General features: G+C 40.2%; 52 protein-coding genes and 2 riboswitches (1 of these 54 running past the window's edge). Of the genes, 48 read left to right on the forward strand and 4 right to left on the reverse strand.

The window, feature by feature from the left end; all coding sequences use genetic code 11:
• Nucleotides 1-5 precede the first annotated feature (5 nt).
• The 5 genes from AC4J95_RS13665 (at nt 6) to tdcB (ending at nt 5,089) form a co-directional block, all read left to right on the forward strand.
• Complete coding sequence (locus AC4J95_RS13665) at nt 6-836, forward strand: glucosaminidase domain-containing protein (protein WP_494550396.1); 831 nt, start codon at nt 6-8, stop codon at nt 834-836.
• Between the two features lie 339 nt (nt 837-1,175).
• A complete protein-coding gene (gene cysK / locus AC4J95_RS13670; protein WP_494550356.1) occupies nt 1,176-2,096 on the forward strand; it encodes a cysteine synthase A in 921 nt (306 codons plus the stop codon).
• A gap of 102 nt (nt 2,097-2,198) precedes the next feature.
• Nucleotides 2,199-2,636, forward strand: a complete 438-nt coding sequence (locus AC4J95_RS13675) for a Fur family transcriptional regulator (RefSeq protein WP_494550357.1) — start codon at nt 2,199-2,201, stop codon at nt 2,634-2,636.
• A 336-nt stretch (nt 2,637-2,972) separates the two neighbouring features.
• Nucleotides 2,973-4,082, forward strand: a complete 1,110-nt coding sequence (ald, locus tag AC4J95_RS13680) for an alanine dehydrogenase (protein ID WP_494550358.1) — start codon at nt 2,973-2,975, stop codon at nt 4,080-4,082.
• Complete coding sequence (tdcB, locus tag AC4J95_RS13685; protein WP_494550359.1) at nt 4,082-5,089, forward strand: bifunctional threonine ammonia-lyase/L-serine ammonia-lyase TdcB; 1,008 nt, start codon at nt 4,082-4,084, stop codon at nt 5,087-5,089. Before ald ends, tdcB begins: the two co-directional genes overlap by 1 nt.
• A gap of 113 nt (nt 5,090-5,202) precedes the next feature.
• Here the strand turns inward: tdcB and AC4J95_RS13690 are convergent, their stop codons facing one another.
• On the reverse strand, nt 5,203-6,120 hold the full coding sequence (locus AC4J95_RS13690; RefSeq protein WP_494550360.1) for a magnesium transporter CorA family protein: 918 nt from the start codon (nt 6,118-6,120) through the stop codon (nt 5,203-5,205).
• A 248-nt stretch (nt 6,121-6,368) separates the two neighbouring features.
• Nucleotides 6,369-6,466, forward strand: a riboswitch (purine riboswitch).
• Between the two features lie 76 nt (nt 6,467-6,542).
• Between AC4J95_RS13690 and AC4J95_RS13695 the strand changes: the two genes are divergently transcribed.
• The 5 genes from AC4J95_RS13695 (at nt 6,543) to purB (ending at nt 11,532) form a co-directional block, all read left to right on the forward strand.
• Nucleotides 6,543-7,124, forward strand: coding sequence for a xanthine phosphoribosyltransferase (locus AC4J95_RS13695; RefSeq protein ID WP_494550361.1), 582 nt, complete (start codon nt 6,543-6,545; stop codon nt 7,122-7,124).
• A 1-nt stretch (nt 7,125) separates the two neighbouring features.
• Nucleotides 7,126-8,409 (forward strand): nucleobase:cation symporter-2 family protein, encoded by a 1,284-nt coding sequence (locus AC4J95_RS13700; RefSeq protein ID WP_494550362.1) that lies wholly within the window; start codon nt 7,126-7,128, stop codon nt 8,407-8,409.
• 148 nt (nt 8,410-8,557) lie between these two features.
• Nucleotides 8,558-9,046, forward strand: a complete 489-nt coding sequence (gene purE / locus AC4J95_RS13705; protein WP_316402935.1) for a 5-(carboxyamino)imidazole ribonucleotide mutase — start codon at nt 8,558-8,560, stop codon at nt 9,044-9,046.
• Nucleotides 9,039-10,160 carry a 5-(carboxyamino)imidazole ribonucleotide synthase gene (gene purK / locus AC4J95_RS13710; RefSeq protein ID WP_316402936.1) on the forward strand — a complete coding sequence of 374 codons (1,122 nt, stop codon included), beginning with the start codon at nt 9,039-9,041 and terminating at the stop codon, nt 10,158-10,160. Before purE ends, purK begins: the two co-directional genes overlap by 8 nt.
• Before the next feature lie 76 nt (nt 10,161-10,236).
• On the forward strand, nt 10,237-11,532 hold the full coding sequence (gene purB, locus AC4J95_RS13715; RefSeq protein WP_494550363.1) for an adenylosuccinate lyase: 1,296 nt from the start codon (nt 10,237-10,239) through the stop codon (nt 11,530-11,532).
• Nucleotides 11,533-11,571: 39 nt separating this feature from the next.
• Here the strand turns inward: purB and AC4J95_RS13720 are convergent, their stop codons facing one another.
• Nucleotides 11,572-11,943 carry a hypothetical protein gene (locus AC4J95_RS13720; RefSeq protein ID WP_494550364.1) on the reverse strand — a complete coding sequence of 124 codons (372 nt, stop codon included), beginning with the start codon at nt 11,941-11,943 and terminating at the stop codon, nt 11,572-11,574.
• A gap of 256 nt (nt 11,944-12,199) precedes the next feature.
• Between AC4J95_RS13720 and purC the strand changes: the two genes are divergently transcribed.
• The 18 genes from purC (at nt 12,200) to lpdA (ending at nt 35,772) form a co-directional block, all read left to right on the forward strand.
• Complete coding sequence (gene purC / locus AC4J95_RS13725; RefSeq protein ID WP_494550365.1) at nt 12,200-12,916, forward strand: phosphoribosylaminoimidazolesuccinocarboxamide synthase; 717 nt, start codon at nt 12,200-12,202, stop codon at nt 12,914-12,916.
• A 2-nt stretch (nt 12,917-12,918) separates the two neighbouring features.
• Nucleotides 12,919-13,173, forward strand: coding sequence for a phosphoribosylformylglycinamidine synthase subunit PurS (gene purS / locus AC4J95_RS13730; RefSeq protein ID WP_316402940.1), 255 nt, complete (start codon nt 12,919-12,921; stop codon nt 13,171-13,173).
• A gap of 1 nt (nt 13,174) precedes the next feature.
• The gene (gene purQ / locus AC4J95_RS13735) at nt 13,175-13,855 is read left to right on the forward strand and encodes a phosphoribosylformylglycinamidine synthase subunit PurQ (RefSeq protein WP_494550366.1); all 681 of its coding nucleotides are present in this window, start codon (nt 13,175-13,177) and stop codon (nt 13,853-13,855) included.
• Complete coding sequence (purL, locus tag AC4J95_RS13740; RefSeq protein WP_494550367.1) at nt 13,855-16,074, forward strand: phosphoribosylformylglycinamidine synthase subunit PurL; 2,220 nt, start codon at nt 13,855-13,857, stop codon at nt 16,072-16,074. Before purQ ends, purL begins: the two co-directional genes overlap by 1 nt.
• Entirely contained in the window at nt 16,059-17,498 is a 1,440-nt protein-coding gene (purF, locus tag AC4J95_RS13745) for an amidophosphoribosyltransferase (RefSeq protein WP_494550368.1), read from the forward strand. The genes purL and purF overlap by 16 nt, the downstream gene beginning before the upstream one ends.
• 472 nt (nt 17,499-17,970) lie before the next feature.
• Nucleotides 17,971-19,014: a phosphoribosylformylglycinamidine cyclo-ligase gene (gene purM / locus AC4J95_RS13750; protein ID WP_494550369.1), complete on the forward strand. Its 1,044-nt coding sequence runs from the start codon at nt 17,971-17,973 to the stop codon at nt 19,012-19,014.
• Nucleotides 19,011-19,592 (forward strand): phosphoribosylglycinamide formyltransferase, encoded by a 582-nt coding sequence (gene purN, locus AC4J95_RS13755; RefSeq protein WP_494550370.1) that lies wholly within the window; start codon nt 19,011-19,013, stop codon nt 19,590-19,592. The genes purM and purN overlap by 4 nt, the downstream gene beginning before the upstream one ends.
• Before the next feature lie 165 nt (nt 19,593-19,757).
• The gene (purH, locus tag AC4J95_RS13760; RefSeq protein WP_494550371.1) at nt 19,758-21,290 is read left to right on the forward strand and encodes a bifunctional phosphoribosylaminoimidazolecarboxamide formyltransferase/IMP cyclohydrolase; all 1,533 of its coding nucleotides are present in this window, start codon (nt 19,758-19,760) and stop codon (nt 21,288-21,290) included.
• Nucleotides 21,291-21,305: 15 nt separating this feature from the next.
• The gene (purD, locus tag AC4J95_RS13765) at nt 21,306-22,556 is read left to right on the forward strand and encodes a phosphoribosylamine--glycine ligase (protein WP_494550372.1); all 1,251 of its coding nucleotides are present in this window, start codon (nt 21,306-21,308) and stop codon (nt 22,554-22,556) included.
• 325 nt (nt 22,557-22,881) lie between these two features.
• The gene (locus AC4J95_RS13770; protein WP_316402948.1) at nt 22,882-23,310 is read left to right on the forward strand and encodes a DUF3788 family protein; all 429 of its coding nucleotides are present in this window, start codon (nt 22,882-22,884) and stop codon (nt 23,308-23,310) included.
• Between the two features lie 239 nt (nt 23,311-23,549).
• Nucleotides 23,550-24,527, forward strand: coding sequence for a GMP reductase (gene guaC / locus AC4J95_RS13775; RefSeq protein ID WP_316402949.1), 978 nt, complete (start codon nt 23,550-23,552; stop codon nt 24,525-24,527).
• A 124-nt stretch (nt 24,528-24,651) separates the two neighbouring features.
• On the forward strand, nt 24,652-26,073 hold the full coding sequence (locus tag AC4J95_RS13780) for an aminotransferase-like domain-containing protein (protein ID WP_494550373.1): 1,422 nt from the start codon (nt 24,652-24,654) through the stop codon (nt 26,071-26,073).
• Nucleotides 26,074-26,799 (forward strand): nitroreductase family protein, encoded by a 726-nt coding sequence (locus tag AC4J95_RS13785; RefSeq protein WP_494550374.1) that lies wholly within the window; start codon nt 26,074-26,076, stop codon nt 26,797-26,799.
• A 43-nt stretch (nt 26,800-26,842) separates the two neighbouring features.
• Nucleotides 26,843-27,008, forward strand: a riboswitch (M-box (ykoK) riboswitch).
• 291 nt (nt 27,009-27,299) lie between these two features.
• On the forward strand, nt 27,300-29,906 hold the full coding sequence (gene mgtA, locus AC4J95_RS13790) for a magnesium-translocating P-type ATPase (RefSeq protein WP_494550397.1): 2,607 nt from the start codon (nt 27,300-27,302) through the stop codon (nt 29,904-29,906).
• Nucleotides 29,907-30,297: 391 nt separating this feature from the next.
• Complete coding sequence (gene pdhA, locus AC4J95_RS13795; protein WP_494550375.1) at nt 30,298-31,407, forward strand: pyruvate dehydrogenase (acetyl-transferring) E1 component subunit alpha; 1,110 nt, start codon at nt 30,298-30,300, stop codon at nt 31,405-31,407.
• Nucleotides 31,408-31,409: 2 nt separating this feature from the next.
• Complete coding sequence (locus AC4J95_RS13800; protein WP_494550376.1) at nt 31,410-32,387, forward strand: alpha-ketoacid dehydrogenase subunit beta; 978 nt, start codon at nt 31,410-31,412, stop codon at nt 32,385-32,387.
• A 330-nt stretch (nt 32,388-32,717) separates the two neighbouring features.
• Complete coding sequence (locus AC4J95_RS13805; protein ID WP_494550377.1) at nt 32,718-34,358, forward strand: dihydrolipoyllysine-residue acetyltransferase; 1,641 nt, start codon at nt 32,718-32,720, stop codon at nt 34,356-34,358.
• 7 nt (nt 34,359-34,365) lie between these two features.
• Complete coding sequence (lpdA, locus tag AC4J95_RS13810) at nt 34,366-35,772, forward strand: dihydrolipoyl dehydrogenase (protein WP_316402955.1); 1,407 nt, start codon at nt 34,366-34,368, stop codon at nt 35,770-35,772.
• 137 nt (nt 35,773-35,909) lie between these two features.
• Here lpdA and AC4J95_RS13815 read toward each other — a convergent pair whose 3' ends face one another.
• Nucleotides 35,910-36,182, reverse strand: a complete 273-nt coding sequence (locus AC4J95_RS13815; RefSeq protein WP_494550378.1) for a hypothetical protein — start codon at nt 36,180-36,182, stop codon at nt 35,910-35,912.
• 169 nt (nt 36,183-36,351) lie between these two features.
• Nucleotides 36,352-36,978, reverse strand: a complete 627-nt coding sequence (locus tag AC4J95_RS13820) for a GPP34 family phosphoprotein (protein ID WP_494550379.1) — start codon at nt 36,976-36,978, stop codon at nt 36,352-36,354.
• 199 nt (nt 36,979-37,177) lie between these two features.
• On the opposite strand from AC4J95_RS13820, the gene AC4J95_RS13825 reads away from it, so the two are divergent.
• The 20 genes from AC4J95_RS13825 to holA form a co-directional block, all read left to right on the forward strand.
• The gene (locus tag AC4J95_RS13825; protein WP_494550380.1) at nt 37,178-38,041 is read left to right on the forward strand and encodes an Rgg/GadR/MutR family transcriptional regulator; all 864 of its coding nucleotides are present in this window, start codon (nt 37,178-37,180) and stop codon (nt 38,039-38,041) included.
• Between the two features lie 201 nt (nt 38,042-38,242).
• Nucleotides 38,243-38,512, forward strand: a complete 270-nt coding sequence (locus tag AC4J95_RS13830) for a UPF0223 family protein (protein WP_494550381.1) — start codon at nt 38,243-38,245, stop codon at nt 38,510-38,512.
• A gap of 33 nt (nt 38,513-38,545) precedes the next feature.
• A complete protein-coding gene (locus AC4J95_RS13835; RefSeq protein WP_494550382.1) occupies nt 38,546-39,310 on the forward strand; it encodes an inositol monophosphatase family protein in 765 nt (254 codons plus the stop codon).
• 110 nt (nt 39,311-39,420) lie between these two features.
• The gene (gene typA / locus AC4J95_RS13840; RefSeq protein ID WP_494550383.1) at nt 39,421-41,262 is read left to right on the forward strand and encodes a translational GTPase TypA; all 1,842 of its coding nucleotides are present in this window, start codon (nt 39,421-39,423) and stop codon (nt 41,260-41,262) included.
• Between the two features lie 343 nt (nt 41,263-41,605).
• A complete protein-coding gene (locus tag AC4J95_RS13845; RefSeq protein ID WP_494550384.1) occupies nt 41,606-42,001 on the forward strand; it encodes a hypothetical protein in 396 nt (131 codons plus the stop codon).
• Nucleotides 42,002-42,041: 40 nt separating this feature from the next.
• Nucleotides 42,042-42,728, forward strand: coding sequence for a DUF2922 family protein (locus AC4J95_RS13850; RefSeq protein WP_494550385.1), 687 nt, complete (start codon nt 42,042-42,044; stop codon nt 42,726-42,728).
• A gap of 472 nt (nt 42,729-43,200) precedes the next feature.
• Complete coding sequence (locus AC4J95_RS13855) at nt 43,201-43,503, forward strand: Fpa/YlaN family protein (RefSeq protein WP_494550386.1); 303 nt, start codon at nt 43,201-43,203, stop codon at nt 43,501-43,503.
• A 3-nt stretch (nt 43,504-43,506) separates the two neighbouring features.
• Nucleotides 43,507-44,697 (forward strand): FtsW/RodA/SpoVE family cell cycle protein, encoded by a 1,191-nt coding sequence (locus tag AC4J95_RS13860; RefSeq protein WP_316403679.1) that lies wholly within the window; start codon nt 43,507-43,509, stop codon nt 44,695-44,697.
• A 5-nt stretch (nt 44,698-44,702) separates the two neighbouring features.
• On the forward strand, nt 44,703-48,125 hold the full coding sequence (locus AC4J95_RS13865; RefSeq protein WP_494550387.1) for a pyruvate carboxylase: 3,423 nt from the start codon (nt 44,703-44,705) through the stop codon (nt 48,123-48,125).
• Nucleotides 48,126-48,151: 26 nt separating this feature from the next.
• Nucleotides 48,152-49,261, forward strand: coding sequence for a CAP-associated domain-containing protein (locus AC4J95_RS13870; protein ID WP_494550388.1), 1,110 nt, complete (start codon nt 48,152-48,154; stop codon nt 49,259-49,261).
• Nucleotides 49,258-49,683 carry a YlbF/YmcA family competence regulator gene (locus tag AC4J95_RS13875; RefSeq protein ID WP_494550389.1) on the forward strand — a complete coding sequence of 142 codons (426 nt, stop codon included), beginning with the start codon at nt 49,258-49,260 and terminating at the stop codon, nt 49,681-49,683. Before AC4J95_RS13870 ends, AC4J95_RS13875 begins: the two co-directional genes overlap by 4 nt.
• Entirely contained in the window at nt 49,676-50,017 is a 342-nt protein-coding gene (locus tag AC4J95_RS13880) for a YlbG family protein (RefSeq protein ID WP_316403675.1), read from the forward strand. Before AC4J95_RS13875 ends, AC4J95_RS13880 begins: the two co-directional genes overlap by 8 nt.
• A gap of 80 nt (nt 50,018-50,097) precedes the next feature.
• Nucleotides 50,098-50,652, forward strand: coding sequence for a 16S rRNA (guanine(966)-N(2))-methyltransferase RsmD (gene rsmD / locus AC4J95_RS13885; RefSeq protein ID WP_494550390.1), 555 nt, complete (start codon nt 50,098-50,100; stop codon nt 50,650-50,652).
• Between the two features lies 1 nt (nt 50,653).
• Nucleotides 50,654-51,139 (forward strand): pantetheine-phosphate adenylyltransferase, encoded by a 486-nt coding sequence (gene coaD / locus AC4J95_RS13890; protein ID WP_494550391.1) that lies wholly within the window; start codon nt 50,654-50,656, stop codon nt 51,137-51,139.
• A 26-nt stretch (nt 51,140-51,165) separates the two neighbouring features.
• The gene (locus tag AC4J95_RS13895) at nt 51,166-52,182 is read left to right on the forward strand and encodes a SepM family pheromone-processing serine protease (RefSeq protein ID WP_494550398.1); all 1,017 of its coding nucleotides are present in this window, start codon (nt 51,166-51,168) and stop codon (nt 52,180-52,182) included.
• Between the two features lie 332 nt (nt 52,183-52,514).
• Nucleotides 52,515-53,126 carry a helix-hairpin-helix domain-containing protein gene (locus AC4J95_RS13900; RefSeq protein WP_494550392.1) on the forward strand — a complete coding sequence of 204 codons (612 nt, stop codon included), beginning with the start codon at nt 52,515-52,517 and terminating at the stop codon, nt 53,124-53,126.
• Nucleotides 53,127-53,239: 113 nt separating this feature from the next.
• Nucleotides 53,240-53,827 carry a ribonuclease H1 domain-containing protein gene (locus tag AC4J95_RS13905; RefSeq protein WP_316403670.1) on the forward strand — a complete coding sequence of 196 codons (588 nt, stop codon included), beginning with the start codon at nt 53,240-53,242 and terminating at the stop codon, nt 53,825-53,827.
• Nucleotides 53,828-54,232: 405 nt separating this feature from the next.
• Nucleotides 54,233-54,724 (forward strand): ComE operon protein 2, encoded by a 492-nt coding sequence (locus AC4J95_RS13910; RefSeq protein ID WP_494550393.1) that lies wholly within the window; start codon nt 54,233-54,235, stop codon nt 54,722-54,724.
• Between the two features lie 122 nt (nt 54,725-54,846).
• Nucleotides 54,847-56,958 carry a DNA internalization-related competence protein ComEC/Rec2 gene (locus tag AC4J95_RS13915; RefSeq protein ID WP_494550394.1) on the forward strand — a complete coding sequence of 704 codons (2,112 nt, stop codon included), beginning with the start codon at nt 54,847-54,849 and terminating at the stop codon, nt 56,956-56,958.
• Between the two features lie 85 nt (nt 56,959-57,043).
• Nucleotides 57,044-57,671, forward strand: partial view of a DNA polymerase III subunit delta gene (gene holA / locus AC4J95_RS13920; RefSeq protein ID WP_494550395.1) — the 5' portion only. It continues 401 nt past the right edge of the window; 628 of the gene's 1,029 nt are visible here — the first part of the coding sequence; the start codon lies at nt 57,044-57,046; the stop codon falls past the right edge of the window.

A 57,671-nucleotide genomic window follows, 5' to 3' on the forward strand; every position in this document is an offset into this window, starting at 1 on the left:
ATTATATAAGAACACAGAAAAAAGAAAAACGCATAAAAGCTGCAAAGAGCACCGTCCCTTTATTAGGAACAGCGATGATTCTCTCTCCGGCAGTTTTAAGCATGAACACTGTCAAAGTAAATGCAGCTGAAATGGGACAGACACAAAATCAATCAGCTTTCATTGAGCAATTAGGGGCTTCTGCAATGCAAGTTTCTGCATCCAATGATTTGTATGCGTCTATCATGGTTGCCCAAGCCTTGGTAGAAACAGGTTTTGGAACTTCCCAGCTATCAGCGGCACCTTATTACAATTTGTTTGGTGTTAAGGAATACAGTGGCGGAGCATCAGTAACGATGAGTACACAAGAGTATCTGAATGATCAATGGGTAACAATGAATGAACCATTTGCTGTGTATGGTAGTTACGCGGAGTCTTTCCAGGCCCATGCAAGTCTTTTGACCGGGTCTTATTATGCGGGGGCCCGCAAGAGCCATACGAACAGTTATCAAGATGCGGCAGTTTACTTAACAGGCCGTTATGCAACGGATCCTGGATATGCTGGTAAGCTGATTTCTTTGATTCAAAACTACAACTTGACCCGCTTTGATACACCAGGGGCAGGTACGGCGATTCAAACAACTGGAGAACAAACTCAACAATCTGGTTATGGGGATCAAAGTGCGCAACAAACAGCTGCTTCATCACAAGCGAGTGGTCAATCCTATACGGTTCAATCCGGTGATTCAATCTGGGGAATCGCTGAGAAGTTTGGTATTAGTGTCGATCAGCTATTAGCAGACAACGGCTGGAGTTCTGAATCAACAATTATGCCAGGTGATACAATCGTTATTTAACTTATCGAAGATGGAACAGGTTGTTCCATCTTTTTGTGGATTCAACGAATGTGAATTCTAAATTAAATGCTAATTCAACTTAATAAGTAAGCTGCTTCCTTCAATAATATGTATAATGAGGGTATTACATATTTACATAAGCTTATTCTTTAGATGAATCTGCAGAGAATGTCGCTTTACATTTCAAGTAAAACAGTTGCTTTAAAATGGATTTCAAAGAGACAAGTAGAGATCGTTAAGAAAATTGTTAGTATGCTGAACTAAAAGTCGAAATTCTCGCATCTTTTCTCATTATTCGTTAAGATAACTTACATAAGGTAAGAAATGGAGCGAGGAAAAATGACAAAAATTTACAATTCAATTCTGGATACAATTGGCGAAACACCTATCGTGAAACTTGGAAACATGACGACCGATGAGATGGCTCAGATTTATGTTAAAGTTGAATCATTTAATCCTGGCGGCAGCGTAAAAGATCGGATCGCGTTGCGAATGATTGAAGATGCAGAGAAGAACGGCCAGCTGAAATCTGGAATGACAATTATCGAACCAACATCAGGAAATACTGGTATTGGATTAGCAATGGTAGGAGCTGCGAAGGGATATCCTGTCACTTTAGTCATGCCCGAAACAATGAGCGTTGAACGCCGCAAATTGATGCAAGCTTATGGCGCAAATTTAGTTCTAACCCCTGGTTCAGAAGGCATGAAGGGAGCAATTGCAAAGGCTAAGGAATTAGCAGATGAACATGGCTGGTTCGTTCCGGCACAATTCGATAACCCAGCAAATCCGAAAGTTCATGAAGAAACAACAGCAAGAGAAATTGTTAACGCTTTTGAAAAGAATGGATTGGATGCTTTTGTTGCAGGCGTTGGTACAGGCGGTACAATTACTGGTGTTGGAAATGAATTGAAGCGGATGTATTCAGATATCAAAATATATGCAGTTGAACCAGAGGAATCTCCGGTTTTAGAAGGTGGTCAATCTGGACCGCATAAGATTCAAGGGATTGGTGCTGGCTTTGTTCCAAGCATCTTAAATACGAAAATTTATGATGAAGTTTTACCAGTAAAAGGCAGCGATGCGATGGAAACTGCTCGTGAAATCGCGAAAAAAGAAGGAATTCTTGTAGGAATATCTTCTGGTGCCGCGTTGTTTGCAGCAATCGAGGTCGCAAAAAAAATGCGTCCTGAACAAAAAGTATTAGTTTTATTGCCGGATAATGGTGAACGCTATTTGTCTACCGAATTATTTCAATAAAACCAATAAGTTTATGAAAATTATTAATTTTTGAATCGAACTAGTATTTCCCCTCAGATAATAGTATCATTTTAATAAAGAATCAAAACAGGAGGGGCTTATATGGTAAATGAGGCAGTTGATCAAGCGGTCAAGGAATTGAAGGCCGGCGGAGTCAGGATTACCCCGCAACGTTATGCCATTTTAGAGTATTTAATTGAGTACCGTAATCATCCAACAGCTGACGAGATTTTCCGTTCGCTAGAAGGCCGCTTCCCGAACATGAGTGTGGCTACAGTGTATAACAATCTTAGAAAATTCGTTGAGATTGGTATTGTTCAAGAGATGAATTACGGTGATGCGGCAAGTCGCTTTGATTTCACGAATAAGCAGCATTATCATGCGATATGTACTGAATGTGGAAAAATTGTGGACTTTTTCTATCCGGGCTTAGAAGATGTTGAGATGGCATCAAGTAAATTGACCGGTTATCAAATCACTAAACATCGTTTAGAAGTTTATGGCTTATGTCCAGATTGTCAAAAAAAAGCTGAGGAATAATTCCTCGGCTTTTTTGTTTTCATCTAAAATAACAAAAGATCAGTTTTAACAAATGAGAAAAATCACACAAAAATCCGGTAACGTTTGCATTAATTTTTATTAAAAGAACTGTTTAAAGAGAATATAAAAAGATAAAATGAAATTATTCTTATCTAGGAACGTTGTAATTACAACGTTTCTAGATTTTTTATTTCATTTAAATGAATCAGTAATCAGAAATAATGAGATATCAATAACACTTGAAGCACTATCATTGCTTATCAAAAGCATTGTGATATATTAAACATGTTCCGGAGTTAAAGAACTTCGATAATAAATCCTTAGGAGTGATTTACCATGAAAATTGGCGTAATTAAAGATCCAAAACAAGGTGAGGCTCGTGTCGGTATGACACCTGAAAACGTAAAAATTTTAGTAGAAGCTGGAAATGAAGTGCTGGTTGATGATAATGCTGGTGCTGGATCAGGTTTTACTAATGATCAATATGTTGAAGCTGGCGGTAAGATTGTAGATACAGATACTGCATGGACTGCGGAGTTGATCGTTAAGGTCAAAGAGCCAATGGAAAGTGAGTATCATTATTTCAAAAAAGGTCAAATCATTTGGGGCTTCTTGCATTTAGCAGCGAACAAAGCCTGCGTTGAAAAAATGATGGAAGTCGGCGTGACAGCTTTATCAGGCGAAAACATTTCAATCAACGGTGTTTTAGAATTATTGAAACCAATGAGTGCGATCGCTGGACGTCGTGCTGTTAACTTAGGTCAATACTATTTAGAAAAACAACACGGCGGCGAAGGTATCTTGCTTCCAGGGATCGACGGTGTTGAAGCAGGTACTGTTGTTATCTTAGGCGGCGGTAATGCTGCTGAGAATGCAGCTGACATGGCCGTCGGAATCGGCTGCCACGTAATTATTTTAGAAGTGAACGAAAATCGTATCAAGCAATTACAGGATCGTTACAAGGATCATAATGTAGACGTACTTGTATCTAATACAGAAAACTTGGAAGAAAAAATCAAAGAAGCGGATGTATTCATCTCAACTGTCCTGATTCCAGGTGCAAAACCACCAAAATTAGTTAAGGAATACATGGTTGAATCAATGAAACCAGGTTCAGTCATCGTGGACATTGCCATCGATCAAGGCGGTACAGTTGAAACAATTGATAAACCAACAAATCATGCAGATCCAGTCTTCACAAAACACGATGTTATTCACTATGCTGTTCCAAACATGCCGGGTGCTACACCAAGAACAGCAACAATTGCACTAGCAAAGGGAAATATTTCATTCCTTAAAGACGTGAGTGTCAAAGGATTAGATGTTGCCTTGAAATCTGATGAATCATTATTATCAGGTTTGAGTGTTTACAATGGGAAAGTCGTTTCTAAAGCTTTAGCAGATTCAATTAATGTTTCTTATACCGAAGTGGGAGATGTTCTATAATGACTGACACTATGACAAAGTTACCTGTCACAATTGAAGATATTCATGAAGCAAAGAATGTAGTAAAACAATATGGTCGAGTTACACCGCTGATCCAATCAATGTTTCTGACTGCGAAAACTGGCGGACAAGTATTTTTGAAATTAGAAAATATGCAATTAACTGGCTCATTCAAATTCCGCGGAGCATTTAATAAGATCGCGCACCTAACTCAAGCTGAGAAGGATAAAGGCGTCATCGCAGTTTCTGCCGGGAACCACGCGCAAGGAGTGGCATTAACTTCTAAGTTGTTGGGTATTGAAAGCACGATCGTCATGCCTGAGACAGCTCCTAAAGCCAAGGTTGAAGCAACAGAAGGCTACGGATCAAAGGTCATCTTGCATGGAGCAGGATTTGATGATGCCAAAGCCTATTGCGAAAAAATCGTTGAAGAAACAGGCGTTACGTATATTCCTCCTTATGATGACGAGTTCGTCATGGCCGGACAAGGAACGATTGGTCTTGAGATTCTGGATTCTATTTGGGATGTTGATACGGTAGTAGTTCCTGTTGGTGGCGGCGGATTGATTGCCGGTATAGCGGTAGCGATGAAAACTTTTAATCCAAATATCAATATCATTGGTGTCCAAGCGGATAATATCCATGGGATGACAGCTTCATTCCGCGCAGGTAAAAAAGTTGGCTATAAAAAAGCTGCAACAATCGCTGATGGTTGTGCAGTTGAGTTTCCCGGAAACCTTACCTTTGAAGTCGTTGAAGATTTAGTTGACGATATGGTGACTGTTTCTGAACAAGAGATCGAGCTGGCAATGAAGGATTTGATTCAACGGACGAAGATCGTTGTCGAAGGAGCTGGGGCATTAGCTACAGCTGCAATTCTTTCAGGAAAAGTCGATCAATATGTGAACGGAAAAAAAGTTGTTGCTGTAGTTTCTGGTGGTAATGTCGATTTGAACCGTATTACTGATGTGATTGGTCATTTCTCAGTAGCAAACGAATTGAAATAAACGGATCGTAAAGTTTTTTTGAAAAATATCTTACAAAAATAAAGCCGAATCCCGAAATACCTTCCATTTGGTAAGGTTTCGGGTATTCGGCTTTTTTATCTCTTGGGTCTCAGCTACGCGTCATAGTCTTTTTTAAAGAGGTAAATGCCGCTGACAATTGAAACGATTAAGGCTAACAATACTACCATAATTGATCCAATTTCTGAATCTTTCCAAAGTAGTCCGCCAGTGTTGATTCCCCAAAGGCTGAAAATCAGCGTTGGTAGTGCCAGTAGTAGGGAAGCTGTATTTAAAAACTTCATCAACTGATTCAGTCGATTATCCATCATACTATCGATCAAACCGCTGATTGAACTCAGCATCTCACGATAAATCTGAACAGAAGTAGTCGCTTGCTTTGTTTGGAGCTCAATTTCAATTGCTAAATCTCGATCAGAAGATACCAAACTTGAGTCCAAAAGGCGTGTGATCGTTCTGCTCTGCTCTTTTAGCAGATTATCGATGTAGACGAGTTTTTTTTCTGTATGTGTAGTTTTTTCTAAAATGTTCTTATTCGAGCCATTTGAGGTTACTTGGCTGATTTCTTCAATCGTTTCGCGTTGTTTGCGCAAGAAAACTAGATAATGTTCATTAATGATCTGCAAAGTGTGCAAAATTAAACCGGCTGTCGTGAAAATCTCAGCCTGGTAATTGTTTAAAACCTCGTCCATCAGCGGCTTCTTGCTTACTGTGATCAAAATGTCTGAGGTCAGAAAAACAGTAACTGCTGATGATAATGATTCCGGTTCCTCCATTGACTGGATATTGATGAAAAGCATCAAACAAAGCGGTTTTTGATCTTCCGTCTGATATTTTTTAAAAAAGGAAACATTTGAATACTTTTCGCTTAAGGAAAAGAATTTCTTCGGCAAATCATAGGCTTGATGCAGCTGTTCTTTTTCTGCATCGGTTGGATCGGAAACAGATAGCCAGTTTCCTCCACTGGAATTTTTTTGTACGCCTTCATTTGTAATAGAAAAATAATCAATCAAGGAAAAAGACCTCCTTATCTTTGTCAAACTTTATTATCCCAATCATCTCAAATTGACTAAGGATTGCCAATTAATTTGAATCATTAAATTTGAAAGAGAGGTATTTCTTCCTATATAATAGAAGAAATTTTAGGGAAGGTTAAGCAATTCTGTTAGTCAACTATCAATCTTCTCATTTAAAACGATTCTAGTTTACAGATGATTTCTATCTGCTATAATAATTTTCATATTTCATAAACTTCAATGAAAATTTTCATTAGAGGTGAACTTATATATCGTCATAATATGGATGACAGTTTCTACCTTGTGCCGTAAACGCAAGACTATAAGTAAAAATCGTACGTTTACGTACCTTTTTTGCTTTGCAGATGAGGTGCGTTTTTTGTAGTAATCAAAAAACGACAAGAAAAGGAGAAAGTACAATGAAAGAATTGACAGATCGTATCAAGGATAAAGGCCGCGTTTTAGGTGAGGGCGTGTTAAAAGTTGACGAATTCATCACTCACCAAGTTGATCCTGAATTGATGGACGCGATGGGTAAACGCTTAGCAGAAGTCTTTGCAGATAAAAAAATCACTAAAGTAGTGACGATCGAAGCTTCCGGAATCGCTCCCGCAGTATATGCTGCACAGGCTTTGAAAGTGCCAATGATCTTTGCTCGTAAATCAAAAAGTCTGACGATGGATGAAGAATTGTTGACAGCTTCTGTTTATTCATTTACCAAACAAGTAACTAGTACTATTTCTATTTCTCGTAAATTCCTTTCTGCAGAGGATAATGTCTTGTTAGTCGATGACTTTTTAGCAAACGGCCAAGCGGCTAAAGGATTAATTGAGCTGTGTCAGCAGGCTGGTGCAAGTGTGGCTGGAATTGGGATCTTGATTGAAAAGTCATTTCAGGATGGTCGCCAACTGATCGAAGACATGGATATTCCGGTTGTTTCTTTAGCAAGAATTGCTTCCTTACATGACGGTAAAGTAACCTTTATCGAGGAGGACGCATAGAGTGACAAGCGAGACAGGAAATGGAAAATCAGCAGTATTAGGTCTGCAGCATCTTTTGGCAATGTACGCAGGGGCAGTAGCAGTACCGCTTTTGATAGGAACGGGCTTAGGTTTTAATGAAGCGCAAATGACGTATTTGATATCCATCGATATTTTCATGTGTGGAATTGCGACATTGCTGCAATTGACAGTAAATAAATTTTTTGGGATTGGACTACCAGTTGTTTTAGGTTGTGCGATCCAAGCCGTAGCACCATTGATCTTGATTGGTCAAACCCATGGGGTAGGTACGGTCTATGGATCAATTATTGCTGCGGGAATCTTCGTTGTACTGATTTCTGGTTTCTTTTCCAAAGTAGAGAAGCTTTTTCCGCCAATTGTAACGGGAACGGTTATTACGACAATCGGTTTGACATTGATACCAGTTGCAATCACAAAAATGGGGGGTGGCGATGCCGCCGCCAAAACATTTGGTGATCCAACGAATTTAATGTTAGCTTTTGTGACGATTATTTTGATACTCGCTGTTCAAGTATTTGGCCGGGGATTTGTTCGTTCGATCGCAGTATTAGTCGGTTTAGTGGGCGGCTCTATATTAGCCGCGTTTTTGGGTCAGATTGATTTAACGGCGATAGGACATGCACCAATGTTTCACGTCCCACAACCATTTTATTTTGGGACACCAAAGTTTGAGCCATTTTCAATTTTGTTGATGATTATTATTTCTATTGTAAGTATGGTTGAATCCACTGGGGTTTATTTTGCTTTAGGGGATATCGTTGGGAAAGAAGTAAAAGAAGATGACTTGAAGCGTGGATACCGAGCTGAAGGTTTGGCGGTTATACTAGGTGGATTATTCAATACCTTCCCATACACAGGATTTTCACAAAATGTTGGTTTAGTCCAGCTATCTGGGATCAAAACCCGTCGTCCAATCTACTTTTCAGCAATCTTTCTAATTATCTTGGGGCTTTTCCCGAAAGTCGGGGCATTAGCTCAAATTATTCCTGAACCGGTTTTAGGCGGCGGGATGTTGGTGATGTTCGGTATGGTAGCTGTCCAAGGAATGAAGATGCTGTCGAAAGTAGATTATAGTGATGAGAAGAATTTATTGATCATCGCGATCTCTATAGGATTTGGTTTAGGCTTCAACGCAATGCCAACATTATTTGCGAAATTACCCGAGACCATTCAGATGTTTACTGGCAACGGGATTGTTATGAGCAGTTTATCAGCGATTGTTTTAAATCTTCTATTTCATGGATATAAAAGAGAAGAAAAATAAGGAAAGAGGCGTGGTGAAAACCGCGTTTCTTTTTTAATAAACAAAAACACGAACAATAGATTAGAATTATGTATTAATATTCGAAATCCTTTTTGACTTAGGAAACCCTACTTGCTAAAATAAGCATGAATAATGAAAGGGGCAAATTATGAATCCAGAAGTTGCAGTTATTATGGGTAGTACCTCAGATTGGGAAACGATGAAGCATGCATGTGACAGCCTTGATGAATTAGGTGTTGCTTATGAAAAACGAGTTGTTTCAGCTCACCGTACACCAGACTTAATGTTCGACTTTGCAGAAAAAGCTCGAGAACGTGGAATCAAAGTAATTATCGCAGGTGCTGGCGGAGCTGCCCATTTACCGGGCATGGTGGCGGCTAAAACCACTTTGCCAGTAATCGGAGTACCTGTTCAATCCAGAGCATTGAATGGCTTGGACTCACTGCTGTCTATTGTGCAGATGCCTGGCGGGGTACCAGTGGCTACTACAGCGATCGGAAAAGCTGGAGCAACGAACGCCGGACTACTTGCGGCGCAGATGCTTTCCATGTATGATAAAAAAGTAGCTGAGCGCTTGGAAAAGAAGCGGCAGCAAATGACAGAAACTGTATTGGAAAGTAGTGAACAACTTGGTTAAATCATTAAAGCCAGGCTCTACGATTGGTATCGTAGGCGGAGGACAATTAGGCCGTATGATGGCTATCAGTGCAAAGGAAATGGGTTTTCGTACGGGCGTGATCGATCCGACAGAGGATTGTCCAGCTGCGCAGGTTTCGGATTGGCATATCGTTGCCGATTATGATGATCAAATGGCTTTGGAAGAAATGGCCCGCAGATCACAAGTAATTACCTATGAATTTGAAAATGTGGATGTGGATACAATTAATCATATCCAGCATTTCGCAAACATTCCTCAGGGAACCGATTTGTTAGCGATCAGTCAAGACCGTTTAATGGAAAAATCCTTTTTGGAAAACAATAATATCGTGATCGCTCCTTACGCGACGATCATCAGCCCGACAGATATTCAAGATGCGATCGAGGGAATCGGTTATCCTTGCGTTTTGAAAACAACGCGTGGGGGGTACGATGGTCATGGCCAATATGTTTTGAATAGTACGGCTGATCTAGCCCCATCGATGAATCTATTGCGTTCGGGAACTTGTGTTTTAGAAGCTTGGATTCCTTTTGAAAAAGAATTGTCTGTTCAAGTTGCAGGGAATAACATTGGCGATTACGTCACATTCCCAGTAGTAGAGAACGTTCACCGCAATAATATTTTACATGAAACGATTGTTCCAGCTGGGATCGATGCAGCAGTGGCAAAAGAAGCTAGTCGAATTGCTAAGGTGATTGCCCAAGGAGTCGACTTAGTCGGAACTCTTTGTGTGGAGTTCTTCTTGACTAAGGCAGGTGCGCTGTACGTCAATGAGATTGCTCCGCGTCCACACAATTCTGGACATTACACAATAGAAGCTTGTACGATGAGCCAATTTGATGCGCATATTCGTGGAATTTGCGGTTGGCCGCTGAGCGAACCTAAGTTATTATCTAATGCGGTGATGGTTAATGTTTTAGGTGAGAATCTGTTGAAGGTTTATGAGTTGATTGATTTATGGCCTGAATGGCACTTCCATTTTTATGGGAAGGCAATGCCTAAGAAAGGGCGCAAGATGGGTCATGTGACTATCTTGACCGACAGTATTCAACGAACATTAGACGATATCAAAAAAAGCGAAACTTGGGATTAAGTTATTTTCCTGATTGTAATTTTACAACTGAACTGATAGGAAGAAAAAACTAAATGATTTAACGAGGGAGAATACAATGATATCTAGATATACAAGAGACGAAATGGGTAATATTTGGAGCGATGAAAATCGTTATAAAGCGTGGTTGGAGGTTGAGATTTTAGCTGATGAAGCGTGGGCGGAATTAGGCGAGATTCCAAAAGAAGATGTGAAAAAGATTCGCGCGAATGCCGGCTTTGATATTGATCGTATTTTAGAGATCGAACAATCGACCAAACATGATGTGGTAGCCTTTACGCGTGCAGTATCTGAAACTTTGGGCGAAGAACGCAAGTGGGTTCACTATGGTTTGACTAGTACAGATGTAGTGGATACTGCTTATGGTTATTTGTACAAGCAGGCCAATGATATCCTGCGTAAAGATCTACAAGACTTTTTAGCAATCATCGGCGAAAAAGCTTTAGCGCATAAAGACACTGTTATGATGGGTCGTACTCATGGCGTCCATGCAGAACCGACGACTTTTGGTTTGAAATTAGCCACATGGTATTCAGAAATGAAACGGAACATTGAACGCTTCGAGCATGCCGCCAAAGGTGTAGAGGCGGGGAAAATTTCAGGAGCAGTAGGTACGTTTGCGAATATTCCACCGTTTGTGGAAGAATTTGTCTGTGAGAAGCTAGGAATTCGTCCACAGGAAGTCTCAACTCAAGTGTTACCTAGAGATTTGCATGCGGAATATTTCTCTAGTTTGGCGTTGATCGCAACTTCGATCGAACGCTTCGCGACAGAAATTCGTGGACTGCAAAAATCGGAAACTCGTGAAGTGGAAGAATTCTTTGCTAAAGGCCAAAAAGGGTCCTCGGCAATGCCCCATAAGCGTAATCCGATCGGTTCCGAAAATATGACTGGGCTGGCGCGCGTAGTTCGCGGTCATTTGATCACTGCTTTTGAAGATGTAGCACTGTGGCATGAACGCGACATCTCTCATTCATCAGCAGAACGAATTATTACACCGGATACAACGATTTTAGTAGACTATATGCTGCATCGTTTTGGCAATATCGTTAAGAATTTGACTGTTTTCCCAGAGAATATGAAACGTAATATGGAAGCGACATTTGGCTTGATCTATAGTCAACGTGTGATGCTGAAACTGATTGATAAGGGAATGACCCGCGAAGAAGCCTATGATTTGGTACAACCGAAAACGGCTTATGCCTGGGATAACCAAACGCAATTTCGTCCTTTATTGGATGCAGATGAAAAAATTACCAACGTTTTATCTGTCGATGATTTAGATGATGCATTTGATTATAATTATCACCTTAAGAATGTTGATAAAGTTTTTGAACGAGTAGGTATAAAATAAACAAAAAAACCTCTTGCCGCGGCAAGAGGTTTTTGTATTTTAGGCGTAAGAATAAATATCGGCACAGCAACATTGGTAAAGCTGCTCTAGCAGACAATCAATTAACTGATAATCATAAGTTTGTGAATTTAAAATAATCTCGATCCGATACGAATTTTTTAAGAAGGAGTGGTCCTTCAACTGTCTAACCACTAACTCTTCGTTCAATTGATTGGAAAAATGTAAAGATTGCATTGCTTTTGATTGCTTTGGATGCAAGATTTTTTTTAGATTACGATAGGAATAAAAGCTGGTATTACGGTTAAGATTGTGTGTCGTATCCAATCCTAATAGGACGTTGAACAGATGTTGTTTATCCGTTTCCAGCATTGAATTAAGAAATTTTTCAGCTGCTACCGGTGCATCTAACATAAGCGATTCCTCCATATATTTCGTTCGAATTAAATATAGCACCATTTTCACAAAATGTAAACGCTCTCTTCGTTTTGCTAGCGGAACACCATTTAACACCTTGCCATAAACACGAACATTAACCGTGTTACTTTATTATAATATCCGATAAATTGTTGAAATATCCATATTCAGTTGTTACACTAAATATGAAATTAAGTAACGAACGATTTTTGCAATAAGTTTTTAAATGTTCATTAAAAGGGAGCGTTATGACGTGGAAAAAGGCACTTTATTGTATGAAGGAAAAGCAAAACAATTGTTTCAAACGGATGATCCGGATATTGTTTGGGTTGAGTATTTAAATCAGGCAACTGCTTTGAATGGTGCGAAGAAGGATCAGATTAGCGGTAAAGGCGAACTTAATAATCAAATTACCGGATTGATCTTTGATTTCTTAAAAAGCAAAGGAATCAATAATCACTATATCAAACAGCTTTCGGCGAATGAACAGCTGATTCAAACCGTTGAAATCATCCCTTTAGAAGTAGTGGTTCGAAATGTAGCAGCAGGTAGTTTTTCAAAGCGTTTAGACATTCCAGAGGGGTCACCTCTGAAATTTCCGATTGTTGAGTTCTATTATAAGAACGACGAGTTAGATGATCCGATGGTTAATGACGATCACATCATGACTCTGGCACTTGCGACAGAAGTTGAACTGACTCAGTTGCGTCGGATGGCCTTAGAAGTTAATGAGGCTTTGATCGAGTTATTTGATTCAATTGATATTGCGCTAATTGATTTCAAATTAGAGTTTGGTCGTCAGAAGGATGGGTCGATTTTATTGGCTGATGAGGTTTCTCCTGATACTTGCCGTTTATGGGACAAGAAAACCAATGAACATTTAGATAAGGATATTTATCGTCGTGATTTAGGTGACATTATTCCGGTATACCAAGAAGTACTAAATAGATTAGAAAAGCGAGGAGAATAAGCATGTATTTTGTGAAAGTTTATGTAACGTATAAGGATTCAGTATTGGACCCCCAAGGTGAAGCAGTAAAAGGCGCTGTTCATCGGATGGGCTACGATGAGATCGAGGATGTTCGCATCGGAAAATATTTTGAGATCAAAGTTGCCAAAAGTGATCGTCCTGTTGACGAGATGATCGAAGAAGTTTGTGACAAGCTGTTGGCTAACGTAAACATGGAAACTTATCGTTATGAAATTTTGACATCGGAGGAAGTTTAACATGAAATTTGCAGTCATAGTCTTTCCTGGCTCAAATTGTGATTTAGATATGTACTGGGCAATGAAAGAGATTATGGGAGCTGATTGCGAGTACGTTCGGTATGATGCAGACAGCCTTGATGGATTTGATGGTGTCTTACTTCCCGGAGGATTCTCTTACGGTGACTATTTACGTTGTGGTGCGATTGCACGTTTTGCAAACATCATGTCAGAAGTCATTCGTTTTGCGGAAGAAGGCAAACCAGTTTTCGGTACATGTAATGGATTCCAGATTTTGACAGAAGCCGGCTTATTGCCAGGGGCGCTGCGGAGAAATGAATCATTGAAATTTATCAGTAAAATTACTCCGCTTAAAGTTGTGAACAGTCAAACAAAATTTACTTCTGAATATCAAGCCGACGAAGTGATCCAAATCCCGGTCGCTCACGGTGAAGGAAATTACTATTGTGATGATGAGACCTTAGCAGAATTAAAGGCGAACAATCAAATCGTTTTTACCTATGAAGGTGATAATATCAACGGAAGTGTTGAAAGTATTGCGGGGATCACTAACAAAGCTGGGAATGTCTTAGGAATGATGCCTCACCCAGAACGTGCAATGGAGAAGCTGTTAGGATCTGATGACGGGATAAAATTCTTCGCTTCTATTTTAAATAATTTTGGAAAGGTGACGGCAAACTAATGATGAAATTAGAACCAACGGCTCAAGAAATCAAAGATCAGCGTATATACGCTGGATGGGGTTTGACTGATGAAGAATATCGTTTGATTTCAGAAGACATTCTTGGTCGCCTGCCAAATTATACTGAAACAGGTCTTTTCTCTGTTATGTGGAGTGAACACTGTTCCTATAAAAATTCTAAACCCGTATTGCGTAAATTTCCATCTGAAGGTCCACAAGTATTGCAAGGTCCTGGAGAAGGTGCTGGAATCGTGGATATTGGCGATAATCAAGCAGTTGTTTTCAAGGCGGAAAGTCACAATCACCCTTCAGCTGTGGAACCCTATGAAGGCGCAGCAACAGGTGTCGGAGGCATTATTCGCGACATTTTCAGTATGGGCGCTCGTCCAATTGCTGTCTTAGATTCTTTACGTTTTGGTGAATTGAATACTGAAAGAACCAAATACTTATTAGAAGAAATTGTCGCTGGAATCAGCGGTTATGGGAACTGTATCGGAATCCCGACAGTTGGTGGCGAAGTAGCTTTTGATCCTTGCTATGAGGGCAATCCATTAGTAAACGCGATGTGTGTCGGCTTAATGGATCATAAGGACATTCAAAAAGGTCAAGCCAAAGGTGTCGGCAACTCGATCATGTACGTCGGTGCAAAAACTGGCCGCGATGGAATTCACGGCGCAACATTTGCTTCTGAAGAATTTGTTGAAGGGGAGGAACAACAACGCTCTGCAGTTCAAGTCGGCGATCCGTTCATGGAAAAACTATTATTAGAAGCTTGTTTGGAATTGATTTTAGACCATGCGGATATCTTAGTTGGTATCCAAGATATGGGTGCGGCTGGGTTAGTGTCATCAAGTTCTGAGATGGCTTCAAAAGCCGGATCAGGTCTGAAGCTCTATTTGGACGATGTTCCTCAGCGGGAAACCAACATGACGCCATATGAAATGATGTTATCTGAATCACAAGAACGGATGCTGATCTGTGTTGAGCAGGGTCATGAAGATGAAGTGGTTGAGTTATTCAAGCGCTATGAGTTGGACGCAGTGACAATCGGTGAAGTAACGGATGATGGTATGTATCGCCTGTATCACCATGGCGAAGAAGTTGCCAACTTGCCTGTTGATGCGTTGGCAGAAGATGCTCCTGTTTACGAAAATGAAAAGCGTGAACCAGCACGAATTCAAGAGTTTGCGAATATGGCAGATTTCAAACCGGAAGTGAAGGATGCTACTGAAACATTACTAGCATTGTTACAGCAACCAACCATCGCTTCTAAAAGAATGATTTATGAAACTTACGATTCGCAAGTTCGGACGAACACTGTTGTACGGCCGGGAAGTGATGCGGCAGTTATGCGTGTTCGCGGAACCAACAAGGCTCTGGCGATGACGACTGACTGTAATGCACGTTATTTGTACTTGAATCCAGAAATCGGCGGACAAATCGCTGTTGCTGAAGCGGCTCGTAATATTGTAGCTTCTGGCGGTCAACCCTTAGCGATTACCGACTGCTTGAACTACGGTTCGCCTGAAAAGCCAGAAGGTTTCTGGGAATTATGGACGTCAGCAGATGGTATCTCAGAAGCATGTCGTACATTGAATACACCAGTTATTTCCGGTAACGTTTCTATGTACAATGAGACTAACGGTAAAGCAATCTACCCTACACCGATGATCGGTATGGTGGGCTTGATCGAAGACTTGGCACACATTACGACGCAAGAATTCAAAACAGCTGGCGATCTTGTTTATGTCATTGGTGAAACGAACGCTGACTTCAATGGTACTGAGATCCAGAAAATGCAAAAAGGCTTGATCGAAGGGAAATTGATGGACTTTGATTTAGCTGTTGAGAAAGTCAATCAGGAATTAGTGTTATCAGCCATTAAAGCAGGCTTAGTAGAAAGTGCTCACGATTGTGCAGAAGGCGGTCTGGCAGTAGCAATCGCTGAGTCAGCATTTAATAATCATTTAGGTGTCGACGTTAATGTAGAAATGCCTGTCGAAAACCTGTTTGCCGAAACACAATCTCGTTTTGTTCTATCGATTAAACCAGAGAAGCAAACAGATTTCGAAGCATTCGTTGGCGAAAAAGCAATAAAAATCGGTGAAGTGACTAATACTGGCGAATTGAAACTGACTGCTGTGGGTGGTGACATCGTCGTTTCAACGGAGAAAGCCGAAAAATTATGGGAGGAAGCCATTCCATGTCTAATGAAGTAAAAAGTTTAAATGAAGAATGTGGCGTATTTGGCATCTGGGGTCACCCAGATGCTGCTCGCGTCACTTATTTTGGCTTGCATAGCTTGCAGCATCGTGGACAAGAAGGTGCTGGGATTGTCAGCAATGACAGTGGGAAATTAATCAGTACTCGTGGATTGGGGCTTTTGTCAGAGGTTTTTAAAGACGAGCGTCAACTAAGTCAATTAACTGGACAAGCAGCAATCGGACATGTTCGTTATGCGACTGCAGGAACCAGTAGTGTAGATAACATCCAGCCTTTCTTATTCAATTTTTACGATGGTGACTTTGCTTTAGCTCACAATGGCAATTTGACTAATGCGAAGAGTTTGAGAAAAGAATTGGAAATTGACGGTGCGATCTTCCATTCAAATTCAGATACAGAGATCTTGATGCATCTGATTCGCCGGAGTCAGAAAGAGACGTTATGCGAACGCATGAAAGAAGCCTTGAACACAGTCAAAGGCGGCTTTGCCTACTTGATGCTGACAGAAGATTCAATGGTAGCGGCACTTGATCCAAATGGTTTCCGACCGCTGTCGATCGGACAAATGGTCAACGGGGCTTATGTAGTGGCTTCAGAAACCTGTGCCTTAGAAGTTGTGGGAGCGACATTTATTCAAGATGTCAATCCTGGCGAAATCATTACGATTAATGACGATGGTTTGAAGGTTGAACAGTTTACAGATAATACGCAACACGCAATTTGTTCAATGGAATATATTTATTTCGCACGACCTGACTCAAACATTGCTGGGGTTAATGTGCATAGTGCACGTAAAAATATGGGCCGCATTTTGTCACAAGAATCAGGAATTGAAGCAGACATGGTTGTCGGTGTGCCGAATTCTTCCTTATCAGCAGCAAGCGGTTATGCGGAGGAGTCAGGTATTCCTTATGAAATGGGTTTGGTAAAAAATCAATATGTTGCAAGAACCTTTATTCAACCAACTCAGGAGTTGCGTGAACAAGGGGTTCGTATGAAGCTGTCAGCCGTTCGAGGAGTTGTAGAAGGCAAAAAAGTTATCATGGTGGATGATTCCATCGTGCGCGGGACAACAAGTCGTCGAATTGTCAATCTATTAAAGGAAGCGGGAGCCAAAGAAGTTCATGTGCGGATTGCTTCGCCGCCATTACGATATCCTTGTTTTTATGGGATCGATATTCAAACGCGTAAGGAATTGATCGCTGCAAATCATTCGATCGAAGAAATTCGTGAAATGATCGGTGCCGACTCATTGTCATTTTTAAGTGAAGATGGCTTGATCGACGCGATCGGACTAGATTTTGATGCACCATATTCAGGATTATGCATGGCTTATTTCAATGGTGACTATCCAACGCCTTTATATGATTACGAAGAGCATTATCAGGCGACACTGAAGGAAAAAACTTCTTTTTACTAAAAGTGAATGGTAAATAAAAAGAAAGAAAATTCCTTTCAGACTTAACAAATGTAAAGAAAAAGCGAAAAAAACTTTCCAATAGACAAGTCAAAGTCTTTATTGGGTTGGTTTACAGCATGAGAATTAATTCATTAAAACGAATAAGGATTTCAGTTCCTCGTTTCGCAGTAAATTTTGTCGAGTAAGTAATTTTCTAGATATATTCAAAAGAAAGACAAGAGAAGTCTAGAGGAATGATATACGGTATGAGAATCAAACTCATTTTTCGTTTTACTGAAAAATGAATACATTAGTATGAATAAGGATTTCAGTTCCTCTTTTCGCAGTAAATTTTGTTGAGTAAGTAATTTTCTAGATATATTCAAAAGAAAGACAAGAGAAGTCTAGAGGAATGATATACGGCATGAGAATCAAACTAATTTTTCGGTTTTCAGAAAAATTAATTCATTAAAACGAATAAGGAGCGGATCTAGTGGGAAATGCATATTCCAGAGCTGGTGTTGATGTAGAAGCTGGTTATGAAGTTGTCGAACGTATCAAGAAGCATGTGAAAAGAACTGAACGTTTAGGTGTTATGGGAGCTATTGGTGGTTTTGGCGGTTGTTTTGATTTGAGTCAATTCGATTTGAAAGAACCTGTTTTAGTGTCGGGAACGGATGGAGTCGGAACTAAATTAATGGTAGCGATCCAAGCGGATAAACACGATACGATCGGCATCGATTGCGTAGCGATGTGCGTGAATGATATCGTGGCACAAGGTGCTGAGCCACTCTATTTTTTAGATTATATTGCGACAGGTAAAAATGTGCCCGCACGTCTGGAACAAGTAGTTGCTGGTGTTGCCGAAGGCTGCGTACAAGCAGGGGCGGCATTGATTGGTGGGGAAACAGCGGAAATGCCCGGGATGTATGGCGAAGATGATTACGATTTAGCCGGATTTACTGTTGGCCTTGCTGAAAAAAGTCAAATGATTACCGGAGAAAAGATTCAAGCAGGAGATGTACTAATTGGCTTGCCTTCATCAGGGATTCACTCAAACGGCTACTCATTAGTTCGTAAGGTCTTCTTTGAAATGAACAGCTTTGCGATCGATGAAAAATTACCAGAGTTGAAGGAAAAGCTTAGTGACGAAATCTTAACGCCGACAAAAATTTATGTCGAATCAGTAATGCCTTTAGTTAAAAAGGAATTGATCAACGGGATTGCTCACGTAACCGGTGGAGGTTTTGTCGAAAACATTCCTCGGATGTTGCCAGAAAACTTGGCCTGTGAAATTGAATTAGGCTCATGGCCAGTTCTACCGATTTTTGATGCTTTAGCAAAATATGGCGAGATTCCTGCAATGGAAATGTATGAGATTTTCAATATGGGTATTGGAATGGTACTAGCTGTTTCGCCAGAAAAAATATCTGAGCTACAGTCTGATTTGACTAAACGAGGCGAAGAATACTATTTGATTGGTAAGGTTACTGAAAAGCAAGAGTCAGCTATTGTTTTCAAAGGAGCAAAAGCATGAGATTAGCTGTTTTAGCATCAGGAAATGGATCAAATTTTGAAGTAATCGCTCAAGCTGTTAAAGATAAAATGATTGAAGCAGAATTGGTTCTATTATTTTCGGATCATCACGATGCTTATGTTCTGGAACGCGGCAAGAAATTTGGAATTTCTTGTGAAAGCTTTGAGCTAAAAGAATTTCCTGATAAAAAAAGCTACGAGGCGGCTTTATTGGAACAATTAAAAAAATATGAGGTGGAACTAGTTGTTTTAGCCGGCTATATGCGAATCATCGGCAAAGATTTACTTGACGCCTTTCCGAATCGGATCATCAACATTCATCCAGCCTTATTGCCAAGTTTTCCAGGATTACATGGTATTAGAGACGCCTATGAAGCTGGTGTGAAAGAAACCGGTGTGACGATTCATTATGTGGATAGCGGAGTAGATACAGGTCCCATTATCGCTCAAGGAAAAGTACAAGTAGCTGAAGAGGATAGTTTGGAAGATTTGGAAGCAAAAATCCATCAGGTAGAACATCAGCTGTATCCTCAGGTTCTTGCAGAAATTGTAAAAGAATCCAATATAAAGCAGGATTAAATCGTTAAGAGATTTACGTGCATACTTAACGGATGTAAAGAAAATAGAAGAAATACTTTACGTTAGAAAAGCTGGGGCATTTTTTATGGTTTACAGCATGAAAATAGAAACTCATTTTTCGTTTTCTGAAAAATGAATACATTAGTATGAATAAGGAGAGTCATAATGACAAGAGCATTGATTAGTGTTTCAGATAAAACCGGAGTTGTAGAATTTACAAAAGGTTTGGTTCAAGCAGGAATCGAGATTATTTCTACTGGCGGAACAAAAAAAGTTTTAGACGAAGCGGGTATTCCAACGCTAAGTATCGATGAAGTAACCGGCTTTCCAGAAATGATGGACGGTCGCGTAAAAACTCTACATCCTAAAATCCATGGTGGTTTGTTAGGACGTCGTGATTTATCAAACCATATGGATGCTATGAATGAACACGATATCCAACCGATCGATTTTGTTTGTGTCAACTTGTATCCATTTAAAGAAACAATTTCTAAACCAGATGTAACTGAAGCAGACGCGATTGAAAATATCGATATCGGCGGACCAAGCATGCTGCGTTCAGCCGCAAAAAACTTCGCGTCAGTGACCGTAGTTGTTGATCCGAAAGACTATGCAATTGTTTTAGCAGAAGTGAAAAGCAATCAAGCGACTTCTTTAGAAACGCGCAAACGCTTAGCGGCGAAAGTTTTCCGTCATACAGCAGCTTACGATGCGCTGATCGCAGATTATTTGACGAAGTGTGTAGACGAAGTTGAACCAGAAAAAATGACATTGACCTATGATTTGAAGCAAACTTTGCGTTATGGTGAGAATAGCCATCAAACGGCTGCTTTTTATCAAAATGCTTTACCAGTTACTTATTCGATCGCAAGTGCTCAACAATTACACGGGAAAGAATTGTCCTACAACAATATCAAAGATGCCGATGCGGCGATCCGAATCGCTAGAGAATTTACTGAACCGACTGTAGTGGCCTTGAAACATATGAATCCATGCGGAATCGGTAGTGGATGCACGATCGCAGAAGCGTATCACTTCGCTTATGAAGCAGACCCAACCTCGATTTTCGGCGGAATCCTAGTGGCTAATCGTGAGGTTGATCTGGAAACAGCAGAGGAAATGCATAAGTTATTCTTGGAAATCATCATTGCACCAAGCTTTAGTAAAGAAGCATTTGATGTATTGTCAGGCAAGAAAAACCTACGCTTGATGACTTTGGATTTCAGCGAACAAGCAAGTAATCAGCAGGAAGTCGTTTCTGTTTTAGGCGGCTTATTGGTTCAAGATCAAGATGTCGTGGCAGAAATTCCGGAAGAATGGGAAGTGGCGACAGATCGCAAACCAACAGAAGAAGAGCTGAAGGCTTTAGCATTTGCTTGGAAAGCTGTGAAGCACGTGAAATCAAATGCGATCGTTGTTGCTAACGCACATCAAACAGTCGGTATCGGTGCCGGACAAATGAATCGAGTTGGTTCTGTTAAAATCGCCTTAGAAGAAGCGAAAGGGCGGATGGACGGTGCTGTTTTAGCCAGTGATGCTTACTTTCCAATGGATGACAGTGTGGAATACGCTGCGCAGCATGGGATCAAAGCAATCGTTCAACCTGGCGGAAGCATTCGTGACAAAGATTCAATCGCGATGGCTAATAAGTATGGCGTAGCGATGGTCTTCACTGGTGTTCGTCACTTTAGACATTAATTTGAGGAGGTTTCAATGAAATTACTAATTATTGGCAGTGGCGGTCGTGAACACGCTATCGCAAAAAAAATGTTAGCAAGTCCGAAAGTGTCGGATGTCTATTGTGCTAAAGGAAATCCTGGCATGAAAAATGATGGAATTCAACTGGTGGACATTGCTGAAGATGATCACGCGAATCTGATTACTTTTGCAAAGGAAAAAGGGATTACTTGGACCTTTGTTGGACCGGAAGTTCCATTGCTTAATGGAATCGTTGATGACTTTCAAGCGGCAGGACTAAATGTTTTCGGACCGAACAAGGCGGCTGCGATGATCGAAGGCTCAAAAGAATTTGCTAAAAAAATCATGGTGGACAACCAGATCCCGACGGCTGACTACGAAGCCTTTACTGACTACGAAGCGGCTTGCGCTTACGTAAAAGAAAAAGGTGCACCGATTGTGATTAAGGCGGATGGTTTAGCCGCTGGTAAAGGTGTAACCGTCGCGATGACTTTAGAAGAAGCTTTACAAGCTTTAAAAGAAATGATGACGGATCACCGTTTTGGCGAAAGTGGCGATAAGGTTGTCGTGGAAGAATTCTTAGCGGGTGAAGAATTTTCGTTACTAGCGTTTGTCAAAAATGAAAAAGTTTATCCGATGGTGATCTCACAGGATCACAAACGGGCGTACGATAATGATAAGGGGCCTAACACCGGCGGAATGGGCGCTTATTCGCCAGTACCGCAAATTCCAACTGAAATGGTCGATACAGCGGTAGAGAAAATCTTAAAGGCTGCAGCTTTGGGAATGATGAAAAACGATACGCCGTTCACAGGGATTCTATATGCTGGTTTGATTGCGACTGAGGCTGGTCCTAAAGTGATCGAGTTCAATGCTCGCTTTGGTGATCCTGAAACACAAGTCGTTCTCCCGCGCTTAACTAGTGATCTTGCGCAAATTATCGACGATCTTTTGAATGATCGTGAACCTGACTTAACATGGAGCGAACAAGCTTCAGTTGGAGTAGTAGTAGCAGCAGAAGGATATCCTAATAGTTATCAGAAGGGAATGGCAATCCCAACTTTTAATGAGCAGGTAAATGTTTACTATGCAGGAGTAACCGATGATCAAGGAACGACTAAAGCATCAGGTGGTCGTGTGCTTTTAGTAGAAGCAGAAGCAGAAACGATCGAAGCGGCTCAAAAGAAGGTTTATTCAGCTTTAGAGGCGGTCGATACTACAGGGTACTTCTACCGTAAAGACATTGGTGCAAAATCATTTAAATAGACATAATTACAAGAAACCAAGCGATTCTAGACTATCTTAGGTGATAGAAATAGGGTCGTTTGGCTTTTTATTTTCCACCATTTTATTGGTTTTTTAACAAAAAAAAGGGTTTAATACTTATTTCGTTTTAGGTATCATCTTTTGTGTTAATTTGACTCGAGATTTAAAAAATGACAGCATTCATTTAAAGTGGTAAACTAAATATGAAAAAAGCGTTAAAAGAATATAGGAATTTGAAGAAAAATAAAAAGAATTTAACTCATAGAGCCAATTACATTAGTTAGAATTATTTTTCGTTCCAAAGCGTATGAAAGAGGCGAGGACCATGGAAAGGAAACGATCCAAAGCTGATGATGAAACACACGAGCTGCAGACAATTCTGTCAGGATTACCAAATTCTCAGTATTTAAAGATTTTATTAGCCCAGATCATGAGACATTATGATCCGAAAATCAAGTATATTTTCCAAAAACAAACAGGATGGCAGTTAGTAATAGAACAATATGACGGTTTGCTTTGCCGCATCAAGATTCACGAGAACTATTTTTCGGTGATTACTCCGTTTCCAGATTTTGGAATCAGCTATTTGACTCCGATGGTAAAAGTGATGTCTGATGAATTTAAGGAAAAGTTTGACGATGTATCAATAAATACTCAGCAGATCGAAATGAATGTAACGAATGAAGAGGAAATGGAAGATGTTATCTTTTTAGTTAGTCTGCAAGCAAAAAAATTAAGGAATACCTTGGTATAAAAAGATAATGTTCGTGTTTTTTGCAATAAAATTAAAAATCAGCTTGCTTTTTATATGAATATGTTGTAAATTACATAGGGCGATAGTGCCCTATGTTTTTTTATCTGTCGCGTTTTTAAGTTCACTTAATGAAGAGAAAATTATGCAAACAGAAAATAGACTTCATTGGACCCGTTTAATGCGGTGACATGCGTGACTACATCAAAATGAGATAGTTATCTTATTCATTGGAGGCCAATATGAAAGTATTTGATTATGAAGATATTCAGTTAATTCCTAACAAATGTATTGTGAACAGTCGATCAGAATGTGATACGACCGTCCAGTTAGGAAAATTTAGTTTTAAGATGCCTGTCGTACCAGCCAATATGCAGACGATCATCGATGAAAATATCGCAGAGTTTTTGGCAGAAAATGGTTACTTCTATATTATGCATCGTTTTTATGAAGAAGAACGAATTCCCTTCATAAAGAAAATGCAGTCTCGCGGCTTATTTACTTCAATTAGCGTTGGGGTAAAAGGATATGAATACGATTTTGTAAAACAATTAGCTTCAGAAAAATTAAACCCAGACTACATTACTATCGATATTGCTCATGGACATTCAGATCCTGTAATCAATATGATTAAACACATTAAAAAGCATCTACCAGATACTTTTGTTATTGCTGGAAATGTCGGTACGCCTGAAGCCGTTCGTGAGTTAGAGAATGCCGGAGCAGATGCAACGAAACTGGGCATAGGACCAGGAAAAGTTTGTATCACTAAAATCAAAACTGGTTTTGGGACTGGTGGCTGGCAATTGGCGGCACTGAGCTGGTGTGCCAAAGCAGCACGTAAACCAATTATTGCAGATGGCGGAATACGTACTCATGGTGATATCGCTAAATCGATTCGTTTTGGTGCAACAATGGTCATGATCGGTTCTTTATTTGCTGGACACGAAGAATCACCTGGTGAAACAATGGTCGAAGACGGTGTTGTTTACAAAGAATACTTCGGTAGCGCTTCTGAATTCCAAAAAGGGGAAAAGAAAAATGTCGAAGGCAAGAAAATCTGGATTCCGTATAAAGGTTCTTTAAAAGACACTTTAGTTGAAATGCAGCAGGATTTACAATCATCTATCTCGTATGCTGGCGGAAAAGATATCGAAGCCTTGCAGAAAGTTGATTATGTTGTTGTGAAGAATTCGATCTTCAATGGAGATACCATTTAATGCTTTTTAGAAAACTTTTTAAAGACATACCAATAATGTTGGTGTGTCTTTTTTTAATGCTTGATTGACAGCGATTCGAAATTGGGTTAGCGTTAAATCATCCAATAATAAATGAGGGATGAGTATGTGGGAGTTAGCAGAAAATAAATCAATACCGATATATCAACAGATTATCGAACAAATCATTACGTACATTCAGGATGGAACGTTGCATCCAGGCGATAAACTACCGGCAGAACGGAAACTCGCAGACTATTATCAAGTAAATCGTTCAACAGTCGTTCACGCATTGGAAGAATTGGTCAGTCTTGGTTGGGTTTTGCGGCGGCAGGGCAGTGGAACGATCGTTAATGAAGGAAACTGGGGACGAAGTACAATACCACGTGTCGATTGGCGCAGCTTATTTACTCAGGAAGCTCTTCCAAAAGAGCCTTTTGTGGAGAAAGCCCAAATATTACGAAATGATCCAGAAACAATTGATCTATATTCTGGAGAGTTACCATTAAGCTTAATCCCTGATTTTCGTTTTCCATCCTATACTTGGGAAGAGCTTTTGCTAGAGGAGCGAAAGCAAAGTCCATTAGGATATAAGCCTTTGCAACAGGTGATTTGTCAGCGTATTAAGCAGGAACAAAAAATCGACGTTTCCGCTAATCAAGTGTTAATCACATCTGGTGCTCAGCAGGCGATGTTCCTACTATTACAAGTCATGCTGCAAAGTGGCGACAGTGTTGCGATTGAAGACCCATCTTTCTTATATTCATTGCCGATTTTTGCGAGTGCCGGCGTCAAACTATACGGGGTAGAAATGGATCAGGAAGGTATGCGGATTGATAAGCTGGAGCAACTGATTTTGACCAAAAAAATCAAACTGATCATTTTAAATCCAACTTTTCAAAATCCGACCGGTTCCACGATGTCGGAAAAACGCCGTAACGAGTTGATTGAACTCAGTCGCAAATACCAGCTGCCAATCGTTGAAGATGAAGTATTTAGTGAGATGAACTTTAGCACGATACCGCCTTCGTTGAAGGAACTGGCTCCTCATCAGGTAATTCATCTTGGCTCTTTGTCAAAAATATTTGGGTCGTCGATTAAGATCGGTTGGATTGTCGCTGATCAGGACCTGATTCAACGATTATCGGAAGCAAAACAAATGATGGACTTTTCAATCAGTATTTTTCCGCAGGTGATCGCCCATACAGCGTTGAAGGATCCTCGCTTTGAACAAAATCAGGCAGAGCTAGTCATTGCTTTAAAGCGACAGGCACAAGAGTTTACTGAAGGTGCAAAATCAATTGTGGAGGATTGGAGCATTTCAACAATAAACGGTGGAATCTATGTTTATTTGACATGGCGTCACCAAAAATTAACTAGAAAAGACTGGGATATTTTTCTCAGAGAAAAATTATTGATCGCCCCCGCATTTCTATTTAGTAATGATACAATGGCAATGAGGGTGAATTACACTCGGATGACTAAACAGACACGGCAACAATTTTTCACAAAATTGGAGACAATCTCAAAAGAGCTAAGGAGGAGTTAAATGGAAGCGTTAGAGGTTATGAATCAACATCGAACATATCGTAATTTCGATGAAGAGTATCAATTATCAGAGGAAGAGCTGCAGAAAATTCTTCGGGCAAGTCGTCAAGCACCAAGTTGGATGAATGGACAAATGTACAGCATTATCGTGGTGAGGGATCGTGGCATTCGTAAAAAAATGGTGGAAATGAACCCAGGGAATCCACACATGCTTCATAGCTCAGTTTTCTTAATTTTTGTTGCTGACTTAAAACGAACACAAAAAGTAGCAGCTCATTATAATGTTGATTATCGCATAAATGAAGGGATTGACCCTTTAATCACGGCAGTGACTGATACTGCTTTGGCTTTGGAAAATGCAGTAATTGCCACAGAGGCTCTGGGATTGGGCTCGGTGGTAGTCGGGTCGATTCGCAAGGATATTGTTGAGGTAAGCAAATTATTAAATTTACCTGATTATGTGCTGCCAATCGCCGGGTTAAGCATCGGCAAACCGAATGTGGAAATGGAGCTCAAACCACGTTTACCTGAGGAAGCTGTAATCCATTATGATACGTATCAAGAGTATGATTATTCAGTTATTGAAGATTATGATGACACAATGGAAAAATTTGCTGAAGCTCGTGAAACAAAGCTTTGGAGTAAGAAATTTGCGGACTACTTTGGAAATACGCCAAACAAAAAAGTTGATGAATTTCTGAAAATTAACAAATTCTTTCAGTCTTAAGTTTGACAGTTAAAGATAAGTGACTTATAGTAAGGATGAAAAGTAAATTAATTGTTAGGTGAGGCTCCTATATGGACACAGGCTGCTGCCCAAAAATGTCGAGAGACGCCAATGGGTATAACAGGGATCATCGTGAAGGTGATTCATAACGTAGCTGACAGATTCTGTCTACGCCGTATAGTGCTAAAGCTCGACGATGAACATGAATGAATTTTTCGCGCGTGCTCATTTTCGAGTACGCGCTTATTTGCGTGTTCTACTTCGTGCTTCAGCGCCTTAGTAGAATCGTATGCGTACGACAATAGAATTATTTTTTCCGGTTTTGAAAAAATAATTTCTTTACTCGGAGCTAGCTGTCAGTTCCCTGGAGTATACATGCTGGATGTTTCACCCTAACCAACGAAAGGATGTGAGGAAGATGGATCATGAAGATAGTCGACCCAAAAGTAAATATAGTAGGGCGACTAAGGTTGTCCTGAATTTTAGGAGGAACCATTATGATGAACAGAAAAAACCTTCTTGCTCGCAAAGTAAACAAAGACCAAGAACTAAAAAAATTAGCGATCTTGTCTGATCGTGATCTTTTTCTAAACCTGCGAACCTCATTGCAAGGGCTGTCGGAAGAAGACGCGCAAAGCCGATTGGAAGAGTATGGTCCAAATGAAGTGTCTGCGCAAAAACCAACTCCAGCAATTTTGCTATTCTTACAAGCCTTCAATGATCCATTTGTCTATGTTTTGGCAGCTTTAGCGCTAGTCTCTTTGCTGACTAATGACATGGAAGCGTCAGTTGTAATGACAATCATGATTTTAGCCAGTGTTTTGATTACGTTTATCCAAGAATACCGTTCGCAAAAAGCAAGTATTGAATTAAAAGAGATGATCGAAAACACAGCTGCAATTACCCGCAATGGAGAAACAAAGGAAATTCCTATGGATGAGGTAGTACCTGGTGACATTTTGACGTTAGCGACTGGCGATATGATTCCAGCAGATGCTGTTTTGATTTGGACGAAGGACCTTTTCGTCAACCAATCATCGTTAACGGGAGAATCAATACCTGTCGAGAAATATCTTGCAAAAGATAAAAAATTAACTGAAGAAACGACAGCGTTGGACTTAACAAATCTAGTCTTTATGGGAACAGACGTGTTAAGTGGTCAAGGGAAAGCGATCATTCTAAAAACTGGACAGCAAACATTCTTCGGCGATATCGCCAAAAATGCCACTTCAAAACGTGGAAGAACTTCCTTTGATCTGGGATTGACCAGAGTCAGTAAGCTATTATTACGGATGGTTATGATCCTATTTCCACTAGTTTTTCTGATCAATGGATTAACAAAAGGTGACTGGAGCAGCGCATTCTTCTTCGCGATTGCGGTTGCGGTTGGCTTGACACCTGAAATGCTGCCGATGATCGTGAGCTCGAATTTAGCAAAGGGCGCATTGACGCTATCCAAACACAAAGTCATCGTGAAGGAATTGGCTTCGATCCAAAACTTAGGCAGCATGGATGTCTTATGTACGGATAAAACCGGAACGATCACGGAAGATCGAGTTGTACTTGTCCAACATTTAGATCCCTTAGGAAACGAAAACGAACAAGTTTTGGATCTGGCTTTCATGAATTCAACGTATCAAACTGGTTGGAAAAACTTGATGGATATTGCCGTGATTAACTATTTTGAAGAACAAGAACGTCACTTGCCTTATCAAGAAGTGCAAAAAATTGATGAAATTCCCTTTGATTTTTCTCGTCGTCGTTTGACGGTCGTAATGAAAACAGACGAACATCAATTGATGATCACAAAAGGTGCAGTCGAAGAAATGGCTGCAATCTGTAAATATGTTGAGATCAACGGCGAAAAAATAGAATTAACACCAGAAATTCGCCAGCAAATGCAAACAGTCAATGAAAAAATGAATCGTCAAGGAATGCGGGTAATCACAGTTGCTGTACGTCGCGATGCACATGACGAAGCAATTTATTCAACAGATGATGAAAAAGATATGACCTTGATCGGCTTCATGGGTTTCCTAGATCCAGCGAAAGCTTCAGCTAAACCTGCGATTAAATCTTTACATGAACACGGTGTTGCCGTAAAGGTTTTGACGGGTGACAATGCCATCGTAGCGCAAAAAGTTTGTCAAGATGTGGGGATCCCAGCAGATGACTATGTTTTAGGAAATCAAATCGATGATCTGTCAGATGATGAATTGTATCAAGTTGCTGAAAAGATGAACTTATTTGCGAAGTTGAATCCAATGCAAAAATCACGGATCATTGAATCTTTGCAAAGCAAAGGTCATACAGTCGGTTTCATGGGTGACGGGATCAATGATGCACCGGCGCTGAGAAAGGCGGATGTGGGCATTTCTGTTGATACTGCAGCCGATATTACAAAGGATGCTAGCTCGATCATTTTGTTAGAAAAAAGCTTAGGTGTGTTGGAAAATGGTGTAATTGAAGGTCGTCGTGTTTTCAGTAATATGATGAAATATATTAAAATCACGATCAGTTCCAATTTTGGGAATGTCTTCTCGATTTTAATTGCTAGTGCCTTCTTGCCATTTCTACCTATGCTCTCGATTCAATTGCTGTTGCAAAATCTGATTTACGATTTTGCACAATTGACGATCCCTTGGGACAATGTGGACGAAGAAGAACTACATGCGCCTACGAAATGGGAAACCAAAGGACTGTTGAAATTTACCGTGTGTATCGGGCCAATCAGTTCAGTCTTCGATATCATTACTTTCTTAGTCATGTGGTTTGTTTTCGGCGCGAATACCATTGCCTCACAAAATTTGTTCCAAACAGGCTGGTTCATGATCGGGTTGACAACACAAGCACTGGTTGTCTTGATGGTACGGACAAAGAAAATTCCGTTTCTTCAAAGTCGACCAGCACCGCAGGTTTTTATCAGCCTATTACTGGCTGTGGTAGTTGGTGCTTTAGTAGTGTTAACACCATTGGCTGAACAATTTGATTTTGTACATCTGCCAAGCAATTACTGGCTATGGTATGTCGGTATCGTGGCTGCATATATGGTAGCAACACAATTGGGAAAAGTACTTTATATAAAAATTGCAAAAGAATGGATCTGAACTATAACAGAATGGCCTGTGTGGCTATTCTGTTTCTTTTTTTGTGAAAAATCACCACAAATCTTGGGATACAGGGGGTTTTGATTGATTCATTTTAATCCAATTTTTACGATCAAACAGCAGTTATTATGGCAAATTCGCTCTTTTTTTACCGAATCAACTTTCGTTCATACAATCGCTGTTATTAATTATTAGAAATGGGCTGCTGTTACTTTCACAAGCATGAAAAGTGAAACGCTTCAATTCGTTCAGAATCGGTGAGCAAGTTTGTTGTCAATTGAATACAAAAATGCTAATTTAGAGAGGAAGGGGCAACAGCAATAATACAGATTGACTTGCTGTTGCACTGATAACAAGACTTAATTTACTTAAGAGAGGAAAGTGTGACACCATGGCAGAAAAAGAGTTAACGATTGATTTTGAAGCCTTACTAAAAGATGTAAACGCGGATTTCCCCGTGTACCAAGCGCTGGATGAGGATGGAAAAATTGTAAATGAGAATCTAGTTCCTGAATTATCTGATGAAGAACTTGTAGAATTGATGACTTCAATGGTTTGGTCACGTGTTTTAGACCAACGTTCGACTGCGTTGAACCGTCAAGGACGTTTAGGATTCTTCGCGCCAACTGCTGGCCAAGAGGCAAGTCAATTAGCTAGTCATTTTGCATTTGAAAAAGAGGACGTTTTATTGCCAGGCTATCGTGATGTCCCACAATTGATCAAACATGGATTGCCTCTAGCAGAAGCTTTCTTATGGTCACGTGGCCATGTTGCCGGAAATAATTATCCTGCTGAGTTACAGGCTTTACCACCACAAATCATTATCGGAGCTCAATATGTACAAGCTGCCGGTGTGGCTTTAGGCTTAAAAAAACGTAACAGTAAAAACGTAGTCTTCACTTATACAGGTGATGGCGGTTCATCCCAAGGAGATTTCTATGAAGCGATCAACTTTGTAGGGGCCTATCATGCAAACGCTGTATTTTATATTCAAAATAATGGCTTTGCAATCTCTACTCCTCGTGAGAAACAAACAGCTGCGAAAACGTTAGCGCAAAAGGCTGTTGCTGCTGGAATCCCAGGAATCCAAGTAGATGGAATGGATCCATTAGCCGTTTATTATGTATCTAAAAAAGCTCGTGAATGGGCAGCCAATGGTAATGGTCCTGTTTTAATTGAAACATTGACTTACCGTTATGGTCCACATACCTTATCTGGGGATGACCCAACACGTTACCGTTCAAAAGAAATGGACGATGAATGGACGAAGAAAGATCCATTGGTTCGTTTCCGTAAATACTTGACGGAAAAAGGCTTATGGTCAGAAGAGCAAGAAGAAAAAGTAATTGAAGCAACAAAAGAAGAAATTAAACAAGCGATCACTGATGCTGACCGTGTACCAAAACAAAAGGTTTCTGATTTCTTGAAAAATATGTATGAAGTGCAACCACAAAATATCAAAGAACAAATTGAATTCTATGAAGCGAAGGAGTCGAAATAATCATGGCACAAAAAACAATGATCCAAGCAATTACAGATGCCTTAGCTCTGATGCTTGAAAAAGATAAAGAAGTATTGATCTTCGGTGAAGACGTTGGTAAAAACGGCGGTGTATTCCGTGCTACTGAAGGTCTGCAAGAAAAATTCGGTGAAGATCAAGTATTCGATACTCCATTAGCTGAATCTGGTATTGGTGGACTTGCTTTTGGTTTAGCCTTGCAAGGCTTCCGTCCAGTACCTGAAATTCAATTCTTTGGCTTCGTTTTTGAAGCGATGGATGAAATCGTTGGTCAAATGGCTCGTACTCGTTACCGTATGGGAAACACTCGGAACTTACCAGTTACGATCCGTGCGCCATTCGGGGGTGGCGTTCATACACCAGAGCTTCACTCAGATAACTTAGAAGGATTAATGGCTCAATCTCCAGGCTTACGCGTGGTTATTCCGTCAAATCCTTATGATGCAAAAGGCTTGTTGATCGCATCAATTCGCAACAATGACCCAGTTGTATTCTTAGAACACATGAAATTGTATCGTTCCTTCCGTGAAGAAGTTCCAGAAGGAATCTACGAAGTGCCATTAGACAAAGCAGCCGTTACTAAAGAAGGTACAGATGTTTCCATCATTACTTACGGCGCGATGGTTCGTGAAGCGATTAAAGCGGCGGATAATCTAGCAAAAGAAAACATTAATGCAGAAATCATTGACCTACGGACAGTAGCACCGCTTGATGTTGAAACAATCATCAAATCAGTTGAAAAAACGGGTCGTGTGGTTGTTGTTCAAGAAGCACAAAAACAAGCGGGTGTGGCTGCACAAGTAATCTCAGAAATCTCTGAGCGGGCAATTCTTTCATTGGAAGCACCAATTGGACGTGTTTCTGCTCCAGATACGGTTTTCCCATTCGGACAAGCGGAAGGTATCTGGTTGCCAAATGCAGCAGATATCGAAGCAAAAGTAAAAGAAATCGTAGAATTTTAACAGAAGGATGTCAGTTCCACTTTTCCCAGTTTAACTTGTGAGAAAAATATATCTAGCAAGTTAAACTAAAAAAAATCCGGAATCTAGTGGAATGATATACGGCACGACCATCAGATTTATTTTTTCTGTTTTTTTGAAAAAATAATTACATTAGTAGGAGTAAGGATGTCAGTTCCACTTTTCCCAGTTTAATTTGTGAGAAAAATATATTTAGCAAGTTAAACTAAAAAAAATCCGGAATCTAGTGGAATGATATACGGCACGACCATCAAACTTATTTTTTCGATTTCGAAAAAATAATTACATTAGTAGGAGTAAGGAGCGAAAAACATGGCTTACCAATTTAAATTGCCAGACATCGGTGAAGGCATTGCTGAAGGCGAAATTGTCAAATGGTTCGTTAAAGCTGGCGACACCATCAATGAAGACGACACATTATTAGAAGTACAAAATGATAAATCAGTGGAAGAAATTCCATCTCCAGTAACAGGAACAATCAAAAAAATTATTGTTGATGAAGGAACAGTCGCGAATGTCGGCGACGTTCTAGTAGAAATCGATGCACCCGGACACGAAGATAACGAAGGCGACTCAGGTGTGGCAGCGGAATCACAAACACCGGAAGCACCAGCAGCAGAACCAACTGCTAGCGGTAGTTCTAATGGAGGCGGCGGAGTCTTCCAATTCAAATTGCCAGATATCGGTGAAGGGATTGCAGAAGGCGAAATCGTCAAATGGTTCGTCAAATCAGGTGACAAGATCGAAGAAGACGGCACCTTATTAGAAGTACAAAATGACAAATCAGTGGAAGAAATTCCATCCCCTGTAACAGGAACAATTAAAAAAATCATCGTAGACGAAGGCACAGTAGCCAATGTCGGCGATGTTCTAGTAGAAATCGATGCACCTGGGCACAATGATTCAAGCGCTTCTTCAAGTGAAGCGTCTGCACCGGCAGAAGCACCAAAAGCCGAAGCTAAAGGTGATTCTTCAGTAGTTGAGGCAAGTAATCCAGACAAACGCGTCTTAGCGATGCCATCTGTTCGCCAATATGCGCGTGAGAAAGATGTTGATATTACGCAAGTAACAGCTACTGGTAAAGGTGGACGAGTAGTCAAAGAAGACATTGATACATTCGTTTCCGGCGGCGGACAAGCTGCACCAGCGAAAGCTGAAACACACTCAACTGAAGCGCCAGCATCAACTTCAGATTCAGCCCCAGCAAAAGCTGAGAAACCTGCGCAACCATTTACGTCAAACATGAGCGAAATGGAAACCCGGGAGAAGATGACACCAACACGTAAAGCGATTGCTAAAGCAATGGTCAACAGCAAGCATACTGCTCCGCATGTAACTTTACATGACGAAGTTGAAGTATCTAAGCTTTGGGATCATCGCAAGAAATTCAAACAAGTGGCTTTGGATAATGGAACAAAATTAACCTTCTTGCCATACGTAGTAAAAGCGTTGACTGCTACTGTTAAGAAATACCCAGTCTTGAATGCGTCAATTGATGATGCAGCGCAAGAAATTGTTTACAAAAATTATTACAACATTGGGATTGCAACCGATACGGATCATGGATTGTATGTACCAAATGTGAAAAATGCCGATACAAAAGGCATGTTCAAAATCGCTGATGAAATCAATGAAAAAGCAGCCTTGGCTCATGATGGTAAATTATCCGGTGACGATATGCGCAATGGAACAATCACAATCTCAAACATCGGTTCAGTTGGCGGCGGCTGGTTCACACCAGTAATCAACTACCCTGAAGTTGCGATCCTTGGCGTTGGAACGATTGCACAACAACCGATCGTGAATGACGAAGGCGAATTAGCGGTAGGCCGTGTAATGAAACTTTCATTAAGCTTCGACCATCGCATCGTTGATGGCGCGACAGCGCAAAAAGCTATGAACAATATCAAGCGTTTATTAGCTGATCCAGAATTATTATTAATGGAAGGATGATAAAATCATGGTAGTTGGAGATTTCGCCATTGAATTAGATACAGTTGTAATCGGTGCAGGACCGGGCGGCTATGTAGCCGCCATCCGCGCCGCTGAAATGGGACAAAAAGTAGCGATCATTGAACGGGAGTATATTGGCGGTGTTTGTTTGAACGTCGGCTGTGTCCCTTCGAAAGCATTGATTTCTGCTGGTCATCATTATCACGATTCACTTGACTCCACAATGTTTGGTGTGACGAGTGAAAATGTAAAACTAGATTTTGCTAAAACCCAAGAATGGAAAGAAAACGGTGTTGTTAACAAGCTGACTTCAGGTGTAAAATTCTTATTGAAAAAACATAAAGTTGAAATTATCGAAGGAGAAGCTTTCTTTGTTGATGATAAAACTTTGCGTGTGATCCATCCTGATTCAGCTCAAACATATTCATTCAATAATGCCATCGTTGCGACAGGTTCTCGTCCCATCGAGATTCCTGGTTTCAAATTTGGCGGACGTGTTTTGGACTCTACTGGAGGTTTGGCGTTAGAAGAAGTGCCAGAAAAATTCGTTATCATCGGTGGTGGTGTAATCGGTGCTGAACTAGGTGGTGCCTATGCTAACTTAGGAGCTGAAGTAACGATTATTGAAGGTACGCCACAAATTTTGCCTACCTATGAAAAAGACATGGTGCAATTGGTTGAAAAAGATTTCAAAGAAAAAGGCATCAAAGTCGTAACCTCTGCGATGGCCCGGGAAGCTGTTGATAATGGCGATAGCGTAACTGTTCGTTATGAAGTCGATGGTAAAGAAGAAACAATTGATGCTGATTACGTAATGGTAACTGTCGGTCGTCGTCCAAATACCAATGACATGGGCTTAGAACAAGCCGGTGTTGAAATGACGGATCGTGGCTTGATTCCAGTCGATAAGCAAGGCCGTACAAATGTACCAAGTATTTACGCGATTGGTGATATCGTTCCTGGTGCAGCATTAGCACATAAAGCAAGCTATGAAGCGAAAATCGCGGCTGAAGCGATTTCTGGAAAGAAAGTAGCAGTTGATTACAAAGCAATGCCAGCAGTGGCCTTTACTGACCCAGAGTTGGCTACAGTGGGAATGACGATCAAAGAAGCCAAAGAGGCAGGACTTGAAGCGAAAGCCTTCAAATTCCCATTCTCTGGTAATGGTCGTGCATTATCATTAGGTAAAACAGAAGGTTTTATCCGCTTAGTTACAACCGTTGAGGACAATGTGATCATCGGCGGACAAATTGCCGGTGTCGGAGCTAGTGATATGGTTTCTGAATTAGCCTTAGCGATTGAATCAGGGATGAACGCAGAGGATATCGCATTGACGATCCATCCTCATCCATCATTAGGTGAAATCGTAATGGATGCTTCGGAATTAGCATTAGGTTTACCAATTCATATTTAATATTAAAAGACGACAAAATCCTTTTTACAGCGGATTTTGTCGTCTTTTCTTGTGTACTTATGATGAAATAACTATTTAATCTAAACTTCCTTTGGGAAAGAATATCTTGTCAATCCTTAACGAAAGGAAAGCATTTCTTAAGTAGACTTAACATTTGAAAAGTGATCAACAATCAAACTGTCTGATTCTTTTAATACAATAAAAGCAATGATCAAATCTGCGCCTGCTGCGACGAAGTTAACGAACATAGTCAGAATTGAAACAGTTCCGGGATATACGAAAAGAAAAATCATGTTGGCCGTTCCTAAGGCGCATAGAGAGAAGAGAACGCCGATTAAATAAGGCTGTTTCTTCAGTGGTGATTTACAAGCACAGCTAGGCATCAAAGCATTGATATTAAAACGAACCACCTGTCAACCGTTGCCTCTTGAGAATGCCCATTATAGATGCTTTCTTAGCGGTGAAAGTCACATCTTTTTCCCGATTGCCTACCTGCTTCAATGCCTTTTTTAAACTCTTCCTGATGCTTCTCCATTTCGTCCCTCTTATCTTGGATAATGTAACTCTGTCCAAAAATATTTATACGCTAGTTATTACCACAAGTGATCCAACTAACCAATCCAGTTGTGAGATCATTGTTTGGGTTTGTTGGGAAACTGGGTCTTTCTTCGCTTCTTTTATTTTCGCTTCAAGCTTTTTCCGCTCTTCTTTTTCAATGTATTGTTTTAAGTAAGAAGATTTTTTTAGAAGGATTGCGAGTTTCAATCCATCGTAATCCAGCTGATTCAGATTTTCCAAACGAGCGACCGTTTTGGCGATGGTACTTTCTTTTGCCAAGTAGCTGGTATCACTCATTACTTTGACTTCATCAAGCATGATCAGCGAGCCGCGAACTTGTGCCACTAATTGTTTCAAGTCCTTCTCAAAGAATGTCCCGCCATAAGCAACAGCGAGCTTATCGATCCGTTTCTTTTTAAGCGTGATGATCTTATCCAAAAGACAATCAAGATAAGCTAGCTCTTCTGGCAGATCGTCGGTTAGAATGATGATTTCTTTTTGCTCTAATTCGACCACACCTGCACTTTGCAAATCTAGCAGGCCGGCCATGACCAGACACATGCCAACATAGTAATTTAGGGAAGAAATCTTCCCTTGACGATTCATCGTTAAAAGCAGGTATTGTTGAGATAAACTAAGATTTTTCATTTTCTTGCTCCTTTTTATTTGTTCTTTGATTTAAGTATAAGAAAAAATCAAAGAAAGTCTTTTTTTTGAAACAATCTTTTCAATATTCTGAATTTCTCATCGTTTTTTCATGGTATTCTAGATAAAATGGAAACAAAAGTTTCGGTGATAGAGGGTTGAAAAAAGGAACTCGTTTTAACGAGCAAAGGAGGCAAATAGAGTGACTGGGAAAATTTTTCAAGAAATCCGGGAAAAAAAGAATCAAACAATCATGAATACGTCTGAAGGAATCGTGACACCACAGTTTTTACGAAAATATGAACGTGAAAATGGCGATATTCGTTTTTCAAATCTGATTCAATTGCTGAATCGTCTCAATACGACGATCGACGAGTTTGTTTTTGAGATTGATGATAGTATGGACATTTGGTTCTATAAGATAGAGGAAGAAATCGATCAGGCTTATTATGCGGGAAACTCTTTTTTGTTAAAAAAATTCGTAGAAAAACAAGAGCTTTTATATCAGGAAACAAATGAAAATCGATTTTTATTCGCTGCTATCATTGGCAAGCGTTTCTATAATTATATTTTCCTGCCGAGCTATACCGTTGATTTGACGCCCATCGCTGATTATTTGCGGGAAACCGAAACATGGGGGAAGTTCGAATTCTTTTTGATCACTTACAACGGCGATCTGTTCAACCCTGAGGAAGCTTATTATTATGCTAAAAAATTAGTCAAACAGGATCATGGCAGCTTTGAGGTGCGAAAATGGCGTCATGATGCTGTGCTGCATCTGGCTCGTTACTTAGTTGAAGAGAATCAGTTAGCCTCAGCGGAGAAGGTTTTGCTGGAATATCTAAATAATTTGAGTCCTAACCGTGATATGAAATATCTTCATTATGATCTATACGCGAAGTTTGTGTACGGGCTGTTGCTGATCAAGAAAAATGATCCAAAAGGGCCGCGACAATGTGAACGGATCATCGAGATCTTTGTCGAGGACTGCGGTCATTTGAATTACGGCAACCGTTTGAACATTGTCTATCAATCAACTATGGCACAGGCTAAAAAAGCGCAGTAATGGGAGACTTTTTTTGAACCGGATTTTCGTTGTGAATTTGGTAAAAATGGTCATCTTTTTGATCGCTTTTTTGCAAATTTTGACTGTACCCTATTAGCGGAAAAAACAGCTGCCAATCAAAACGTAATCAATCCTGAAAGGGACTTTTTTCAAAGGTTTTACAATTCTATGGTAAACTATTTCCGAATGGAGTGAGGATCAATGGCAAATTATAGCTATCCAATCGATGAAGATTGGTCACACGAAGAAATCGCGCTGGTGATCAATTTCTTGAATTTAGTCGAAACAGCGAATGAAGATGGAGTCGAAACAAAAGCCTTTTTGACGGGCTATCAGAAATTTAAAACAGTCGTGAAAAGCATTGGCGAAGAAAAGCGGATTGGCCGCGAGTTTCAGGCTGTCAGCGGCTATTCAATCTATCGTACTTTACAACAGGCGAAAAAGACGACAGCTAGCCGTTTTAAAATGTAAATTCAGACGAAACTTTGACTAGGAGAGATCATGATGGAAAATGAGATTATCAGTTGGATATATGAGGCAGCAGAGAAGATAAAAACCGGTTTAGGCGATGCACTGAAAGTTGACCAAAAAGAAAATCGAACGGATCTTGTAACAAATGTTGATAAGGAAATTCAGGATTTTTTCGTCAGCAAAATCAACGCTTTTGATCCTAATGCAAAAATATTAGGCGAAGAAAATGGACAGGATCAAACACCAATCAGTGAAGGCCGCGTGTTTGTGATCGACCCAATCGATGGCACATTGAACTTTGTGATGCAGCAGGAAAATTTCTGTATCATGATCGCTGTCTATGAAGATGGTGTGGGACAATTGGGCTTCATCTATGATGTCATGCAGGATGACCTTTTTTGGGGTGGTCTGAAAGTCGGTAAAGTCTACCATAATAAGGAAGAGATTTCAGCCCCTGAAAATAAAAGCTTGAGTGAGGGGCTGATTGGAATGAACGCGGCTCTTTACCGGGAAAATTTGTATCATGCACAAGAGATCGGCAGAGCTTCTATGGGGATTCGGGTATTAGGCTGCGCTGGATTGGATTTTATCGCAATCTTGAAAGGGACTCAGATTGGCTATGTTAGCACATTGAGTCCATGGGATTACGCTGCTGGCGGAATCATGATGGAGCAGCTGGGGATGACGATTTGCGGAGGAAATCAAGCGCCATTAAGCTTCCAGGGGCGTGAATTCTTTATCGGTGCAACTCAAGCCGCTATGGCAGATATTCGGGCATTTGACGAGGTCAAACGTTAAATAAATATTTTTCTGAAAAAATGAAAATGTTTTACTAACACTCTCGATGATTTTCTGTTATAATTGTCAATCGAGTGAGTCTCGCGTTACAAGAAAAGGAGCAATTAAAATTGAATTACAGAGAAGATATCCGCAACGTGGCAATTATCGCCCACGTCGACCATGGTAAAACAACACTAGTTGATGAAATGCTTAAACAATCAGATACACTAGATAGCCACGTTCATTTACAAGAACGGGCAATGGATTCCAATGCATTAGAAAAAGAACGTGGAATCACGATCTTAGCGAAAAATACAGCTGTAAACTATAAAGACTACAAAATCAACATTATGGATACACCAGGACACGCCGACTTCGGTGGTGAAGTGGAACGTATTATGAAAATGGTTGATGGTGTATTGTTAGTTGTAGATGCTTATGAAGGCACGATGCCGCAAACACGCTTCGTATTGAAAAAAGCGTTAGAACAACATTTGACCCCAATTGTTGTAGTGAATAAAATCGACAAACCATCTGCTCGTCCAGAAGAAGTTGTCGATGAAGTTTTAGAATTATTTATCGAACTTGGTGCGGATGATGACCAATTAGATTTTCCAGTGATCTATGCTTCAGCGATCAACGGAACTTCAAGCCTATCAGACAAACCTGAAGAACAAGAACCAACAATGGCACCTGTTTTCGATACAATTATCGAAAAAATTCCAGCTCCTGTTGATAACAGCGACGAGCCATTGCAATTCCAAGTTTCACTATTAGACTATAATGACTATGTTGGACGTATTGGTATTGGTCGTGTTTTCCGCGGGAAAATGAAGGTTGGCGATCAAGTTTCTGTTATGAAGCTAGATGGTTCGATTAAAAATTTCCGTGTAACAAAGATCTTTGGTTTCTTTGGGTTGCAACGTTTGGAAGTCCAAGAAGCTAAAGCGGGTGACTTGATTGCCGTTTCTGGTATGGAAGATATCTTCGTTGGGGAAACTGTAACACCAGTTGACCATCAAGAAGCTTTGCCAATTTTGCACATTGACGAACCAACTTTACAAATGACGTTCTTAGTGAATAATTCACCATTTGCCGGTCGCGAAGGTAAGTACGTTACTTCTCGTAAGATTGAAGAACGTTTGATGTCAGAATTACACACAGACGTTTCTCTTCGCGTTGAAAACACCGATTCACCTGATGCTTGGACTGTTTCAGGTCGGGGCGAATTGCATTTGTCGATCTTGATCGAAAACATGCGTCGTGAAGGCTATGAACTACAAGTATCTCGTCCAGAAGTCATCGAAAGAATCGTTGACGGTGTAAAATGTGAACCATTCGAGCGTGTACAAATCGACACTCCAGAAGAATACATGGGTAGCGTCATCGAGGCTTTAGGACAACGTAAAGCTGAAATGCAAGATATGATCCATTCTGGTAACGGTCAAGTTCGTTTGGTCTTCTTAGCTCCAGCACGCGGCTTGATCGGATTCACGACTGAATTCTTATCTATGACACGTGGATATGGGATTATGAACCATACCTTTGACCAATATTTACCATTGATTCAAGGTGTTATCGGTGGGCGTCGTAACGGTGCACTAGTTTCTGTAGACAACGGAAAAGCAACGATGTACTCAATCATGAGTGTTGAAGAACGGGGAACAGTCTTCGTTGAACCTGGTACAGAAATTTATGAAGGCATGATTGTCGGAGAAAATAGTCGTGATAAAGACTTAGGTGTCAATATCACTAAAGCTAAACAAATGACAAACGTTCGTTCAGCAACGAAAGACCAAACATCTGTGATCAAAAAACCACGGATTTTGACGTTGGAGGAATCTTTAGAATTCTTGAATGACGATGAGTACTGTGAAATCACTCCAGAAACGATTCGTCTGCGTAAACAAATTCTAAATAAATCAGAACGTGAAAAAGCAGCGAAGAAACGTAAAGTCGCTGTAGACTAATACTTCTGAGGACCGCACTGTTATGGTGTGGTCTTTTTTTGATCTTCAGAGTAAAGAGTTAATTAAAGGTCTCGCTTCCGATCTTCAGATAGAGGCCGTGTTCTTTTCTTAAGAAATGCCGCTGAAGTTGCCAGCAAAATAAATTTTATTATTAAATTAGAATTAATCTACTTTTTAATTTCATGTTAAAATTTTGAACTTGAAAACGGTTTTCGAAAAGCGTATGTTATTTTTGTAAAGCTAAGAAACAGGATAGGATTTAACGTGGTGACCGGCCATCATCCACGATTGAAAAAAATAAGAGAACAACTTAAATAAGCAACTAGAAAAGGAGAAGGAGTTTATGAAGGAACACGGATTATCTGAACGACAAGTGTTCAGCCTAACACGCAAAAACTTAGAAAAACGCATCAAACACTATTATCACGATACGAATGACGGCAATGGTGCAATCGAATTATTGGTAGCGCTTCAGGTGCGGGATGAACTATGCGAAAAGGATTTTTCTTTTATGCTGCCAGAATTGGTAAAGCACATCTTTATGCACACACGATCCACCGCTGTGCTGCGGGATCTTTATCTGTATTTCGCGGAATACTTTGAAAAGAAAGAATGGCGTTTATTGCAAATCAAACTATTTCCAGCGAAAACCTATTCGGCGATCACTGAAAAACTGAAAGGGTTGTTTACGCAATTTATTAAAGCACCATTGGCAGGATTGGCTGGATCGCTCCAGTGAGTTGAATAGGTAGAAAATATGGGAGAAAGGAAGGAAACCTATGAAAGTAACACCATTAGCGCTAGCACTCGATGCCGAATTCGGCAGAAGCGATGGTCGCTCCCATCATCTGCGCTTCAAAGATTTCGATCCGACGAAAAACGCGGATGAAATTAGAACCGCAATGTCAAAATTGACCAAGCTGAGTCTTTTCGATAAGAACGATGTCAGGCTATTTGATGAAGTCCGCCATGCGACCGTGATCGAAAAGCGAGAAAGAGAAATTTTCGACACAAAGAAGGAAATCGATACAAAACCGGCAGCAGCAGAATCAGTAAAAAAAGCGGTCCAACCAAAAAAAGAACTCATTACTCAGGTGCAAGAGCCTGTTAACCATATAGAAGCAACAGAAGATATTCGAATTCCAGAAGATTTAAACATCATGATGGACTATCCAAAACCCGGCTGGTTTATCGAGACGATTGAACTACCAATGGGCGTCTATCCGCGGGATATTAGTGAAAGTGATGGCTATCGCCTGATCGCTTCCTGTCTGCCGCCGCGAGTTTTGGTAGAAAATATCGAAGCGGATGAGCAAGCCACTCCTGTGAGACTGATCATCACAGGTAAATTAGAGACAGAAGAACCGACGATCGAACAGGTGGCTGCCCCAAATAAGGAATCACCACCAGTAAAACCCATGAAAAAAAGAAAGCGGCTAGTCGAGCGTGTCCGGAAGCGCGAGTAGCTGACAGTTTCCGCCTCATGGAAAATCCAACGTTGGCTTGGGGCGAATGCAAACTGAATCGCATTTTTTAAAGGAATACCACGTTTTTAAAGCCCGTTTAGTCAGCGGGCTATTTGTCGTGTACTGATTATTATCATTGGTATATTGCATTTTTGCTGATCCAGTATAGCCAAATAGTTTTGATTGGTATGGTTTCTCATCAAGACTGAACGTAATCAGCAGTAGTAAATTAATAAAAAACTGTTATGTTTCATATTTAACCTTTGTTTCACGGAGACGGAATCGAAAAGGATTGATTTTTCGCGTTTTCAGATAAAGTTTTTGGTTTGTAATCTCTATGTAATACTTCATCAGCTGTGTAAAAGTCAAAACACGAACAAAGAGTTTAGAAAAAGCTTAGTCTCGCTTATTTTTTTCCTTTTTAAAATTTTTCTATGTTATAATGTTGAAATCAAGATAGGAGGGAAGCAAAATGGAAAATATTTCTTCTGATTTTGCCATTAAAGTATTACAAGAAGATGCTGATCGAATCAAATTGCTGATTCGCAATCAAACGAACAGTCTTTGTATCTCTCAATGTAAGGCTTTTGAAGAGGTCGTTGATACACAAATGTATGGCTTCTCACGTCAAGTATTCTTTGCTGAAAAGGTTGGTATCTTGAAGCGGGGAGAGGGACAGAAAATGCTCAGTGAGTTAGAAGCAGAACTCAATCGATTATATACAGATTTGTACGAAACTCGTCAAGACACGACGGATGCCGGCTGGGAGGCTTAACCCTTGCCTACTAAGATAAAGAAACGCCACTTTTTAGATTATAGTATTTTGATTCCTTATTTGATTTTAACCGTTATCGGTTTGATATTTGTTTATAGTTCCACTTCCTATTTGTTGATTAGTCAGGGACTAAAGCCAACAAGTCTGGTAATGAATCAAGGAATCTTTTGGATTTTAAGTTTAATTATGATCAGTTTGATGTACAAGATGAAAACGGATGTGTTAAAAAGTCAGCAGTTGATCATCTTCGCGACTTATTTAATTTTCGCTCTGTTGATTGTTGTATTTTTTATTGGAGACGAACGAAATGGGGCAAAGGGCTGGATCGACATTGGCGGCTTTACTATGCAGCCGGCTGAGTATTTAAAAATCATGGTCGTGTGGTACCTATCTTATATTTTGTCGAAGCGACAGGAAACAATCCAAGATAATTTCACCACCGACATGAAACGTCCGATGATTTTAGTTTTCGCCATGATCTTTTTGGTAGCTGTACAGCCCGATATGGGGAATGCGGCGATCATCACGTTATTGGCGCTGATTCTATTATTAGCCAGCGGTATCAATTGGGTCTATAGCTTGATTATTGGTGGGGCCGGAATTGCGGGAAGCTTTTTAGTGATCGAATTTCTAACCCATTTTGGTGAAGCGATCCTTCCAGGAAAACTTGCCTATATTGCCAGTCGATTTGAAAGCTTCAAAAACCCGTTTAAATATGAATTGGATACTGGTCACCAAATGGTCAATGGTTATTATGCCATGTTTAACGGCGGCTGGTTTGGCCGCGGACTAGGCAATAGTATCGAAAAAAAAGGCTTTTTAAGTGAAGCTCATACGGACTTTATCTTTTCTATTGTAATAGAAGAAGTCGGTTTGATCGGCGCTTTGGTTATATTGGCAATTTTGATTTTCATGATCGCACGGATCTACTTGGTTGGGATTCGTTCGAAAAAACCTTTCAATTCATTGATTTGCATGGGAATTGGAAGTTTGTTGTTATTACAGGTTTTTATTAATCTTGGTGGTATTTTAGGAATTATTCCTTTGACTGGGATCACATTCCCATTTTTGAGTCAAGGAGGAAATAGCTTACTTGTGTTGTCAGTCGGCGTGGCTTTTGCATTGAATATCAGTGCGGATGAGAAACGGACGAAACTTGCAATCGAGTATGAATACTTAAAAAGTCAGGAGTGAAGTGCATGAAAAAGGTATTGGTAGCAAACAGAGGAGAAATTGCAACACGGGTCTTTCGGGCGTGTAGCGAATTAAACATTAAAACGGTGGCGATCTTCGCAGAGGAGGATCAGTATTCGGTCCATCGCTTCAAATCAGATGAAGCGTATTTAGTTGGTAAAGGGAAAAAACCGATTGATGCGTATTTAGATATTGAAGACATCATCCGAGTAGCAAAAGAAGCGAAGGTGGATGCGATCCATCCGGGTTATGGCTTCCTTTCTGAAAATTTGGAGTTTGCGAAACGTTGTAAGGAAGAAGGTCTTATTTTTGTTGGACCTGAGTTGCATCATTTAGACATTTTCGGCGATAAGATCAAAGCTAAAACAGCCGCATTAGAAGCTGGGATTCCGTCAATTCCTGGTTCTGATGGTCCTGTTGACACAATCGAAGGAGTCTTGGAATTTGCTGAGTCGCATGGTTATCCGATCATGATCAAAGCAGCGTTAGGTGGCGGCGGTCGCGGAATGCGAGTAGCACATGATGAAAAAGAGGCTCGTGAAGGCTACGATCGTGCTAAGAGTGAAGCAAAGGCTGCTTTTGGTAACGATGAAATTTATGTCGAAAAATATGTTGCCAATCCTAAGCATATTGAAGTTCAAATTTTGGGTGATACTCACGGAAACGTTCTGCATTTATTTGAGCGTGATTGTTCTGTACAACGCCGTCACCAAAAAGTGGTTGAAGTAGCGCCGTGTATTTCTTTAAATGATGAGCAACGGGAAAAAATCTGTCAGGCAGCTGTTCAATTAATGAAGCACGTCGGCTATGTTAATGCCGGAACGGTTGAATTCTTAGTCGAAGGAGATAATTTCTATTTCATCGAAGTCAACCCTCGGGTCCAGGTTGAACATACGATTACTGAGATGATTACTGGTGTTGATATCGTTACATCACAATTAATGATCGCTCAAGGAAAAGACCTGCATAAAGAAATCGGTTTGCCAAAACAAGCAGACGTGAAAATGTCTGGAGCAGCGATCCAATGTCGTATAACGACAGAAGATCCATTGAATGGCTTTATGCCAGATACAGGGAAAATCGATACGTACCGTTCACCAGGTGGTTTCGGTGTGCGTTTAGATGTAGGTAACGCATATGCTGGTGCGACTGTTACGCCTTACTTTGACTCTCTATTAGTAAAAGTTTGTACCCATGCGTTGAACTTTGATCAAGCAATTGAAAAAATGCAGCGTTGTTTAATCGAGTTCCGGATTCGCGGGGTAAAAACCAACATTCCATTCATGTACAATGTAATCAGTCATCCGGTATTCCAAAGTGGAAATGCTAAGACGACATTTATTGATAACACACCTGAATTATTTGAATTTCCACGGGTACGCGACCGAGGAAATAAAACGATGCGTTACATTTCTGAAATCACGGTTAATGGCTTCCCAGGAATCGAAAAACAAGAGAAACGTTATTTTGATTCAGCTAGGAAACCAAAGATCGAGAAGAGAGAAATCGTCACAGCGAAGAACATTTTAGATAAAGAAGGACCTGAAGCAGTAGTCCAGTGGGTCAAAGAGCAGGAAAATGTACTATTGACGGACACGACTTTCCGTGACGCGCATCAAAGCTTATTGGCTACCCGTGTACGTACCAATGATTTATTGAATATCGCCCAAGCAACTGGTGAAGGAATCCCTGAATTATTCTCAAGCGAGATGTGGGGTGGAGCGACATTTGACGTGTCCTATCGCTTCTTGACCGAAGATCCTTGGAAACGTCTAAAATTATTACGCAAAGCTATGCCAAATACATTGCTGCAAATGCTGTTCCGCGGCTCAAATGCGGTCGGCTATTCGAACTATCCAGATAATGTATTGGAAGAGTTTATTAAAGAAGCGGCCCACCATGGAATTGACGTGTTCAGAATCTTTGACAGCTTGAACTGGATTCCGCAAATGGAAAAAAGTATTCAATACGTTCGTGATGCAGCTAAAATTGCTGAAGCGGCAATTTGTTATACAGGGGATATCTTAGATTCAGGTCGCACGAAATACAATGTTCAATACTATAAAGATATGGCGAAAGAGCTGGAATCCATTGGCGCTCACATGATCGCGATCAAGGATATGGCGGGCTTGTTGAAACCACAAGCTGCCTTCCATCTAATCAGCGAACTAAAAGAAACGACCGATTTACCAATTCATTTGCACACTCATGATACATCCGGAAACGGGTTAATCACACTTTCTGCGGCTGTTAAAGCTGGAGCGGATGTGGTAGACGTTGCAACCAGTGCGATGAGTGGAGCGACGAGTCAGCCAAGTATGAGCAGCTTGTACTATGCTCTGCAGTACGGTGATCGTACGCCAGAATTGAATCTGAAGAACGTTCGTCAAATTAACCATTATTGGGAAGATGTACGCCCATATTATGCTAGTTTCGAAAATGGGATCCAAGCAGCTCAAACGGAAGTTTATGACCATGAAATGCCTGGCGGACAATATTCAAATCTGCAACAGCAAGCCAAAGCAGTCGGCTTAGGAGATAAATGGGATGAAATCAAACAAATGTATCAAACAGTTAATATGATGTTTGGTGATATTGTGAAGGTGACCCCATCATCTAAAGTTGTTGGTGATATGGCACTGTTCATGGTACAAAACGAACTGTCTGAAGCAGATATTTATGATCATGGGGATGAATTAAGTTATCCAGAATCAGTGATCAGCTTCTTCCAAGGTGAACTTGGCCAACCGGTTGGCGGATTCCCTGAAAAACTGCAGCAGATTATTCTACAAGGCCGACCAGCGATGAGTGAACGTCCAGGGAAATATGCGGAGCCTGTTGATTTTGAAAAAGTGAAAAATGAATTACAGGAATTGATTGGTTTCGAACCAAGTAAGACCGATGTCTTGAGCTATCTGATGTATCCACAAGTCTTTTTAGATTATCAGAAAACCTATGAACAATTTGCGGATGTTACCTTGTTAGATACGCCAACCTTCTTTAGCGGCATGCGACTTGGCGAAACAATCAATGTCCAAATCGAAAAAGGCAAGACGTTAATTATTCGTTTGGATGAGATTGGTGAAGCCGACATCGAAGGAAATCGGACATTGTTCTTCAACTTGAATGGTCAGCGCCGCGAGATCGTCGTCAAAGATGCTTCGATCAAGAGTGCTGTGCAAACAAAACGTAAAGTTGAACCAACAAATCGTGAGCAGATTGGTGCGACGATGACAGGATCTGTCTTGAAAGTTTTGGTCAAGAAAGGCGATCATGTCGAAAAAGGCCAGCCATTGCTGATCACTGAAGCGATGAAGATGGAAACGTCGATCGATGCACGTTTTGCAGGTGAAGTCTCACATTTATACGTAGAAGAAGGCGAAAGTATTTCTTCAGGAGACTTACTGATTGAAGTAAAAGAAAAATAAGAGAGTTTTAGTAGGAGCGTTGCTGTGTGAAGAGGATAATTGGTTTTCTTAGTATTCTATTTGTTGTTTTGATTGGCTACTATTTACAGCCAGTCCTCTTTCCGCCTACGCCAAGAAAGGTACCTGTTGAACAAACCAATCAAGTAACTCGTCATAAGGCATTAAAGCATCAAACGATCAAAACAGAAGGTTACGCACAATATATCGCTCAATCTATCGATACCTTCGAGCAGAAATTCGGTAAAGCAACCAAAGTAGAAGAGAGCGGCTTCTTTTTTCAAACAAGGGATTATGCTCTTGACCAAGGAACATTAGAAGTGAATGTCGAAGGTGGGAAAGTCAGTGCAATCAAAGTTATGGCTAAAAAGGCAGCTATCAAGCCTTTTAAATTTGGTATGACCAGCAGCCAGCTTTCCGACAAAATCAATTTATCAGCTGATTTCGCTTTGACGTATGATGAGGAGCCGGTAGCGATCGAACTAAGCGAGAATGACATGCGTTTTCGTCCATTGATCGCCTTTGATAACAACACGTTCGCGATGCTCTTTTTTAACGGTGATAATGAAAAGTTGATTGGTGCGGTTTATTTGGATCTGGAAAACCTGCTGCGGTTGATGCCCTATCAGATCAATAGCGGGAATCCATTGGCAAATCGTGTGCAGGAGAGCAACCTCGATTGGAATGTTTTAAATCAACAAAAACAAACCAGAACGATTGAAGCTATCAATCGCTATCGCGAACTACATAAGCTTTCTGATTTAGCAACACCAGATAAACCAATGAATGACAGTAAAAAGTTGTTAAAAAGTTTTTTAACAACGCCGAAAAGAGTACTGGATAACGACCGTTTAGAAGAGTGGGAAACGGATCAAGGGGCTCATTTAAGTAATCTGTCCTTTGAACTAACTGCCGCAGAATTTAAAGACTTGGCTAGACATGACAAGATTGAGTATGAAAACGGCCTTTTTTACTCACCGATGGTTGACCCTTTATTCAATCTATTTAACTGGATTAGTCAAGATCATTTGAATGAAATTTTTGATGCACCAGAGGCGGAGCTTGGCGTTGCAATTGATCAGGAAAGTGTGCTAGTCTTGTTACAGGAACCAGAAAAAACAAAGGATAGTGACGAATGATCATTAATGATGCTTTCTTTCAGCTGGAGGATCAAAATCAATTGCTGATTCAGGAAATCCTAGCGAGCCAAAGCTTTAAAAACTATCTGCAGACCAAAACTGAGATGAATAATTCTATAGAAGTCTCAAAGCTTAAAAAGACATTTCTAGCTGATAAAGATAAATTTGAGCAAATTGCTAGTTATGGCGAATATGCGCCTGATTATCGCGAACAGCAACGCAGGGTTCGCTTGAGTAAACGAGCGCTTGATCTGAATGAGAAAGTGGCTGCTTTTCGTTTAGCAGAAACAGATTTCCAGCGTTTGTTGGATGAAGTCGGTCAACGCATTGCTCAGACTATTTCTTCGGAGATCAAGGTAGATGCAGGAAATCCTTTTTTTGAAACAGGGAATCATAGTTGTGAGGGGAATTGTCATGGATAATACTGAATTTATAATGCAAAAAAGGCGAGGAATAGTCGTTTGGGTATATTCCTTGAAGCAATTAAAAACCTTGAGACGCTACGGCTTGATTCATTTTGTCTCAAGAAAAATGAAATATGTGGTATTGTATGTGAACGAAGAACTCGCTGATGAAACGGAAGAAAAACTTCAAGCGTTGCATTTTGTACGTCAAGTGGAGCGTTCATATCGACCAGATATTGAAATGAATTTCGCGGATCGAATTGGAACGAAAGCCGCTTATCAAGTTAAAGATGACGATGAGTTGGATGTCGTAGAAGCCAATACAAAGATTCGATTAGCAGAAACAGTCTAAGTAAGGTGAAAAATGTCTGATTTATTCAAACATTTTTCATCTTTTTCTTTGATAATAAGTAGAAGAGGAGCATGAAGATCATGCGAGTAGTTGCAGGCGAATTTGGCGGTCGCAAGTTAAAAACCTTAGCAGGAAATAATACGCGACCAACAACGGATAAAATTAAAGGTGCCATGTTTAATATGATTGGACCTTATTTTGACGGAGGAAATGCTTTGGATTTATTTTCCGGCAGCGGTTCATTAGGAATTGAAGCTGTTTCCCGCGGGATGGATCAAGCCGTCTTAGTTGAGAAAAATTTCCGGGCTATGGAGATTATTCGCGAGAATGTCGCTATGACTAAAAACGAAGAGGCCTTCCAATTAATGAAGATGCCAGCCAACCAAGCGATTCAGCAACTGGCAAACAGAGGGCTTCAATTTGATCTAGTCCTTTTAGACCCGCCTTATGTAAAGCAGGAGATCGTCAAGCAAATTGAAATGCTGCTGAGTAATGGTTTGTTAACCAAAGAGGTTACCGTTGTTTGTGAAACAGATAAGGAGGTTGTCCTGCCAGAAATGATTGGACAGCTAAAAGAACGTAAACGACATGATTACGGCATCACCGCCGTAACGATTTATGATTGGGAGGATTAGGATGAAACGAATCGCGCTTTTTCCCGGCAGTTTTGATCCGTTGACGATGGGGCACTTGGATACGATCGAACGTGGAGCGAAATTGTTTGATGAATTAATCATCGGCGTTTTTGTAAATACGAACAAAAAGAGTTACTTTACCTCTGAGGAAAAACTTGCTATTGTAAAGGAATCGGTTGCGCATATTCCTAATGTGCGAGTCATTGCTCAAGAAAATGAATTGACCGTAAGTGTCGCTGAAAAACTAGGAGCAAAATTTCTATTACGAGGCATCCGCAGTATCAAGGATTACGAATATGAGAAAGAGATTGCCCTCATGAACCACCACTTAGATCAGGAACTAGAGACTGTTTTCTTATTAGCCGAACCAAAATACAGTCACATCAGTTCTTCTATCCTGAAAGAAGTTTGGACGTTTAACGGAGATGTTAAAGAATATTTGCCTGAGGCTGTTTATCGGGCATTGGAAGAGAAGCGTGAGAAATAGTGAAAAATAATAAACTTGTCAAACGATTGATCCTGATTTTTTTAGCTTTAGCACTAATAGCTTGTATAATTGTGCCGATTCCATATTATATTGAGGAACCGGGAGAGACGATTAATTTGAAAGAATTGATCACAGTCAATGATAAAAGGGATGAACATAAAGGATCCTTTAGTTTAACCTCGGTGGGTATCCGTCGAGCAACTGTTTTTACAGCAATCAAATCGAAGTTCGAACCATTCCATGAGATGATTTCGACCGATGAATTGACTGGTGGAGCTAGCGACGATGAATATATGCAGATTCAGAAGTTTAACATGGATACTTCCCAGAATTTTGCGATTGAACAAGCACTAAAATTAGCAAACAAACCCTATGAAATGAAGTATGAGGGTGTTTATGTGCTAGGTATTGAAAAAAATTCCAATTTTTACGGGAAAATCAGTATTGGTGACACAGTCACAAAAGCTGATGGCAAAACCTTTACCAGCAGTGAAGACTTTATGAAATATGTCAAATCGCAAAAAGTAGGTCAGGAAATGAAAGTGACCTATATCCATGACGGTGAGACAAAAGAAGCTACCGAAAAATTAATCAAGCTTCCAACCGATAAAAAACCGGGAATCGGCATCACTTTGACCGATCACACAGAGATAGATTCGCAGGAAAAAATCAAAATCGACGCAGGTGATATCGGCGGTCCATCTGCTGGTCTTATGTTCACCTTAGAAATTTATGAACAATTAATCGATAAGGATTTGCGTCAAGGAAAGAAAATTGCTGGAACCGGAACGATCAACTCCGAGGGCGAAGTTGGACGAATCGGCGGCATCGATAAAAAAGTCGCCAGCGCTGCGGCCAGTGATAACAAAGTTTTCTTCGCGCCGGATGATGAGATCACTAAAGAGATGAAAAAAGCTCAGCCTGGAATCAAGTCGAATTATGAAGAAGCCACGGCAGCCGCTAAAAAACTAGATACGGACATGAAGATTGTTCCAGTTAAAACGGTCAAAGATGCTTTAGACTATTTAGCAGAAATGAAATAAACAAAATAAAATGCGAGTGTAAAATCACCTAATAGTGAGGCTGCACTCGCTTTTTATTTTGATGTCTGAGAGAAATTCCGCATGTTGATCTTAGAGGACTGAAATCTCTCTTTTAATAATTTAGAATTACCGTTTGGTCGATTATTGATAGGCAAAAAAGTACATACTAAAATAACGTTACAATGTTTAGATGAACCAGACAGCTACTGTTTTTTTAAGAGTATGTCAGTAAAAAATAGAAATAAGAAAAGTCTACCAAGAAATCATTTTAAGATGGACATCTTGAAGATATTTCCCCTTTTTTTACGTATTTTGTAGAGAAGGAGGGCGCTATGAAAGAATATCTAAGAAAATACCCATATTTAATTACCGTACCAGCAATCTTGGCTGTCATTGTCTTCTTTTTCTTCTCAAGACCAACCGAAGAAGAGACGGCAGATCCAGCACTCTTTTCAACGGAAAGCAGCAGTGTAATGAAGACAAGTGAATCCAGTAATCAGGAATGGTACGTCGATGTCAAAGGAGCTGTTAAAAGAGCTGGAATGTATCGAATCACACAGGGGATGCGTTTAATGGACGCGATTGATCTGGCGGGCGGCTTTACTGAAGAAGCCGATCAAAATCAAATCAATTTTTCTAAGTTGCTAACAGATCAGGAAATCATTTATGTACCCAAAATAGGAGAAGAGATTCCAGCGATCAATCAGACTAATCCAAATGATGGCGGTTCAGCAAGTTCTGGATCCGATACAGCAAAAGTCAATATCAACACGGCAGATGCAGCTGAGTTGCAGCAATTATCAGGGATCGGTGAAAAGAAAGCCGCAGACATTATCAAATATCGTGAAGAAAATGGCAGCTTTCAAACGGTTGAGGATTTGACGAAAGTTTCCGGAATTGGTGAAAAGACGCTTGAAAATCTGAAGGACTCAATTACAATATAGAAGAATCAGATTGAGATAAGAATTCTATCAAATTGTCTTCCTTTTGATTTTCAAAAACCGAAGTGATTACTTATAATCAATGAATAGGATAAAAAGTAAGGAGAGATATAGCGGTGGCTAAATTTTACGCAGTTAAAGTAGGTAGAAAAACGGGTGTTTTTACTACATGGAATGAAACGAATAATCTAGTAAAAGGCTATCCTAACGCAAAGTTTAAGTCTTTTACAAGTGAAGCAGCAGCGAATGAATATTTACAGGATAAGGCTGAAGTTGTTGCTAGTTTTGATGAGGGGTATAGCGCCTTTGTAGATGGGTCATTTAATAAAGGCAAGCAACAATATGGCTCAGGCGTAGTCATTCTCAAGGATGGTACAGTAATAGATGAACTATCCATTACAGGAACACCTGATTTTATTGAAAGCTATCAAATAGCCGGTGAAACGATCGCGACACTGGAGGCAATCCGCTGGGCAGTGGATCACAAGGTTGATAAGATCTCGATTCATTATGATTATCAAGGAATCGAATCTTGGGCCAAAGGGGACTGGAAGACGAATAAACCAATCTCTGAATATTACAAAAAAGAGTTTGATCTGCTTTCCACTAAAACAAACGTTTCTTTCGTCAAAGTAAAAGGACATTCAGGGGATAAATACAATGATCGGGCAGATTATCTTGCAGGCAAGGCCGCTGATGCGTAGCAGCTTATTTGTTTGCCAGCTATAAAATACAAAAACACTCTAACTGGTGAAATACGTTTCTCTTTATGAGTGGATCTTTATCAGATTGTATAAGGCCTAAGTAAATCAATTTTTGATTTGCTTGGGCCTTATTCAGTTGCGTATGTATAGCAGAAAATAAGTGACTTTTTTTCGAATCTCCGGTCAAATTTTGCGTATTTTAGATATAGAGAAATGAAGCAGTTCAGCAGATGGATCAAGGATCGGTGAAAAGAAAGTCGTAGAAGCCAACTTCTCTTTTAAGAAAATGGCAGTTTTCATTTGATAGAAGATTTGGCGAAAGTATTCGGCAGTGGTAAAAAGACGCTTGTAAATTTGAAAGACTTGATTACAATATAAGAAAGATCGAAAGAGAGGACGAAGATTTTGACAACAGAAAGAATACCTTGGGATCAATATTTTATGGCGCAAGCCGTTTTGTTATCATTAAGAAGCACGTGTACACGTTTAGAAGTCGGTGCGACAATCGTACGTGATAAAAGAATTATCGCAGGAGGCTATAATGGCTCCGTCAGCGGCGATGTTCATTGCATGGACGAAGGTTGTTATGTCGTTGACGGACATTGTCTGCGAACGATCCACGCTGAAATGAACGCATTATTACAATGTGCCAAGTTGGGGATCGCAACAGATCAAGCGGAAGTTTACGTGACTCATTTTCCATGTTTAGCTTGCACAAAGGCGTTATTACAAGCGGGAATCAAAAAGATTCATTATTTGAAGGATTATCGCAATGATCCTTATGCTATCGAGTTGATCGAGCAAGTCGGTGCCAGTGCCCATCAAGTTCATTTAGAGAGCAAATACTTTACGAAGCTGCAATTAGGAGAAGATGCTGCCACATTACCAGAGAGATAGAGTCCGTCCGAAACTATTTGATTCTGCCGATCCTAGTCGCTATTTTGGCGGCAAGCTTTCTCTATCAGTTCAATTTTTGGTTGCTAATGCTAGTGAGTATTTTAATCATTCGGATAATCTGCATGAAAAATCTACAGCTGTTGCTGCTGGTCTTTTTGTGCAGCTTTTTTATTGGTTTACGAACGTATTATTATGTAAACCAATCTGATCATGCTCCTCAAAAACTAACAAATCAACTTATGCAAATTCAAACTGATTCAGTTAAAGTTGATGGTAATTTCTTGAAATTAACAGGCACCCTGCGAGGAAAAAAGTATTTAGTTTATCATACCTTAAAATCACCAGAGGAAAAATCAATTTGGGTAGGAAAAGAATTGCCGAACCCAGCTTTGGTCAGCGGTGAGACAGAAGCTTTTGATGTCGCTAGAAATCTAAATGGCTTTGACGCCAGAAAATACTATCGAAGTTTAGGCTACAATCAAATTCTTCAAATTGAATCGCTGAAAACATTGAAAAATGAGAAATTTTCCTTGAACGATTTGCGCCAGCGGCTGATTTGGAAAATTGATCAGCGTTACTCCCGAAGATTATCCAGCTATATCAAAGCTCTGGTTATCGGCTATAAAGATGCTCATTTTGAAGAGTACACAGCTGCGTATAAAACTACTGGGTTGTTGCATCTGTTTACGTTGTCTGGACTGCATATCCAGTTTTATTTAGGTGGGGTCCACCTGTTGCTGAAGAGAATCGGTTTGACCAGAGAGACACGGCTAGTCATATTGAGTATGATTGGAGTTTTATTGACATATTTAACTGGCGGGAGCTACAGTACGATTCGAGCAGTATTGAGCTTTTTAATTGCCTTTGCCTGCCTGACATTTGAGCTCTCCTTCTCAAAGCTTGATCAATGGAGTTTGATGCTATTCCTTGTAGTGTTGTTGTTTCCTTTAGTATTTTGGTCAGTAGGGGCACAACTGAGTCTATATTTTGCACTCCTGCTGTTGTATCTTAATGATCTCCATTTTAAATTACACCAGCAAATGTTGTTGTTTTCCGTTTTATCTCTGCCAGTTCTATTATACAACTTCAGTGAATGGACCATCATTGGAGGCTTGTTCACGTTGATGCTGTTTCCGCTCTTTGAATGGATGATTCTTCCAGGTTGTTTATTACTTTTTATGGGGTGTTTTTTTCCGATTCCGCATTTCTTAAGCAAGATTCTCGATTCCATTTTTCATATCCTAGAAAAAGCGCTAGATTTGGCTGCTTTCCCTAACTTGACTATCGGCCGCCCGAGCTTTCTGATTCTTTTGGTTCTGCTTATACTTGTTTTATGGGGTATTGATCGTTTGAAATATCGAGAAAAAGTATTATGGCTCGTAGGTGGGGCTGTTGTATTGCTGCTATCGATTTCGTTTTCAGCCAAAGGTATGATTGCTTTTGTGGATGTCGGTCAAGGAGATAGTATTTTTATTAAACTGCCATTCAAACAAGAAACCTTCTTGATTGATACAGGCGGACGCTTGAATTTTAAGCAAAAAGAGTGGCAAACGCGTCAGCAAAAGCAGCTTTCAGATTACAATCTTTTACCATTCTTAAAGTCGTTAGGCTGTACGCGTATTGATCATTTGATTGTCACTCACAATGATGCCGATCATATGGGTGAACTCCCACATCTATTAGATGAATTGAAAGTAAAAAATCTTTATTTGGCGAAAGGGTCGCAAATGGAATTACGATCTATTTTGCAGCCACTAAAGGGAACCAAGATTCACTTAACGAAGCGAGGAGAGACGATCGGTAAGAAATTAAAGCTGCAGGTGCTTTCACCAGAAGCCAGCGAAGGTAAAAATGACGATTCGCTAGTGACCTATTTTACCTTGAATCATCAACGCTTTTTATTAACTGGGGATTTGGAAGTATCTGGAGAAGAAAAGCTGCTGAAGAAATATCCGCAATTAAAAGTGGATTTCCTAAAAATCGGTCATCATGGCAGTAATACGTCCACTGGAGAGCAATTTATCAAACAGCTGCGACCGAAGCATGGAGTCATTTCAGTAGGAAAAAGAAATCGATACGGTCATCCAACGACTGAAACGTTAGCTAAACTGAAAAAATATCGTGTCAACGTTTTACGAACCGATCAACAGGGAATGATCTATTATCAATGGTCGGCGATTACAAAAAAGGGTGAAATAAAAGTCTTAATAGATTTTCTGGATCAATCGTGGTAGCATGAATAGTCAGGGTTCGGAAACTATATTTATGAACCGTACCAATGAAAACTATTATTCTTACTATTGAAATAGGAGCAGTTGCATGAATACACAAGAAGCACTTCAACAGATTAGAAACGCACCACTGAAGCCGGTCTATCTTGTGACAGGGACAGAGGACTATCTGATCCAAGAAATCCGTCAGGCCTTTTTAGAACGAATGAAGAAGGATGATCTGGAGGAATTGAATTTCATGTCTTTTGATATGGAAGAAAGCGGGCTGGGTGCAGTGATTGATGAAGCCGAGACGCTACCTTTTTTTGGCGATTATCGTTTGATCTTCGTTGAGAAGCCCTACTTTTTAACCGGTGAAAAGAAAAGTAATGTTCCGGAACAGGATACCGATGGTTTAGTCGATTACTTGAAAAAACCATTAGATACCTCGATCGTGGTTTTTTGGGCGGATTATCCTAAGCTTGATGCTCGAAAAAAAATCACGAAGGCTTTGAAGAAAACCGAGGTTATAGATGCCGCACCATTGCAAGAACGAGAGTTGCGTACTTTCCTACAGCGCTATATCAGCAATGAGAATGTCAAAATTTCCAAAGAAGCCTTTGATTTGTTTCTGCGATTAACCGATTTTGATCTTTCGAAAGCGATGAATGAAATCGGAAAATTGTTGTTGCTTGCCGGCAACGGTGGAACGATCACGCTTCAATTAGTCCAAGATC

Source organism: Enterococcus sp. GPZ-007, assembly GCF_059374735.1.

What these genes read in the sequence shown, in the direction of transcription:
- AC4J95_RS13785 (WP_494550374.1), top strand. Translation starts at nt 26,074, where the DNA reads ATGGAAGCGTTAGAGGTTATGAATCAACATCGAACATATCGTAATTTC.
- purN (WP_494550370.1), top strand. Translation starts at nt 19,011, where the DNA reads ATGAGATTAGCTGTTTTAGCATCAGGAAATGGATCAAATTTTGAAGTA.
- AC4J95_RS13900 (WP_494550392.1), top strand. Translation starts at nt 52,515, where the DNA reads ATGAAAGAATATCTAAGAAAATACCCATATTTAATTACCGTACCAGCA.
- AC4J95_RS13805 (WP_494550377.1), top strand. Translation starts at nt 32,718, where the DNA reads ATGGCTTACCAATTTAAATTGCCAGACATCGGTGAAGGCATTGCTGAA.
- AC4J95_RS13865 (WP_494550387.1), top strand. Translation starts at nt 44,703, where the DNA reads ATGAAAAAGGTATTGGTAGCAAACAGAGGAGAAATTGCAACACGGGTC.
- purQ (WP_494550366.1), top strand. Translation starts at nt 13,175, where the DNA reads ATGAAATTTGCAGTCATAGTCTTTCCTGGCTCAAATTGTGATTTAGAT.
- mgtA (WP_494550397.1), top strand. Translation starts at nt 27,300, where the DNA reads ATGAACAGAAAAAACCTTCTTGCTCGCAAAGTAAACAAAGACCAAGAA.
- AC4J95_RS13850 (WP_494550385.1), top strand. Translation starts at nt 42,042, where the DNA reads ATGAAAGTAACACCATTAGCGCTAGCACTCGATGCCGAATTCGGCAGA.
- AC4J95_RS13820 (WP_494550379.1), bottom strand. Translation starts at nt 36,978, where the DNA reads ATGAAAAATCTTAGTTTATCTCAACAATACCTGCTTTTAACGATGAAT.
- purB (WP_494550363.1), top strand. Translation starts at nt 10,237, where the DNA reads ATGATATCTAGATATACAAGAGACGAAATGGGTAATATTTGGAGCGAT.
- purL (WP_494550367.1), top strand. Translation starts at nt 13,855, where the DNA reads ATGATGAAATTAGAACCAACGGCTCAAGAAATCAAAGATCAGCGTATA.
- AC4J95_RS13875 (WP_494550389.1), top strand. Translation starts at nt 49,258, where the DNA reads ATGATCATTAATGATGCTTTCTTTCAGCTGGAGGATCAAAATCAATTG.
- coaD (WP_494550391.1), top strand. Translation starts at nt 50,654, where the DNA reads ATGAAACGAATCGCGCTTTTTCCCGGCAGTTTTGATCCGTTGACGATG.
- cysK (WP_494550356.1), top strand. Translation starts at nt 1,176, where the DNA reads ATGACAAAAATTTACAATTCAATTCTGGATACAATTGGCGAAACACCT.
- AC4J95_RS13695 (WP_494550361.1), top strand. Translation starts at nt 6,543, where the DNA reads ATGAAAGAATTGACAGATCGTATCAAGGATAAAGGCCGCGTTTTAGGT.
- rsmD (WP_494550390.1), top strand. Translation starts at nt 50,098, where the DNA reads ATGCGAGTAGTTGCAGGCGAATTTGGCGGTCGCAAGTTAAAAACCTTA.
- AC4J95_RS13845 (WP_494550384.1), top strand. Translation starts at nt 41,606, where the DNA reads ATGAAGGAACACGGATTATCTGAACGACAAGTGTTCAGCCTAACACGC.
- AC4J95_RS13770 (WP_316402948.1), top strand. Translation starts at nt 22,882, where the DNA reads ATGGAAAGGAAACGATCCAAAGCTGATGATGAAACACACGAGCTGCAG.
- AC4J95_RS13830 (WP_494550381.1), top strand. Translation starts at nt 38,243, where the DNA reads ATGGCAAATTATAGCTATCCAATCGATGAAGATTGGTCACACGAAGAA.
- AC4J95_RS13915 (WP_494550394.1), top strand. Translation starts at nt 54,847, where the DNA reads ATGAAAAATCTACAGCTGTTGCTGCTGGTCTTTTTGTGCAGCTTTTTT.
- AC4J95_RS13675 (WP_494550357.1), top strand. Translation starts at nt 2,199, where the DNA reads ATGGTAAATGAGGCAGTTGATCAAGCGGTCAAGGAATTGAAGGCCGGC.
- AC4J95_RS13835 (WP_494550382.1), top strand. Translation starts at nt 38,546, where the DNA reads ATGGAAAATGAGATTATCAGTTGGATATATGAGGCAGCAGAGAAGATA.
- purD (WP_494550372.1), top strand. Translation starts at nt 21,306, where the DNA reads ATGAAATTACTAATTATTGGCAGTGGCGGTCGTGAACACGCTATCGCA.
- AC4J95_RS13855 (WP_494550386.1), top strand. Translation starts at nt 43,201, where the DNA reads ATGGAAAATATTTCTTCTGATTTTGCCATTAAAGTATTACAAGAAGAT.
- guaC (WP_316402949.1), top strand. Translation starts at nt 23,550, where the DNA reads ATGAAAGTATTTGATTATGAAGATATTCAGTTAATTCCTAACAAATGT.
- purF (WP_494550368.1), top strand. Translation starts at nt 16,059, where the DNA reads ATGTCTAATGAAGTAAAAAGTTTAAATGAAGAATGTGGCGTATTTGGC.
- AC4J95_RS13800 (WP_494550376.1), top strand. Translation starts at nt 31,410, where the DNA reads ATGGCACAAAAAACAATGATCCAAGCAATTACAGATGCCTTAGCTCTG.
- pdhA (WP_494550375.1), top strand. Translation starts at nt 30,298, where the DNA reads ATGGCAGAAAAAGAGTTAACGATTGATTTTGAAGCCTTACTAAAAGAT.
- AC4J95_RS13720 (WP_494550364.1), bottom strand. Translation starts at nt 11,943, where the DNA reads ATGTTAGATGCACCGGTAGCAGCTGAAAAATTTCTTAATTCAATGCTG.
- purH (WP_494550371.1), top strand. Translation starts at nt 19,758, where the DNA reads ATGACAAGAGCATTGATTAGTGTTTCAGATAAAACCGGAGTTGTAGAA.
- tdcB (WP_494550359.1), top strand. Translation starts at nt 4,082, where the DNA reads ATGACTGACACTATGACAAAGTTACCTGTCACAATTGAAGATATTCAT.
- AC4J95_RS13880 (WP_316403675.1), top strand. Translation starts at nt 49,676, where the DNA reads ATGGATAATACTGAATTTATAATGCAAAAAAGGCGAGGAATAGTCGTT.
- AC4J95_RS13780 (WP_494550373.1), top strand. Translation starts at nt 24,652, where the DNA reads ATGTGGGAGTTAGCAGAAAATAAATCAATACCGATATATCAACAGATT.
- lpdA (WP_316402955.1), top strand. Translation starts at nt 34,366, where the DNA reads ATGGTAGTTGGAGATTTCGCCATTGAATTAGATACAGTTGTAATCGGT.
- ald (WP_494550358.1), top strand. Translation starts at nt 2,973, where the DNA reads ATGAAAATTGGCGTAATTAAAGATCCAAAACAAGGTGAGGCTCGTGTC.
- purS (WP_316402940.1), top strand. Translation starts at nt 12,919, where the DNA reads ATGTATTTTGTGAAAGTTTATGTAACGTATAAGGATTCAGTATTGGAC.
- purE (WP_316402935.1), top strand. Translation starts at nt 8,558, where the DNA reads ATGAATCCAGAAGTTGCAGTTATTATGGGTAGTACCTCAGATTGGGAA.